The 57212-nt window shown below is 67.7% G+C and carries 48 protein-coding genes (1 of these 48 running past the window's edge); 27 read left to right on the top strand and 21 right to left on the bottom strand.

Features of this window, described 5'->3' with window-relative positions; translation table 11 throughout:
• Together IB269_RS24030 and IB269_RS24025 are read right to left on the bottom strand one after the other, a co-directional pair.
• Window positions 1-127 carry the 5' end (the start) of an NAD(P)H-dependent oxidoreductase gene (locus IB269_RS24030; protein WP_192368510.1) on the bottom strand. Its footprint begins 524 nt before the window's first position, so the window shows 127 of its 651 coding nt (coding positions 1-127); its start codon is at window positions 125-127; the stop codon falls past the left edge of the window.
• A 52-nt stretch (window positions 128-179) separates the two neighbouring features.
• Window positions 180-677 carry a MerR family transcriptional regulator gene (locus IB269_RS24025; protein WP_235264161.1) on the bottom strand — a complete coding sequence of 166 codons (498 nt, stop codon included), beginning with the start codon at window positions 675-677 and terminating at the stop codon, window positions 180-182.
• 11 nt (window positions 678-688) lie between these two features.
• On the opposite strand from IB269_RS24025, the gene IB269_RS24020 reads away from it, so the two are divergent.
• Entirely contained in the window at window positions 689-2197 is a 1509-nt protein-coding gene (locus IB269_RS24020; protein WP_013804799.1) for a M20 family metallopeptidase, read from the top strand.
• Window positions 2197-3081, top strand: a complete 885-nt coding sequence (locus IB269_RS24015) for an alpha/beta hydrolase (protein ID WP_192368509.1) — start codon at window positions 2197-2199, stop codon at window positions 3079-3081. The genes IB269_RS24020 and IB269_RS24015 overlap by 1 nt, the downstream gene beginning before the upstream one ends.
• Here IB269_RS24015 and IB269_RS24010 read toward each other — a convergent pair.
• Together IB269_RS24010 and IB269_RS24005 are read right to left on the bottom strand one after the other, a co-directional pair.
• Window positions 3068-3820, bottom strand: coding sequence for a 16S rRNA (uracil(1498)-N(3))-methyltransferase (locus tag IB269_RS24010; protein ID WP_043820677.1), 753 nt, complete (start codon window positions 3818-3820; stop codon window positions 3068-3070). The genes IB269_RS24015 and IB269_RS24010 overlap by 14 nt on opposite strands.
• A gap of 13 nt (window positions 3821-3833) precedes the next feature.
• The gene (locus IB269_RS24005) at window positions 3834-4931 is read right to left on the bottom strand and encodes an aminoglycoside phosphotransferase family protein (protein WP_013804796.1); all 1098 of its coding nucleotides are present in this window, start codon (window positions 4929-4931) and stop codon (window positions 3834-3836) included.
• 92 nt (window positions 4932-5023) lie between these two features.
• Between IB269_RS24005 and IB269_RS24000 the strand changes: the two genes are divergently transcribed.
• The 3 genes from IB269_RS24000 to rsmA all read left to right on the top strand — a co-directional run bounded on the left by IB269_RS24000 (window position 5024) and on the right by rsmA (window position 9772).
• Window positions 5024-7459: an LPS-assembly protein LptD gene (locus IB269_RS24000; protein WP_192368508.1), complete on the top strand. Its 2436-nt coding sequence runs from the start codon at window positions 5024-5026 to the stop codon at window positions 7457-7459.
• Window positions 7460-7500: 41 nt separating this feature from the next.
• Window positions 7501-8928 carry a peptidylprolyl isomerase gene (locus IB269_RS23995; protein WP_013804794.1) on the top strand — a complete coding sequence of 476 codons (1428 nt, stop codon included), beginning with the start codon at window positions 7501-7503 and terminating at the stop codon, window positions 8926-8928.
• Window positions 8929-9004: 76 nt separating this feature from the next.
• Complete coding sequence (gene rsmA / locus IB269_RS23990; protein ID WP_043783066.1) at window positions 9005-9772, top strand: 16S rRNA (adenine(1518)-N(6)/adenine(1519)-N(6))-dimethyltransferase RsmA; 768 nt, start codon at window positions 9005-9007, stop codon at window positions 9770-9772.
• An 89-nt stretch (window positions 9773-9861) separates the two neighbouring features.
• On the opposite strand, the gene IB269_RS23985 is transcribed toward rsmA, so the two are convergent.
• The 10 genes from IB269_RS23985 to IB269_RS23940 all read right to left on the bottom strand — a co-directional run bounded on the left by IB269_RS23985 (window position 9862) and on the right by IB269_RS23940 (window position 21217).
• Entirely contained in the window at window positions 9862-10287 is a 426-nt protein-coding gene (locus IB269_RS23985; RefSeq protein WP_013804792.1) for a barstar family protein, read from the bottom strand.
• A gap of 149 nt (window positions 10288-10436) precedes the next feature.
• Window positions 10437-10856, bottom strand: coding sequence for a ribonuclease domain-containing protein (locus IB269_RS23980; protein WP_192368507.1), 420 nt, complete (start codon window positions 10854-10856; stop codon window positions 10437-10439).
• Window positions 10857-11166: 310 nt separating this feature from the next.
• Window positions 11167-13476 carry an NADP-dependent malic enzyme gene (locus IB269_RS23975; protein ID WP_012207827.1) on the bottom strand — a complete coding sequence of 770 codons (2310 nt, stop codon included), beginning with the start codon at window positions 13474-13476 and terminating at the stop codon, window positions 11167-11169.
• Between the two features lie 208 nt (window positions 13477-13684).
• Window positions 13685-15151 (bottom strand): M81 family metallopeptidase, encoded by a 1467-nt coding sequence (locus IB269_RS23970; RefSeq protein ID WP_192368506.1) that lies wholly within the window; start codon window positions 15149-15151, stop codon window positions 13685-13687.
• Window positions 15148-16443, bottom strand: a complete 1296-nt coding sequence (locus IB269_RS23965; protein ID WP_192368505.1) for a Zn-dependent hydrolase — start codon at window positions 16441-16443, stop codon at window positions 15148-15150. Before IB269_RS23965 ends, IB269_RS23970 begins: the two co-directional genes overlap by 4 nt.
• Before the next feature lie 32 nt (window positions 16444-16475).
• A complete protein-coding gene (locus IB269_RS23960) occupies window positions 16476-17186 on the bottom strand; it encodes an ABC transporter ATP-binding protein (protein ID WP_013804788.1) in 711 nt (236 codons plus the stop codon).
• Window positions 17183-17962 carry an ABC transporter ATP-binding protein gene (locus IB269_RS23955; protein WP_012207823.1) on the bottom strand — a complete coding sequence of 260 codons (780 nt, stop codon included), beginning with the start codon at window positions 17960-17962 and terminating at the stop codon, window positions 17183-17185. The genes IB269_RS23960 and IB269_RS23955 overlap by 4 nt, the downstream gene beginning before the upstream one ends.
• Window positions 17959-18951, bottom strand: coding sequence for a branched-chain amino acid ABC transporter permease (locus IB269_RS23950; RefSeq protein ID WP_192368504.1), 993 nt, complete (start codon window positions 18949-18951; stop codon window positions 17959-17961). Before IB269_RS23950 ends, IB269_RS23955 begins: the two co-directional genes overlap by 4 nt.
• A 5-nt stretch (window positions 18952-18956) precedes the next feature.
• Window positions 18957-19817, bottom strand: coding sequence for a branched-chain amino acid ABC transporter permease (locus IB269_RS23945; protein ID WP_012207821.1), 861 nt, complete (start codon window positions 19815-19817; stop codon window positions 18957-18959).
• 194 nt (window positions 19818-20011) lie between these two features.
• Window positions 20012-21217, bottom strand: coding sequence for an ABC transporter substrate-binding protein (locus tag IB269_RS23940; RefSeq protein WP_096914536.1), 1206 nt, complete (start codon window positions 21215-21217; stop codon window positions 20012-20014).
• Between the two features lie 244 nt (window positions 21218-21461).
• On the opposite strand from IB269_RS23940, the gene IB269_RS23935 reads away from it, so the two are divergent.
• Window positions 21462-22478 carry a FadR/GntR family transcriptional regulator gene (locus IB269_RS23935; protein ID WP_192368503.1) on the top strand — a complete coding sequence of 339 codons (1017 nt, stop codon included), beginning with the start codon at window positions 21462-21464 and terminating at the stop codon, window positions 22476-22478.
• A 113-nt stretch (window positions 22479-22591) separates the two neighbouring features.
• Window positions 22592-23608 (top strand): Bug family tripartite tricarboxylate transporter substrate binding protein, encoded by a 1017-nt coding sequence (locus IB269_RS23930; RefSeq protein ID WP_013804784.1) that lies wholly within the window; start codon window positions 22592-22594, stop codon window positions 23606-23608.
• Between the two features lie 79 nt (window positions 23609-23687).
• On the opposite strand, the gene IB269_RS23925 is transcribed toward IB269_RS23930, so the two are convergent.
• The gene (locus tag IB269_RS23925; RefSeq protein ID WP_013804783.1) at window positions 23688-25046 is read right to left on the bottom strand and encodes an aspartate aminotransferase family protein; all 1359 of its coding nucleotides are present in this window, start codon (window positions 25044-25046) and stop codon (window positions 23688-23690) included.
• 245 nt (window positions 25047-25291) lie between these two features.
• Between IB269_RS23925 and IB269_RS23920 the strand changes: the two genes are divergently transcribed.
• Complete coding sequence (locus IB269_RS23920) at window positions 25292-26260, top strand: LysR family transcriptional regulator (RefSeq protein WP_063328572.1); 969 nt, start codon at window positions 25292-25294, stop codon at window positions 26258-26260.
• A 427-nt stretch (window positions 26261-26687) separates the two neighbouring features.
• On the opposite strand, the gene IB269_RS23915 is transcribed toward IB269_RS23920, so the two are convergent.
• Window positions 26688-26948: a DUF2061 domain-containing protein gene (locus IB269_RS23915; protein ID WP_013804781.1), complete on the bottom strand. Its 261-nt coding sequence runs from the start codon at window positions 26946-26948 to the stop codon at window positions 26688-26690.
• A 150-nt stretch (window positions 26949-27098) separates the two neighbouring features.
• On the opposite strand from IB269_RS23915, the gene IB269_RS23910 reads away from it, so the two are divergent.
• From IB269_RS23910 to sigJ, 5 genes are all read left to right on the top strand, one after another.
• The gene (locus tag IB269_RS23910; RefSeq protein WP_192368502.1) at window positions 27099-30869 is read left to right on the top strand and encodes a PAS domain S-box protein; all 3771 of its coding nucleotides are present in this window, start codon (window positions 27099-27101) and stop codon (window positions 30867-30869) included.
• On the top strand, window positions 30866-31867 hold the full coding sequence (locus IB269_RS23905) for an HD-GYP domain-containing protein (RefSeq protein ID WP_012207812.1): 1002 nt from the start codon (window positions 30866-30868) through the stop codon (window positions 31865-31867). Before IB269_RS23910 ends, IB269_RS23905 begins: the two co-directional genes overlap by 4 nt.
• Window positions 31868-31961: 94 nt before the next feature.
• The gene (locus IB269_RS23900; RefSeq protein ID WP_099732635.1) at window positions 31962-32486 is read left to right on the top strand and encodes a GNAT family N-acetyltransferase; all 525 of its coding nucleotides are present in this window, start codon (window positions 31962-31964) and stop codon (window positions 32484-32486) included.
• 90 nt (window positions 32487-32576) lie between these two features.
• Window positions 32577-33077: an NUDIX hydrolase gene (locus tag IB269_RS23895; protein ID WP_012207810.1), complete on the top strand. Its 501-nt coding sequence runs from the start codon at window positions 32577-32579 to the stop codon at window positions 33075-33077.
• A gap of 70 nt (window positions 33078-33147) precedes the next feature.
• Window positions 33148-34089 (top strand): RNA polymerase sigma factor SigJ, encoded by a 942-nt coding sequence (sigJ, locus tag IB269_RS23890; RefSeq protein WP_192368501.1) that lies wholly within the window; start codon window positions 33148-33150, stop codon window positions 34087-34089.
• A gap of 8 nt (window positions 34090-34097) precedes the next feature.
• Here the strand turns inward: sigJ and IB269_RS23885 are convergent, their stop codons facing one another.
• The 3 genes from IB269_RS23885 to fur form a co-directional block, all read right to left on the bottom strand.
• Complete coding sequence (locus tag IB269_RS23885) at window positions 34098-35312, bottom strand: DUF1501 domain-containing protein (protein ID WP_180318412.1); 1215 nt, start codon at window positions 35310-35312, stop codon at window positions 34098-34100.
• 18 nt (window positions 35313-35330) lie between these two features.
• A complete protein-coding gene (locus IB269_RS23880; protein ID WP_192368500.1) occupies window positions 35331-36908 on the bottom strand; it encodes a DUF1800 domain-containing protein in 1578 nt (525 codons plus the stop codon).
• Window positions 36909-37051: 143 nt separating this feature from the next.
• Window positions 37052-37477, bottom strand: coding sequence for a ferric iron uptake transcriptional regulator (fur, locus tag IB269_RS23875; protein WP_013804774.1), 426 nt, complete (start codon window positions 37475-37477; stop codon window positions 37052-37054).
• Between the two features lie 156 nt (window positions 37478-37633).
• On the opposite strand from fur, the gene IB269_RS23870 reads away from it, so the two are divergent.
• The 4 genes from IB269_RS23870 (at window position 37634) to IB269_RS23855 (ending at window position 40446) form a co-directional block, all read left to right on the top strand.
• A complete protein-coding gene (locus tag IB269_RS23870) occupies window positions 37634-38182 on the top strand; it encodes an outer membrane protein assembly factor BamE (protein ID WP_065345015.1) in 549 nt (182 codons plus the stop codon).
• 124 nt (window positions 38183-38306) lie between these two features.
• A complete protein-coding gene (gene dapB, locus IB269_RS23865; RefSeq protein ID WP_099735026.1) occupies window positions 38307-39143 on the top strand; it encodes a 4-hydroxy-tetrahydrodipicolinate reductase in 837 nt (278 codons plus the stop codon).
• A 64-nt stretch (window positions 39144-39207) separates the two neighbouring features.
• Window positions 39208-39942: a MotA/TolQ/ExbB proton channel family protein gene (locus tag IB269_RS23860; RefSeq protein ID WP_192368499.1), complete on the top strand. Its 735-nt coding sequence runs from the start codon at window positions 39208-39210 to the stop codon at window positions 39940-39942.
• Between the two features lie 24 nt (window positions 39943-39966).
• On the top strand, window positions 39967-40446 hold the full coding sequence (locus IB269_RS23855; protein ID WP_012207802.1) for an ExbD/TolR family protein: 480 nt from the start codon (window positions 39967-39969) through the stop codon (window positions 40444-40446).
• Between the two features lie 27 nt (window positions 40447-40473).
• On the opposite strand, the gene IB269_RS23850 is transcribed toward IB269_RS23855, so the two are convergent.
• Window positions 40474-41688 carry a mechanosensitive ion channel family protein gene (locus tag IB269_RS23850; RefSeq protein WP_063328630.1) on the bottom strand — a complete coding sequence of 405 codons (1215 nt, stop codon included), beginning with the start codon at window positions 41686-41688 and terminating at the stop codon, window positions 40474-40476.
• A 362-nt stretch (window positions 41689-42050) separates the two neighbouring features.
• Here IB269_RS23850 and leuS point away from each other — a divergent pair, with 362 nt between their 5' ends.
• The 3 genes from leuS to holA are packed head-to-tail and all read left to right on the top strand — an operon-like array spanning window position 42051 to window position 46396.
• On the top strand, window positions 42051-44786 hold the full coding sequence (gene leuS, locus IB269_RS23845) for a leucine--tRNA ligase (protein ID WP_192368498.1): 2736 nt from the start codon (window positions 42051-42053) through the stop codon (window positions 44784-44786).
• A 45-nt stretch (window positions 44787-44831) separates the two neighbouring features.
• On the top strand, window positions 44832-45338 hold the full coding sequence (gene lptE / locus IB269_RS23840) for an LPS assembly lipoprotein LptE (RefSeq protein WP_012207799.1): 507 nt from the start codon (window positions 44832-44834) through the stop codon (window positions 45336-45338).
• Between the two features lie 5 nt (window positions 45339-45343).
• A complete protein-coding gene (gene holA, locus IB269_RS23835) occupies window positions 45344-46396 on the top strand; it encodes a DNA polymerase III subunit delta (protein ID WP_012207798.1) in 1053 nt (350 codons plus the stop codon).
• Window positions 46397-46405: 9 nt separating this feature from the next.
• Here holA and IB269_RS23830 read toward each other — a convergent pair whose 3' ends face one another.
• Window positions 46406-46708 (bottom strand): hypothetical protein, encoded by a 303-nt coding sequence (locus IB269_RS23830; protein WP_192368497.1) that lies wholly within the window; start codon window positions 46706-46708, stop codon window positions 46406-46408.
• Between the two features lie 189 nt (window positions 46709-46897).
• Here IB269_RS23830 and IB269_RS23825 point away from each other — a divergent pair, with 189 nt between their 5' ends.
• The 7 genes from IB269_RS23825 to gshB all read left to right on the top strand — a co-directional run bounded on the left by IB269_RS23825 (window position 46898) and on the right by gshB (window position 56808).
• Window positions 46898-48178: a glutamate-5-semialdehyde dehydrogenase gene (locus IB269_RS23825; protein ID WP_012207797.1), complete on the top strand. Its 1281-nt coding sequence runs from the start codon at window positions 46898-46900 to the stop codon at window positions 48176-48178.
• Window positions 48179-48267: 89 nt separating this feature from the next.
• Complete coding sequence (gene trkA / locus IB269_RS23820; protein WP_012207796.1) at window positions 48268-49725, top strand: Trk system potassium transporter TrkA; 1458 nt, start codon at window positions 48268-48270, stop codon at window positions 49723-49725.
• A 10-nt stretch (window positions 49726-49735) separates the two neighbouring features.
• The gene (locus tag IB269_RS23815) at window positions 49736-51202 is read left to right on the top strand and encodes a TrkH family potassium uptake protein (protein ID WP_013804766.1); all 1467 of its coding nucleotides are present in this window, start codon (window positions 49736-49738) and stop codon (window positions 51200-51202) included.
• An 81-nt stretch (window positions 51203-51283) separates the two neighbouring features.
• On the top strand, window positions 51284-52579 hold the full coding sequence (gshA, locus tag IB269_RS23810; RefSeq protein WP_012207794.1) for a glutamate--cysteine ligase: 1296 nt from the start codon (window positions 51284-51286) through the stop codon (window positions 52577-52579).
• A 97-nt stretch (window positions 52580-52676) separates the two neighbouring features.
• The gene (locus IB269_RS23805; RefSeq protein WP_034397428.1) at window positions 52677-54545 is read left to right on the top strand and encodes a potassium transporter Kup; all 1869 of its coding nucleotides are present in this window, start codon (window positions 52677-52679) and stop codon (window positions 54543-54545) included.
• A gap of 50 nt (window positions 54546-54595) precedes the next feature.
• Window positions 54596-55777 (top strand): benzoate/H(+) symporter BenE family transporter, encoded by a 1182-nt coding sequence (locus IB269_RS23800; RefSeq protein WP_192368496.1) that lies wholly within the window; start codon window positions 54596-54598, stop codon window positions 55775-55777.
• Between the two features lie 80 nt (window positions 55778-55857).
• Window positions 55858-56808 (top strand): glutathione synthase, encoded by a 951-nt coding sequence (gshB, locus tag IB269_RS23795; RefSeq protein ID WP_192368495.1) that lies wholly within the window; start codon window positions 55858-55860, stop codon window positions 56806-56808.
• Window positions 56809-57212: the final 404 nt, after the last annotated feature.

The following is a 57212-nucleotide window of genomic DNA, read 5'->3' as shown; positions in this document are numbered from 1 at the left end:
CCTGTGCGTAGGCGTCGGCCAGGCCTGCGCACAGGCTGCTGGCCGACGGGTGGCCGAGGATGATCAGGATGCGCTGGGGATGCGTATCGGCAGGAGGGCGGGAGGTGCTTGGAGACATGGCGCCCATGTTCGCCTTGCCCCTTGGGGCAGGGTCAAGCACCCGGGCTCAGGCCGCGTGCTCAGGCCAATGCGGGTTCGCAGGCGCCCTGGGTACCTGCCGTCTCCAGGCTGCATTCGAGCAGTTCGCGCTCCAGCGCCGCCAACTGGGACTGCTGTGCCTGAAGGCGCCGGATTTCTGCCTGAACCTGGGTGCTGCGCTCGCGCAGCAGCCGGGCCAGGGCTTCCCAGCTTGTGGCCTCATGGATGCGGTGCAGGCCGTGCAGCTCGTCCAGCCGAAAGCCCAGCCCAAGCGCCTGGCGGATGCGCTGCACAAGCACCAGGTCCTGCTCGCCATAGACGCGGTAGCTGCCTGCCCGTGCCACGGCGCCGAGCAGGCCCCGTGATTCATACAGCCGGACGGCCTTGGGCGAGCAGCCGGCGCGTCGGGCGAGTTCTCCGATATACATGGCGCGATCGTAGTCGTTGGCGGCGGGGTGTCCGGGGTCCGTGCCGCCTTGGCGCACAATGACCGGATCGCGGCGCTGGCTTCGCTCGAACGGTGCGCCGACCCATGACACGAGGACCCGCCATGAACGCACGCACCCCTTCGCAACTGCTGCAGCCCGCAGCCGCGCTTGACCAGATCAGCCGCTCCTGGGACGAGCGCATCGTCCCGGCGCTGACCGAGTACATCGCCATTCCCGCCAAATCGCCCATGTTCGCGCCCGACTGGGAGCAGCAGGGCCACCTGGAGACCGTGCTGCGCAATGCGGCCGACTGGGTGCTGGCGCAGAAGGTGGCCGGCCTGACGCTGGAGATCGTGCGCCAGCCCGGCCGCACGCCGGTGCTGTTCTTCGAGGTGGAGGGCACGCAGGACAAGGCGGCCTCCAGCCCCACGGTGCTGATGTACGGCCACCTGGACAAGCAGCCAGAGTTCGATGGCTGGCGCAGCGACCTGGGCCCGTGGACGCCCAAGTACGAGAACGGCAAGCTCTATGGCCGTGGCGGCGCCGATGACGGCTATGCGGTCTACGCCAGCATCGCGGCCGTGCAGGAGCTCAAGCGCCAGGGCGTGCCGCACCCGCGCATCCTGGGCCTGATCGAGACCTGCGAGGAAAGCGGCTCGCGCGACCTGCTGCCCTATGTCGATGCCCTGCGCCCGCGCCTGGGCGATGTGGGCCTGGTGATCTGCCTGGACAGCGGCGCCGGCAACTACGACCAGCTGTGGCTGACCACCAGCCTGCGCGGCATGGCCAGCGGCACGCTGAAGGTGGAAATCCTCACCGAGGGCGTGCATTCGGGCGATGCCTCGGGCGTCGTGCCGTCGTCCTTCCGTATCCTGCGCCAGGTGCTGGACCGGCTGGAGGACAGCAAGACCGGGCGCCTGCTGCCCGCCAGTTTCCACTGCGAGGTGCCGGCCGAGCGCATGGCGCAGATGCGCGACACGGCGGCCATCCTGGGCGAGGAAACCTATGCCCGCTTCCCCTGGGCGCACTACGACTGCGGCGGCTCCACGCTGTTCGCCCTGCCCACCACCACCGACCCGGTCCAGGCCCTGGTCAAGCGCACCTGGGAGCCCACGTTGAGCGTGACCGGCGCCGAGGGCCTGCCCGCGCTGCAGGACGCCGGCAACGTGCTGCGCCCCTATACCGCCTTCAAGCTCAGCCTGCGCCTGCCGCCCCTGGTCGATGCCGCTGCCTGCGTGCAGGAAATGAAGGCGCTGCTGGAGGACAACGCGCCCTACCAGGCCCGTGTGACCTGGCAGGGCCTGTCGGGCGCCAGCGGCTGGAATGCGCCAGCCATGGACGGCTGGTTCGAGGACGCGCTCAACGCGGCAAGCCAGGCGCATTTCGGCGCCTCCTGCGGCTACATCGGCCAGGGCGGCACGATTCCGCTGATGAACATGCTCAGCCAGGGCTTTCCCAAGGCCCAGATGATGGTCTGCGGCGTGCTCGGTCCCAAGAGCAATGCCCACGGTCCCAATGAATTCCTGCACGTACCCTATGCCAAGAAGCTCACGGCCGCCGTGGCCCAGGTGATCGCCGCCATGGCCGGGGCGCAGGCAGCCGCCGAGGCGGGCGCTGCTGGCGTGGCGTGATGGCAGCGCCGGCCCCCGCACCCGTTCCTGCACCTGCCTCGCAAGGCCAGGTCACGCGCCTTGCGTCCAGCGATGGCGCCGAGCTGTCACTGCGCGACTGGCCCGTGGACGGGGGTCAGGCGCGCGCCACCGTGCTGCTGGTGCACGGCCTGGGCGAGCACATCGGCCGCTATGAGGCGCTGGCCCGGCGCCTCAATGCCTGGGGCTATGCGGTGCGCGGCTACGACCAATACGGCCATGGGCGCTCGGCAGGGCCGCGCGGCGGCTTGACGTCCGATGGCCGGCTGCTGGATGACCTTGCGGCCGTGGTCGATGCCACGCGTGCCCAGCAGCCCGCTGGCCAGCCGCTGGTGCTGCTGGGCCACAGCCTGGGCGGCCTGGTGGCTGCGCTGTTCGTGGCGCGTGCCATCCGGCCTGTCGATGCGCTGGTGCTGTCTTCGCCGGCCCTCGACGTGGGCCTGTCGCCCATCCAGAAGCTGCTCGTGGGCACGCTGCCGCGCCTGGTGCCCGACCTGCGCGTGTCCAACGGCCTGCAGATTCCCTATCTCTCGCATGACGCGGCGGTCTGCGATGCCTACCGTGCCGATCCGCTGTGCCATGACCGCATCTGCGCGCGGCTGGCGCGGTTTCTGGCGCAGGGCGGCCCGCAGGTGCTGGCCCGCGCGGGGCAGTGGAGCGTGCCCAGCCTGCTGATGTGGGCGGGGGACGACAGGCTGGTGGCACCGGCCGGCAGCCAGGCCTTTGCCGACCGCGCGCCGCCAGCCGTGGTACAGGCGCAGTGCTTTGACGGCGCCTACCACGAGCTGTTCAACGAGCGCGATGACTTCGCCGCGCCCGTGTTCGCGCGGCTGCGCGACTGGCTGGGCCGCTTCAGGCCAGCGTGAGCGCCGCCAGCGCAGCCAGGGGCGCGGTTTCCGCGCGCAGCACGCGTGGCCCCAGAGTGACGGGGACAAAGCCCTGGGCGCGGGCCAGGGCCTCCTCGGAAGGCGACAGGCCGCCCTCGGGGCCGGAGAGAAAGACCACGGGTGCATCCTCGGCCGTGGCATCCAGGATCTCACCCAGCGGCCGCGTGCCCTCGCCCAGCGACAGCAGCAGGCGCAGCGTGCCGGGCGGCAGCTGTTTCGCACCGCCCTCCAGCCAGTCCTCCAGGTCTGCAGGGGTGTGCAGCGGAGGAACGCGGTTGCGCGTGCACTGCTCGCAGGCCGATACGGCCACGGCCTGCCAGTGGGCGAGTTTTTTCTCGGCGCGCTCGCCCTTGAGCTTGAGCACGCTGCGCTCGGCCACCAGCGGGGTGATGCTGGCGGCGCCCAGCTCGGCCGCCTTCTCCACCAGCCAGTCCATGCGTTCGTTGGCCGTGATGCCGGCCAGCAGGTGAACGGGGCGCAGGGGCTCTCGTTCCACGGCGTGGTGCGCGCCTATGCGCACGGCCACGTCGCTGCGGCCCATGCGCAGCACGGTGGCCTCGAACTCGCCGCCGCTGAAGCCTTCGCCGGCGCGGCCTTCGAAGAGGGTGATGCCGTCGCCGGGCTGCAGGCGCAGCACCTGCACATGGCGTGCCGCGCCGGGCGGCAGGTCGATGTCGGCGCCGCTGCGCAGCGCAATGGGGCAGTGAAAGCGTGGCATGGCGTATCCGTTCTCAGACGCGCCCGTAGGCCCAGCCGACCTGGGGCTGGATGTTTTCGATCTGGTCCACCAGGCGCAGCAGCGGCGTCAGCTCGCGGTAGCGGCTGCAGGTGGAGCGGATGTAGTGGATGAAGCGCGGCGCGTCGGCCAGGTAGCGGGGCTTGCCGTCGCGCAGCGTCAGCCGCGCGAAGATGCCGGCCACCTTGAGGTGGCGCTGCAGGCCCATCCACTCCACGCCCCGGTAGAACTCGCCGAAATCGTCGCCCCAGCCGCTTTGGCTGCGCGCGCCGACCAATCCCGACTTGCGCGCCTTCTCCCAGTAACGCACGGTAATGTCGATGACAAAGTCCTCTTCCCAGCTGATGAAGGCATCGCGCAGCAGGCTGGCGATGTCATAGGTCACCGGGCCATAGACCGCATCCTGGAAGTCCAGCACGCCCAGCGGGCCGCTGGCGGTCACGGGCTGCATGAGATTGCGCGTCATGAAGTCGCGGTGCACGAAGACGCTGGGTGCCGCCAGGTTGTGGGCCACGATCTGGTCGAAGGCCTTGGCCAGCGTGGCCTGCTGCCTGTCGTCGAGCACGGTCTCGCGGTGGCGCGCGATGTACCAGTCGGGGAACAGCTGCAGCTCGCGGCGCAGCAGCGCGTCGTCATAGGCGGGCAGCACGTCGGGGCGCGAGGCGGTCTGCCAGGCCAGCAGCACCTCCAGCGCCGAGCGGTACCAGGCTTCCGCGTCCTGGGGCTTTTCCGGGTCCAGCGCCTCGATGACGGTGTGGCCGCCCAGGTCGGAAAGCAGCATGAAGCCGTGCGCCGCATCCCAGTCCAGGATCTGCGGCACGGCCAGCCCGGCCGAGGCCATCAGCGCCTGCACCTTGGCGAAGGGCGCGCAATCTTCCTTGTCCGGCGGGGCATCCATGACGATGAGGCTGGCGCCCGCGCTGGTGTCCAGGCGCAGATAGCGGCGAAAGCTGGCATCGGCCGAGGCAGGGCGCAGGGTTTCGGGGCGCAGCGCGTGGCGGGCGGACAGCGGGGCCAGCCAGGCGTCGAAGGCGGCGTGGCGGGCGGGGTCGGCCCAGACAACGCCGGCCGTGGGGGTGTTTGGATGGCTCATGGATAATCGCGATTCTACAAACCGCCACCCCGGCGAATGCCCGGCGGTGATGCTAGGCTTGCGCCTTTGTCCACCCGCCGCTGTTGACCACCGTGTACCTCCGACCGCCGCTCCCCGATCCGCTGGCTGCCCGCGCGCCCGCGCGCCCCGCTGTACGCCCGCTGGCCTGGCTTGTGGCTCTCGCATGGGCCGGTGGCTCCACCATGGCCCAGGCCCAGCCCGCTGCAGCCGACGAAGGCCGGCTGCAGCAAGTCCGCCCGCTGCGCCCCAGCACGCTGATGCAGGAAACCTATCCCGAGGCGGTGCGCTCCCAGCAGCCCGTCTATGTGCGCGGTGACGCGCTCAGCGGCCAGCCGGACATCAACTCGGTGGTCGAGGGCAATGCCGAACTGCGCCGTGGCGACACGATGATCCGCGCCGACCGGCTCGAGTACCAAGTGCCCGACGACCGCGTCAATGCCTCGGGCGCAGTGCACATCAACCAGGCCGGCAATGTCTACGAGGGCTCGCAGCTGGACCTGGAGGTCGATGCCTTCAAGGGCTTTTTCGACAACGCCGGATATCGCTTCCTGGCCAATGGCGCCTACGGCAAATCCTCGCGCGTGGACTTCATCGACCGCGACCATGCCGTGGTCCACGATGCCACCTACACCACCTGCCAGCGCGACGACGAGGCCAGCTGGGAGCCGGCCTGGATGCTGCGCGCCCGGACCCTGCACATCGATATGGCCGAGGAAGTGGGCGTGGCCGAGGGCGCGGCCCTGCAGTTCAAGGGCGTGACCGTGCTGCCCGTGCCGCGCATGAGCTTTCCGCTGTCGGACAAGCGCAAGTCGGGCCTGCTGCCTCCCACCATGGGCCTGGACAAGCTCAGCGGCATCGAATACACGCAGCCCTACTACTGGAACCTTGCGCCCAACCGCGACATGACCCTGTATCCCTCGGTCATGAGCAAGCGCGGCGTCAACCTGGGCGCCCAGTTCCGCTACCTGGAGCCGACCTATTCGGGCGAGGCCTATGCGGCCTACATGCCCGGCGACCGCCAGCGTGACCGGGACCGCTGGGCCTACTCGCTGCAGCACCGGGGCGTCATCGACTCGCCCATTGGTGGCCTGGGGTTGAACATGAACCTCAACCGCGTCAGCGACGACAACTACTGGCGCGACTTCCCGCTGGCCGCCAAAACGCTGCGCGAGCGCCTGCTGCCCAACGATGTGAACCTGTCCTGGGCGCGTGGCGACAATGTGCTGACCCTGCGCACCCTGTACTGGCAGACCATGCAGGATGCATCGGCGCCCATTGCCCCGCCCTACGGCATGAAGCCGCAGCTGCAATGGCGCTACACGCCGCTGGACCTGCCGCACGGCCTGGACTTCAGCTTTGTGGCCGACACCACGCGCTTCGAGATCGACAAGCCCCTGGCCGGCATGACCTACAACAACGGCCAGCGCAGCTACATGCTGGCCCAGGTGAGCCGCCCCTTCCTGTCGCCGGGCGCCTTCATCACGCCCAGGATCCAGTTGCACACCAGCAACTACCAGGTGGACAGCCTGATGAGCAACGGCAGCCGCAATGCCTCGCGCACGCTGCCCACGGTCAGCGTGGACAGCGGCCTGGTGTTCGAGCGCGACACCACGCTGTTCGGCCGCCAGCTGCTGCAGACCTTCGAGCCGCGCGCCTTCTACACCTACACGCCCTACCGCGACCAGAGCTTTCTGCCGCTGTATGACACGGCGCGCAACGACTTCAACTTCGCGAGCATCTACTCCGAGAACGACTACAACGGCCAGGACCGCATTGCCGACAACCACCTGCTGACCCTGGGTGCGACCACGCGCCTGATCGACGGGACCACGGGTGCGGAAAAGGCGCGCTTCGGCATTGCGCAGCGCGTGCGTTTCTCCGACCAGAAGGTCATCCTGCCCGGCGAGGTGCCGGCCACCAGCCGCCTGTCCGACGTGCTGCTGGGCGCGGCCATCAACTGGACCGATGCCTGGTCCACCGAAGGCACGACCCAGTACAACCGCGACCTCAACCGCTCGGTGCGTACCACCTTTGGTGCGCGCTACAGCCCCAGCTCCTACCGCACGGTGAACGTGGCCTACCGTACCCAGTACGACACAGTGGCGCGTACCGACGCCAGCAAGCTGGTCGATGTGGGCTGGCAATGGCCCATCAACGACCTGTGGGGCGACAAGGGGCGCGACCTGGGCGCTGGACGTGGCCAGGGCGGCGGGCGCTGGTACACGGTGGGCCGGTTGAACTACAGCCTGAAGGACCGCAAGCTCGTCGATACCGTGGTCGGGCTGGAGTACGACGGCTGCTGCTGGATTGGCCGCGTGGTGCTGGAGCGCCTGCAAAGCTCCATCACCCAGTCCAACACCCGGCTGCTGTTCCAGATCGAGTTCGTCGGCTTCTCGCGGCTGAGCCTGGGTGCAGACCCGCAGCGCAGCCTCAAGCAGAATGTGCCGCGCTACCAGTACCTGCGCGAGTCCGTGACGCCTCCCAGCCGCTTCACCAACTACGATTAGAGCCAACGCTCCAAACACGCTTTTTGCAAGGCATCTCTCCCATGCGTTTTCTTTCCCAGACCCATTGCTGCGCAGCTGCCGCTGTGGCGCTGGCCTTGCTGGCCACCACAGCCCAGGCGCAAGGCCTGCGTGTTCCGGGCCAGTCCAGGGCGCCCCAGGCCGGCGATGCCTCCGTCTCGCGTGCGCTGGACGCCACCAACCTGCCCTCGTCGCGCGATCGCGGCGCCAAGGCTGGCGTGCGCTCGGCCGATTACATCGTCGCCGTGGTCAACTCCGAACCGGTGACCAACAATGAAGTGCGTGCCCGCATGGCGCGCGTGGCGCAGAACATCGCCGAGCAGGGCGGCCAGATGCCGCCCGAGGCGCTGCTGGCCCGCGAGGTGCTGGAGCGCCTGATCGTCGAAAAGGCCCAGCTGCAGGAAGCCAAGGACACGGGCCTGCGCGTGGATGACTACGCCGTGGACCAGGCGCTGACCAATGTGGCGCGGCAAAACGGCCTGGACAAGGCGGGCCTGCAGTCCCGCCTGCGGGCCGAAGGCGTGAACGAAAAGCAGTTCCGCGAAGAGCTGCGCCGCCAGATCACGCTGCAACGTCTGCGCGAGCGCGATGTGGACGGCCGCGTGCGCGTCACCGATGCCGACATCGATCGCTACCTGGCTGAGCAGCGCAGCGGCGGTGCCGACAAGGCACCGGCCGCCGTGAACCTGGGCCACATCCTGATTTCCGTGCCCGAGAACGCCAGCCCCGCCGAAGTGGCCGAGCGCGAGGCCCGCGCCAAGCAGGCCGCCGAGGCCGCCCGCACGCAAGGCGACTTCCTGGCCGTGGTCAAGGAGTTCTCCGATGTGCCCGACGGCCAGGGCGGCGGCGCCATGGGCATGCGCCCGCTGGACCGCTATCCCGAGCTGTTCACCAAGGCCGTGGGCCAGACGGCGCAGGGCGGCATCGTCGGCCCCTTCCGTTCGGGCGCGGGCTTTCACGTGCTCAAGGTGCTGGAGAAGTCGCAGGCCGGCATGCCGTCCGTGGTCACGCAAAACCATGCGCGCCACATCCTGCTGCGCATTGGCGACCAGATGACCGAGGCCGATGCCGCCAAGCGCCTGGCCGACTACAAGCGCCGCGTGGACAGCGGCCAGGCCAGCTTCGAATCGCTGGCCCGCGAGTTCTCGCAGGACGGCAGCGCGCGCAACGGCGGCGACCTGGGCTGGGCCTCGCCCGGCCAGTTCGTGCCCGAGTTCGAGCAGGTGCTCAATGCGCTGCAGCCCGGCCAGGTCAGCGACCCGCTGGTCTCGCGCTTCGGTGTGCACCTGATCCAGCTCATCGAGCGCCGCCAGGCTGCGCTGACGCCGCGCGAGCAGCGCGACATGGTGCGCAACGTGGTGCGCGAGCGCAAGCTCGAAACCGACTACCAGACCTGGCTCCAGGAGCTGCGTGGCCGCGCCTACGTCGAGTACCGCGAGCCTCCGCAATAAGACACCCCCCGAGCAGCTGCGGCTGCGGCAGTCCACAATGGAAGGCGGTGCCATGGCGCACCGCCTTGCTTTTTCTATGAAACACATTCCTCGCAAACGCTTCGGCCAGAACTTCCTGACCGATGACGGCATCATCGACGGCATCGTGAGCGCCATCGACCCCCGGCCGGGCCAGTCCATGGTCGAGATCGGGCCGGGCCTGATGGCCCTGACCCAGCCCCTGGTCGAACGCCTGGGCCGGCTCACCGTGATCGAGCTGGACCGCGACCTGGCCGTGCGCCTGCGCCTGCACGAGCAGCTCGACGTGGTCGAGTCCGACGTGCTCAAGGTGGACTTCCGTGCCATTGCCGCGCGCCTGGGCGTGCCCAAGCTGCGCATTGCGGGCAACCTGCCCTACAACATCTCCAGCCCCATCCTCTTTCACCTGCTCGAGCAGGTGGACGTGGTCGAGGACCAGCATTTCATGCTGCAAAAAGAGGTCATCGACCGCATGGTGGCGTCGCCCTCCACGGCCGCCTATGGGCGGCTGACGGTCATGCTGCAGTGGCGCTATGCGATGGAGAGCGTGCTGTACGTGCCGCCCGAGAGCTTCAATCCGCCGCCCAAGGTGGACAGCGCCGTCGTGCGCATGGTCCCGCGCGAGTCGCCGGCGGCCCTGGACGCGAAGCTGCTGGAGGAGATGGTGCAGGTGGCCTTCAGCCAGCGGCGCAAGATCCTGCGCAATACGCTGGGGCGCTGGCTGGAAGCCAAGGGCTTTGACGGGGAATTCGACCTGCAGCGCCGCGCCGAGGAAGTGCCGGTGTCCGAATACGAGGCACTCGCCGCCCGGTTCACGCGCGCCTAGCCACAGGCGGCACCCAGCGACTGCAGCGCCGACAGAGCCCACAGCGCCCGATTGGGCGCTGTGGGCTCTGGGCAATCAATGTCCTGCGCTTACAGGAACGAGTAGAAGCAGCGGAACGGAATCTTGCGCTCGGCCCAGTACTCGGCCGCGTCGCGGAAGCTGTCCAGCAGCTGCTCGCGCACTTCCTTGTCGAACTTGGGCGTGGTCGGGATCTGGTCGAGCACGAGCACAAAGCCCGGCTGCGGGCCGGCCTTGTGGATGGGGTCGGTCAGGCAGTCGTAGAGCGCGTCGAAGTTCTTGCCGAAATGCGCAGGGAAGAAGAACTGCGTGGCCAGCAGTTCCAGGATATCGGCCTTGGTCTGCGCATGGGCCAGGTTGGCATACAGAAAATGGCACCCCAGCGTCTCGGCCGCCTGTTGCAGATCCTCCACCCTGTAGGCGCGGATGGACTGCACGATGTTGGCGCGCACGTTCCGCAAAGGGGTGTCGGGGATCTTACGAAGTGGTGCATCCATCTCCGTGGCTCTTTCTCTAACGTGGATGTGGCCTGCGGGGACGGGCTCATGGCCTTCGGCATCCCTGGGCTGTGGATGAAATGCAGACCCCTGCCAGCGCACTGCGTCGGACACGGAGGGTCGAACTGGCTGTAGAGACTGGGTCGAGGTCATTCGATGATCTTGCGAAAGCTGCTGTAGTGGTCGCTGGTGTAGTAGCAGGCATCGGGCTGCTGGGGCTCTCCGCCGCAGACGATGCGGCGGGCCCCACGGTCACGCGAACCGGGCGTGCGCACCGTGTACTCACGGTAATAGCCACGCGACTGGCGCGGCAGGATGCGCTCGCGGTTGCCGAACACCGTGCCGTCCTTGTCGTGGGCAAAAGGCCCGCCGCGCAGGATCAGCGTATACGTGGAACGGCCTTCGCGCGGCAACTCGGACAGGGGGACGGTGGCCACGGCCGCCGTCGTCTCCACGCTCTCGGGCGCCGAGCGGCGCGCATCAGCGAGCGAGGGCGACAGCACAAAGGCGGCCCCGACGATGAGCGCTAGACCGGACTGGTACGCCTTGGCGGCGGCTGCCTTCAGCATCAACTACACCTTTCAGAAATCCAGGGAAGCCCTGAAATCTCGACCCGCTAGTGTGACGGAACACCCCTCAAAATGCAAGTTCTGCCCAAAAAACAGGCAGCTTGACCAAGGAAATGTCTGGGGATTGAACAGTGAGAAGGCAACTCTGCGCCTGAGTTGCCTGCTATTCAATGCAAATGCCGCCCGTTGTCAAAAAAAGCGCGCGCGGCCAAAACGAGGGACACCGAGCAAGGGCCGCCCCGCAGCGAGGGTGTCGTCCCCCTCCCGCGAAGCGAGAGAGGGGGAAGCGGCGAAGCCGCTCAGGGGGTGCTTACCGGTTAGCGTTAGCGTCCGCCACCGTCAGCGCCGTCATGTTGACGATGCGGCGCACCGTCGTGCTCGGCGTGAGGATGTGCACGGGACGGGCGGCGCCCAGCAGCACGGGGCCAATGGCAATGCCGCCGCCAGCGGCCTGCTTGAGCAGGTTGTAGCTGATGTTGGCCGCGTCGATGTTGGGCATGACCAGCAGGTTGGCGTTGCCCAGCAGCGTGCTGTTGGGCATGAGCTGGGCGCGGGCCTTGCCGTCCAGGGCCACGTCGCCGTGCATCTCGCCGTCCACTTCCAGCCACGGGGCCTGCTCGCGCAGCAGCTCCAGGGTCTGGCGCATCTTGACGGCGCTGGGCTGGTTGCTGGAGCCGTAGTTGGAGTGCGACAGCAGGGCGGCCTTGGGCTTGACGCCGAAACGCATCATTTCCTCGGCGGCCATGATGGTGATCTCGGCCAGCTGCTCGGCCGTGGGGTCGTAGTTGACGTGGGTGTCCACCAGGAAGACCTGGCGGTCGGGCAGCAGCAGGCCGTTCATGCAGGCATAGGTCTGCACGCCGGCGCGGCGGCCGATCACCTGGTCCACATACTGCAGGTGGTGCGATGTCTGGCCCCAGGTGCCGGTGATCAGGCCATCGACTTCGCCCTTGTGCAGCAGCATGGAGCCGATCAGGGTCAGGCGGCGGCGCATCTCGATCCGGGCGATGGGCACGGTGATGCCCTTGCGCTCGGTCATGCGGTGGTAGGTCTGCCAGAAGTCGCGGTAGCGCTCGTCGTGCTCGACGTTGACCACGTCGTAGTCCGTGCCTTCCTTCAGGCGCAGGCCGAATTTCTCGATGCGCTGGGCAATGATGGCCGGGCGGCCGATCAGCGTGGGGCGCGCAATGCGCTCGTCCACCACGATCTGCGTGGCGCGCAGGATGCGCTCTTCCTCGCCCTCGGCGTAGGCCACGCGCTTCTTGGCGGCCTTCTTGGCCGCGGCGAACAGCGGCTTCATCATGGTGCCCGAGGCGTAGACGAAGGTCTGCAGGTGGGCGCGGTAGGCATCCATGTCCTGGATCGGGCGCTGGGCCACGCCGCACTCGGCGGCGGCCTGTGCCACGGCCGATGCGATCTTCATCATCAGGCGCGGATCGAAGGGCTTGGGGATCAGGTACTCAGGGCCGAAAGTCAGTTGCTCGCCCACGTAGGCGGCCGCCACTTCCTCGCTTTGCTCGGCCTGGGCCAGCTCGGCGATGGCGTGGACGGTGGCGATTTCCATCTCGGTGGTGATGGTGGTCGCGCCGCAGTCCAGGGCACCCCGGAAGATGTACGGGAAGCACAGGACGTTGTTGACCTGGTTGGGGTAGTCCGAGCGGCCCGTGGCGATGATGGCGTCGCTGCGCACGGCCTTCACGTCTTCGGGAATGATCTCGGGGTTGGGGTTGGCCAGCGCGAAGATCACCGGACGCGCGGCCATCTTGACCACCATGTCCTGCTTGAGCACGCCGCCAGCGGACAGGCCCAGGAAGACGTCGGCGCCTTCGATGACCTGGCCCAGCGTGCGCAGCTCGGTGGCGCGCGCGAACTGGGCCTTGTCCTCGTCCATCAGCTCGGTGCGGCCCTCGTAGACCACGCCGGCCAGGTCGGTGACGAACACGTTCTCGCGGCGCAGGCCGACCTTGAGCAGCAGGTTCAGGCAGGCCAGGGCAGCGGCGCCCGCGCCCGAGGCCACGAGACGGACCTCCTCGATCTTCTTGCCGGCCACCTTGAGCGCGTTGACCATGGCCGCTGCCACGGTGATGGCCGTGCCGTGCTGGTCATCGTGGAAGACGGGGATCTTCAGGCGGCGGCGCAGCTCGCGCTCCACGAAGAAGCACTCGGGTGCCTTGATGTCTTCCAGGTTGATGGCGCCGAAGGTGGGCTCCAGCGCGGCGATCACATCGACCAGCTTTTGCGGGTCCTTCTCGTTGATCTCGATGTCGAAGACGTCCACGCCCGCGAACTTCTTGAACAGGACGGCCTTGCCTTCCATCACCGGCTTGGAGGCCAGGGCGCCGATGTCGCCCAGGCCCAGCACGGCGGTGCCGTTGGAGATCACGGCCACCAGGTTGCCGCGCGCCGTGTACTTGAAGGCGGCGGCCGGGTCCTTGACGATCTCTTCGCAGGGCGCTGCCACGCCGGGCGAGTAGGCCAGGGCCAGGTCATGCTGGTTGGCCATGGGCTTGGTCGGCACGATGGTCAGCTTGCCGGGCTTGGGAAACTCGTGGTATTCGAGTGCGGCACGGCGCAGCTGGGCACGTTTATCGGAAGGGGTCGGGGCCGTGTTGTCGGACATCAAGCGTCTCCAGCGAAGGCATGGCCAACGCACGCGCGGATCAGCCCGCGTGCCGTCGGCCGAGGTAGGGGGGAACCGATTGTAGGCCGACAGGCAATAGCCGGGCCCTGCTGTGAAACTGTTGTGATGCCTGGTTGCCCAATGCCCCGCGGCGGCGGCGGTCTTTGCTTGCGCGCCGCCGCAAAGCCGGGCAATCACATGGCGTCCATCAGATGGCGTCCAGCGGAAACACCGGGCGGCTGACCCGGGCGAACGGAAAGCGCGAATAGTCCGAGGTGGTCACGCCGGGGCTGTCGCACTCGACCAGGCCGGCCGACAGCGGCACGAAGACGGGTCGGCAGTACATGCGCGACTTGAGCAGCACGAAGCGAAAGCGCGTCGGGTCCATGCCCACGCAGTGGAACACGCCCAGGTCCCAGGGCTCATGCGTCTGCTCGGTGATCACGATCTGCGCTGCGCCCGTGTCCAGGCAGACCGTGCGGCCCATGTGGCAGCGCTGGCCCGTGTAGATGGGGCCGCTGACCGTGTAGGCGCCGTCGCTGACGGCACGCACCGTGCCGCGCAGCCGCAGCGGCTGCTTGTGCAGGCCTATGCCTTCGAGCGACACCTTGTTGCCCAGCGCGATCTCCACCTCGGCGCCTTCGCCCGCCGCCGTGAGCGAGGCAACCGCTTCGGGGTCGCACAGCGGGCCCACGGCAATGCCTGACAGGCCCAGCTCCAGCGCGGTCTGCAGCACGTCCATGGTGTCGCAGGTGCCGCCGGACATGCAGTTGTCGCCATGGTCGAGCAGCAGCACGGGGCGGTCGGCGCCTTCGGCCAGGGCCTGGGCGCGGCGCAGCGAATCGGCCAGCGGCTCGCTGCGGTAGATGAAGTCGGCCCGGCGCTGCCAGATCCGGGCGGCCAGCGCGTCCACGCTCGCCTGGGTGGCCGCGCGCTCGTCGGTCCTGCAGGTGGCGACCACGCTCACGCAGGGCGCGGCGATGTCGGCCAGCGAGAAGCCGCCGAACACCGAGACCGCCGGCAGGCCCTCCGTTTCCAGGGCGCGCGCTGCGTTCACGGCGTCCAGCATGGGGCCGTCCAGCGTGGTGCTGCGCAGCGTGTGGCTCATCAGGGGCAGGCGGTGCCAGCACACGGCGTAGCGCGCGCGGCCGGCCAGCATGTCAAGCAGCAGCCGGCCCGCGTGCTCGCCGGTCTCGTACATGTCGATGTGCGGATAGGTCTTGAAGCCGACCATCACGTCGGCATTGCCCACCATTTTTTCGGTGATGTTGCCGTGCAGGTCCAGCGCCACGCCAACGGGCACGCCGGGCGCGGCGGCGCGCACGCGTTCGAGCAGGTCGCCTTCGCCGTCGGCGCTGTTCTCGGCCACCATGGCGCCGTGCAGGTCCAGCAAGATGGCATCGCAGCCCGGCGCGGCCGCCACGATGCGGCGCGTGAGTTCGTCGTAGGCGGCCGCATGCACGGGGCCGCTGGGATTGGAGGTGGCCGACACGGGCGTGACCAGGGTGGCGCCCGCCGCCTCGGCCAGGTCGATGAAGGCGGCCATGGCCGTGCGCATGCCCTTGTTGGCCGAATAGGCCGCCTCGCCATAGGTGGGCGCAAACGCCTCGATGGGCGTGGGCACGGGCGAGAAGGTATTGGTCTCGTGGTTGAGCCGGGCGATCAGGATCTTCATGCCGGCACCCCGCCGTCCGCTGCCTGCACCACGCCCGCGGCCGCCAGCATGGCGCGCAGCAGCACGTTGCAGCCGGCCTCCAGGTGGGCGGGCTCGGCATCCTCGATCTCGTTGTGGCTGATGCCGTCGGCGCAGGGCACGAAGATCATGGCGGCAGGCGCCACGCGGGCCAGGTAGACGGCATCGTGGCCCGCGCCGCTGACCACGTCCATGGCGCTGTAGCCCAGGTCGGCGGCATTGGTGCGCACGGCCTCCACCAGGTGCGGCGTGAAGGGCTGGGGCGGGAAGTAGACGACCTGCTCCACGCCAATGGTCACGCCACGCGCGGTGGCAATGCGCTCGCAGGCCGCGCGCAGTGCGGCGTCCATGTCCAGCAACTGGCCGTCGTCCGGCGCGCGCAGGTCCACGCTGAGCTTGACGCCGCCCGGGATCACGTTGCGCGAGTTGGGAAACACCTCCAGCGATCCCACGGTGCCGCGCGCATGCGGCAGGCGGTCCAGGGCGATGCGGTTGACCTCGGCCACGATGCAGCTGGCGGCCAGCAGGGCGTCGTGGCGCAGCTCCATGGGCGTGGGGCCGGCATGGGCCTCCATGCCCTGCACGCTGACGTCGTACCAGCGCTGGCCCAGCGCGGCGCTGACCACGCCGATCACGCGTTCATGGTTTTCCAGCACCGGGCCCTGCTCGATATGGGCTTCGAAATACGCGCCCACCGCAGGCGCCGGGCCGGCCGGCCCGGCATAGCCGATGGCGCGCAGCGCCTCGTCCACGCTCACGCCCTGGGCATCGCGCTGGGCCAGCGCATGCTCCAGCGTGAAGGCATTGACGAACACGCCCGAGCCCATCATCACGGGCACGAAGCGCGAGCCTTCCTCGTTGGTCCACACGGCCACCTCCACCGGGGCGCGCGTGCGCACGCCGCCATCGTTGAGCGTGCGCAGCACCTCCAGCCCGGCCAGCACGCCGTAGTTGCCGTCGAACTTGCCGCCCGTGGGCTGGGTGTCGATGTGGCTGCCCGTCATCACGGGCGGCAGCGAATCGTCCAGGCCCGCGCGCCGCGCGAAGATGTTGCCGATGGCATCGACGCGGATGCTGCAGCCGGCCTCGCGCGCCCACTGCACGAAGAGATCGCGCCCCTGGCGGTCCAGGTCCGTCAGCGCCAGGCGGCACACGCCGCCCTTGGGTGTGGCGCCTATGCGCGCCAGGTCCATCAGCGATTGCCACAGGCGGGCGCCGTCGGTGCGCAGCCCGGCCGCAACGGCGGTGGCTGCAAGAGGGGTACTGAGATCCATGAATGACTCCTGGGAATGCGAAAAGCGGTGGATCAGGCGATCCCTACACCGAGATACCGGTCCTTGATGGCGTCATCGGCCAGGAAAGCGGCATTGCCTGCCTCGTGCGCAATCGCACCCTGTTCGATGATGTAGTGGCGGTCGGCCAGCTGGGTGCAGACCTCCAGGTTCTGCTCCACCAGCAAGATCGCCACGCCAGCGGCCTTGATGGTCTTGAGCTGGGCCACGATCTCCTCCACGATCACGGGCGCCAGGCCCTCGACGGGCTCGTCCAGCATGAGCAGGCGCGGCGCGTTCATCAGGGCGCGGCCTATGGCCAGCATCTGCTGCTCGCCGCCCGACAGCTGGCCGCCGCCGTTGCCGCGCCGCTCCTTGAGGCGCGGGAAGATGCGGTAGATGTCGGCCAGTTGCCAGGGCGAGCGTTTGCGCTGGCCCAGCAGCAGGTTCTCCTCCACCGTGAGCAGTTTGAAGATGCCGCGGTGCTCTGGCACCAGGCAGATGCCGCGCTGGGCCACCTGGTGCGTGGCCAGCCGGTGCACGGGTTCGCCGCCGAAGCGGATCTGCCCCTGCGAGGGCTGCATCACCCCCGCGATGGACTTGAGCGTGGTGGTCTTGCCCGCGCCGTTGCGGCCCAGCAGCGTGACCAGCTCGCCGTCCTGCACCTGCAGCGACACGCCCTGCAGCACATGGCTCTTGCCGTAGTGGGCGTGTATGCCCTCGACCGAAAGCAGGGGACCGCTCATGCCTTTCCTCCCGTGATCATGTTGCCCAGATAGGCGCTGCGCACGCGCTCGTCGGCGCGGATCTCGTGGGGCAGTCCTTCGGCCAGCACGCGGCCTTGCTGCATGACGGTGATGGTGTCGGAGATGTCCATGACGATGTTCATGTTGTGCTCGATGAGGACCACGGTGTGCTCGTCCCTGAGGCCCTGGATCAGGCGCTTCATCTCGTCCAGGTCGTCGATGCCCATGCCCGAGGTCGGCTCGTCCAGGAAGATGGCCTTGGGCCGTGCGGCCAGGGCCATGCCCACCTCCAGCCGCCGCTGCTGGCCGTGCGAGAGGTTGCCGGCCGGCGTGTCCGCATGGCGCTCCAGGCCCAGGCGCGACAGCACGCTGGCCACGGTATCGGCCAGGGCGCGAGCACCCACGGGCGCGTTCCAGCAGTCCAACGCCCTGGCGGGGGCCACGCCCTGTGCGGCCAGGCGCAGGTTCTCGCGCACGGGCAGGGTCAGGAACAGGCTGGTGACCTGAAAGGACCGTGCCATGCCACGGCGCACGCGTCGGTGGTCGGGCTCGCGCGTCACGTCGTGGCCGTCGAAGACGATGCGCCCGCCGCTCACGCTCTTGGTGCCCGTGAGCATGTGGAACAGGGTGGTCTTGCCCGCGCCGTTGGGGCCGATCACCGAATGAACGGTATGGGCGCGCACCTTGAGGTCCACGCCGCCCAGGGCGACGAACTTGTCATAGCGTTTCTCGACGCCCACGGCTTCGAGCAGGATGGGAGATGCTGCGGCGCTCATGCCTGGCCTCCTTTGGTTTGTGCAGCGGCCGCCTCGGCATCTGCCGGCCCTTTGCGGCGCACCAGGGCCCACAGGCTCTCGCCCAGGCCCCACAGGCCGCGCTGCAGGCCCAGGCTCACGATCATCAGCACGACGCCCAGCAGCAGCAGCCAGCGCGGCCACAGGGTGGACAGCCAGTCGCCCAGCAGCACATAGAAGGCCGCGCCCAGCACCGAGGCCAGCAGGTTGCCCGTGCCGCCGATCACGGTCATCACCAGGATCATTTCGCTGGTGTGGTACTCGGCGTTGGACAGCGGGGCGATGCCCGTCATCATGGCGTGCAGCGCGCCGGCCAGGCCCGTCACGGCGCCCGAGATCACGAAGGCCTGCAGCTTCAGCAGCCTCAGGTCGTAGCCCACGGCGGCGGCGCGTTCCTCGTTGTCACGCACGGCCAGCAGGGTGCGGCCGAACATGGAGTCGCAGACGCGGCGCAGCAGCCAGAACACCACCAGAAAGAGCACGGCCACAAAGCCGTAGTACTGCCAGGGCGTGGCCAGCGGCCACAGCGTCTGGCCGGCCACCGCGAGGGCGGGGCGGGGCACATCGAGCAGGCCGTTGTCGCCGCCGGTGATGTCCGTGGCCGAGTAGGCCAGAAAATAGAACATCTGCGCAAACGCCAGGGTGAGCATCACGAAGTAGGTGCCGCGCTGGCGTATGGCCACCCAGCCGACGATGGCCGCGCCCACGGCCCCCATGGCCGTGGCGGCCAGCAGGGCCAGCGGCATGGGCAGGGGCCAGCGCGTCAGCAGCAGGGCGATGGTGTAGCTGCCCAGGCCGAAGAAGATGCCCTGCCCGAAGGACAGCAGCCCCGTGTAGCCCAGCAGCAGATTGCAGCCCATGGCCGCAAGGCCGAAGATCAGCACCTCGCTGGCCAGCGAGCCCGACTGCATGCACAGCGGCATGGCCACCACGATGGCCAGCGCGAGAAGGAGATGGGAATGCCTGGTCATGGTCTTCATCCTTTGCGGCCCAGAAGGCCATGGGGTCGCAGCAGCAGCACGGCGGCCATGGCCACGTAGATCATCAGGCGCGCGCCCTCGGGCCACAGCGTGCTCATCACGCTTTGCACGATGCCGATCAGCAGGCCGCCGACCAGGGCGCCGCCGAAGCTGCCCAGCCCGCCCACGACCACGATCACGAAGGCCACGCCCAGCGCCTCCACGCCCATGAAGGGCTCGGCGCCGCGTATGGGTGCGGCCAGCACGCCGGCCAGCGCCGCCGTGGCCGCGCCCAGCGCGAACACCAGGCTGAAGATGCGCAGCACGTTCACGCCCAGCAGGGACACCATCTCGGTCGATTCGCTGCCCGCGCGCACCGCACTGCCCAGCCGCGTGCCCTCCAGCAGCCACCACAGCAGCACGGCCAGCACGGCGGTGAAGCCGATCACGAACAGCCGGTACTTGGGATAGACGAAGCTGCCCCACATCACCACGCCCTGCAGCAGATCGGGCACGGCCACACTGTCGCCCAGCGGGCCCCATTGCACGATCACCAGCTCCTGCACCACCAGGGCCAAGCCCACGGTGACGATGATGTGGAACTCATGCGCCTTGGCATACACATGGCGCAGCATGAGTTTTTCCACCAGCCAGCCCAGCGCGCCCACGGCCAGCGGCACCACGACCAGGGACAGCCAGAAACTCATGCCCCAGCGCGTCATCTGGTAGCAGAAATAGGCGCCCAGCAGGTAGAAGGCACCGTGCGCGAAATTCACGAAACGCAGCAGGCCGAAAACGATGGACAGGCCCACGGCCAACAGGAAATACAGCATGCCTATGCCGATCCCGTTGATGGTCTGAAGCAGATAGATGCTCATACAGGGTCCGAAACGATGGACGAAGGAGGCGAAGTGCCCGGTGGCTCTGAAGCACGCCGGTCATGGTGCTGTGCCTATGAAACTGGCGCGACCTAAGTGAGGGACACCGAGGAAGGGCCGCCCCGCACCGAGGGTGTCGTCCCCCTCCCGCGAAGCGAGAGAGGGGGAAGGCGCGCAGCGCCTCAGGGGGAGCCCTAAACCAGCTTGCAGCCGGTCTGGTCTACGGGCAGGAAGGACTTGCCTGAGCTGACCACATCCACGTAGTCGTCCTTGTTCTTCATCTTGGACTTGGCCTTGCCCTTGAGCAGGTAGTAGCTCTTGAGCACCTGGTGGTCGGCCTTGCGCACCTCTTCCTCGCCCGTCAGGCCCTGGTACTTCATGCCTTCCAGCGCGGCGACCACGGCCTTGGGGTCGGCCGTGCCGGCCTTGATGATGGCGTCGATCATCAGCTTGGTGCAGATGTAGTGGCCGGCCAGGCTGTAGTTGGGATTGGCCTTGAACTTGTCGTTGCAGCGCTGCACCAGATCGCGGTTGAGCGGCGTGTCCACCGTGTGCCAGTACTGGGCGCCGAAGTACACGCCGTCACACAGGTCGGCGCCCAGCGATTCGAACTGCTCCAGCCCCGAGGCCCAGGCGATCAGGATGGTCATGTTCTTGTTCATGCCGAAGCTGATGGCCTGGCGCAGCGTGTCCGAGGACTGGGCGCCGAAGTTCAGCAGCAGCAGCACGTCGGGCTTGGCGGCCACGGCATTGGTCAGGTAGCCGCTGAACTCCTTTTCGGTCAGCGAGTGGTAGCTGTTGCCCACATGCTCGATGCCCTTTTCCTTGAAGATGTTCTTGGCCGCCGTCAGCAGGCCGTCGCCGAACACGTACTGCGGCGTGATGGTGTACCAGCGCTTGGCCTTGGGCAGGGATTCGACCAGCGGGCGCACGGTCTGCTCGATGGCGCCGAAGGTGGGTGCCGACCAGCGGAAGGTGGCGCTGTTGCAGTCCTTGCCCGTGATCTCGTCGGCGCCTGCGGTGGTGATGAAGATGCCGCCGGCCTTCTCGGCCTCCTTGCCCATGGCCAGCGCCTCCGACGACAGGATGCCGCCTGCGAAGAAGCGCGTGCCCTGCTGCTGCGAAGACTCCTGCAGCTTGCGCACGGCCGTGGCGGGCTTGCCCTCGGTGTCCAGCACGGTGTAGGCCAGCGGGCGGCCCAGCGCCTTGCCGTATTGCTCTATGGCCAGCTTCATGCCCAGATCCGCGTACTTGCCGTTGGCCGCGAAGGCGCCCGACATGGGCACGGGGCAGGCGAACTGGATGCTGTCCTTGGACTGCGCCCAGACGCTGCGGCCCAGGCCCAGCGATGCGGGCAATGCGCCCAGTGCCGAGAGTTGCAGGAGGTGACGACGTTGCATGGGATCTCCGTGATGGGAACTGAAGGCGCGGCGGCCCGGGTACTCTTTTCAGAGCAAGTTGCATGCCAGTCGAAATGGGTGCGTGCAGGCTCCTTGATTCATATTTATAGTGATAAATAGAAGAAATAGGGCGCGTGCTAACCCTAGGCGGGCACGGCCACGCGCCATGGCGGTGCATACTGCACCAAACCCGCATTCAGACTGGGCGCGGACACGATCCGGTGCCCTTCCGGAGAACACAACAATGGATACACCCAAGTCGCCCTCCCTGGCAATCCGGCAGCTCAAGCGCCCGGATCTCGTGGCCCAGGAAATCAAGCGCCTGATCACCGAAAAGAACCTCAGCCCCGGCGACCGCCTGCCGCGTGAAAGCGAGCTGCAGGCACAGTTCCAGGTCAGCAAGGGCACGATCCGTGAGGCCCTCAAATCGCTGGAAGTGCAGGGGCTGATCACCATCTCCACCGGCCCTTCGGGCGGTGGCACGGTCGTCGAGGTGCCGCTGGACCGCACGCTGCAGTTCATGCAGAACTACCTGTTCTTCCAGGAGGTGACCATCGACGACATCTACACGGTGCGCCAGATGCTGGAGCCCGAGCTGGCGGCAGGCGCCGTGCCCCATCTGACCGAGGCGGATTTCGACGCGCTGGAGCACAGCATCGCCTGCTGCGACCCCACGCAAAGCAGCGAGGACCTGGTCAGCCAGCGGCGCGAGGACGTGAACTTCCACGACATCCTTGCAGCAGCCAATCCCAACCCCTTCCTGCGCTTCACCTGCGAGCTCATCAACGAGATGATTCGCCAGCTCATCGTCTTCGCCAACCGCACGCCCCAGTCCGAGCACCGGCGCTTTGGCGAGGCCAATGCCCGGATCCACCGCGACATCGTGCAGGCCGCACGCGAACGCGATGCCGTGAAGGTGCATGCGCTGATGCAGCAGCACATGCGGGACGCGGCCAGCAGCGTCAAACGCATGAAGGGCCGCATCCAGGGGCGGCTCATCCTGGATGCCGACAGCCTGCGCAGCCCGCGTCCGCAACGTGCCGTGCAGCCGGTGGAAAAGCCTGCGATGGCAGTGCCAAGGACTGCACCAAAAAAGGCACCGAAACCGGCAGCAAAAGCAGCGCCAACAACAACGGCAAGGCCGGCCGCAAAGACCGCCGCAAAAGCCGTCGCGAAGACCACCGCAAAGGCGGCTCCGAAGGCGCCCGCCAAGCCACTGCCGGCGCGTCCCGCCGCCGCACGCAAGCGCGCGGCCTCCTGAACTGTCCCGCGCCGGTCATTGCTGGCCCAGGCCAGGCGTTTCGCGCCGCCCGCTGCTGGTATGCTGCCGCGCGCTCGGCCTTCACGCATTCCACCCCCTCACGAGACAACAGCATGAGACAAACCCCTTTCGCATCTTCCCGTACCCCTGCCCTGTGGCGCGCCCTGGCCGGCGGCCTGGCGCTGGCGGCCACGCTGGCGGCGCCCCTCGCCCATGCCCAGGGCGCAGGCAGCTATCCGTCCAAGACCATTCGCCTGGTCGTGCCCTTTGCGCCTGGCGGCTCCACCGACATCCTGGGCCGCCTGCTGGCGCAAAAGATGGGCGAGAGCATGCACACCACGGTGGTGGTGGACAACAAGCCCGGCGCCAACGGCACCATCGGTTGCGACCTGGTGGCCAAGGCGCCGGCCGACGGCTACACCGTGGTGCTGGGCGATGTGGGCTGCATGGCCATGGCCAAGGGCCTGTACACCAAGCTGCCCTATGACCCGCTGCGCGACTTCGCGCCCATCAGCCTGGTGGCACGCAGCCCGCTGGTGCTCACCGTGGGCGCGCAAAGCCCGTTCCACTCGCTCAAGGAGCTGACGGCGGCGGCCCAGGCCCAGCCCGGCAAGCTCAACTACCCCTCGTCGGGCACGGGCGGCCCCAACCATCTGGGCGCCGAGCTGTATGCCATGCAGGCCAAGGTCAAGATCGGCCACGTGCCCTACAAGGGCAGTGCGCCTTCCGTGGTGTCGCTGGCCGCCGGCGAGACCGACTTCGGCTTTCTCACGGCCGTGACGATTGCCGCGCAGCTCAAGGCCGGCAAGGTGCGTGCCCTGGCCGTGGCCCACAACGAGCGCCTGCAGTCCATGCCCGACGTGCCCACCATGTCCGAGGCCGGCCTCAAGGACTTCACGGCCGATGCCTGGTTCCTCGCGGCCGTGCCCGCAGGCACGCCCAAGCCCATCGTGGACCGGCTCTACGCCGAGATCGCCAAGGCCCTGCCCGCGCCCGAGGTCAAGGAAAAGCTGGACGCCATGGGCGTGCTGCCCTCGGGCCTCAAGCCCGATGCCTCGGCCCAGTTTCTGCGCGTGGAAGTGGACAAGTGGCGCGATGTGATCAAGAACGCGGGCATCACGCTGGACTGACTTCGCAGCCTTGCCGTTGCCATGTAAAAAGCCCCTGCGGCCTCACGGCCCAGGGGCTTTTCTCATGTGCCGGAGATGCTCAGTTCGTTTCCGTCAGGGCATCGCCCAGGGCGCTGACCAGCCGCTCGATCTCGGCCTTCTCGCTGATGAAGGGCGGCGCGATCTGGATGGTGTCGCCGCCGTAGCGCACGTAAAAGCCCTTGTCCCAGCACTTCATGGCGATCTCGTAGGGCCGGCGGGCCGGCTCGCCGGGCAGCGACTCGATGGTGAAGCCCGCCGCCAGGCCGAAGTTGCGGATGTCGGCCACATGCTTTGCTCCCTTGAGGCTGTGCACGGCCTGCTCGAAGAACGGGGCCAGCGCGCGCACGCGGCCCGGGCCGTCCTCGCGCTGCAGCAGGTCCAGCGCGGCCACGCCTGCTGCGCAGGCAATGGGGTGGGCCGAGTAGGTGTAGCCGTGCGGGAACTCCAGCATGTACTCGGGGCCGCCGGCCGCCATGAAGGTGTCGTAGATCTCCTTGCTGGCCACCACGGCGCCCAGGGGCTGGGCGCCATTGGTCACCTGCTTGGCGATGTTCATGATGTCGGGCGTGACGCCGAAGGCCTCCGCCCCCGTCATGGCGCCGCAGCGGCCAAAGCCCGTGATGACCTCGTCGAAGATCAGCAGGATGTTGTTCTGCGTGCAGATCTCGCGCAGGCGCTGCAGATAGCCGGCCGGCGGAATCACCACGCCGGCCGAGCCCGAGAAGGGCTCGACGATGACGGCCGCGATGTTGCTGGCGTCATGCAGGGCGATCAGGTCCAGCAGCCGGTCGGCCAGCGCGCGGCCATCGGTGGTGGGCATGCCTTTGTGGAAGGACCCCAGCGCTGGCTGCGTGTGCGGCAGGTGGTCGGCCTCCACGCCCTGGCCGAAGGTCTTGCGGTTGCCCACCATGCCGCCGACGGAGATGCCGCCGAAGTTCACGCCGTGGTAGCCCTTCTCGCGCCCGATCAGCCGGGTCTTGCCGCCCTGGCCCTTGGCACGCCAGTAGGCGCGCGCCATCTTCAGCGCCGTGTCGGCCGCCTCCGAGCCCGAGCCCGTGAAGAACACATGGTCCAGGCCTGCAGGCGTCAGCTCCTTGATCTTGTTGGCCAGCGCGAACGAGGCCGGGTGGCCGAACTGGAAGGCCGGCGCATAGTCCAGCTGCTGGGCCGCGCGGCCGATGGCTTCGGCGATCTCGCGGCGGCCATGGCCCAGGCCCGAGCACCACAGGCCCGACAGGCCGTCGAAGATCTTGCGGCCGTCGGCATCGGTGTAGTAGGCGCCCTGGGCGCTGGTGATCATGCGCGGGCGCGCCTTGAACTCGCGGTTGCCGGTGAAGGGCATCCAGTGGGCGTCAAGCCAGGCGGCATCGGTGCGCGTGGCGGCTGCAGCGCCTTGTTCGGTGGGAACCAGGGTCATGGTGATCTCCTCGGGCCGGGAAAGAAATAAAGGAACCGGCCCATTGTGATCGTGCCTTTTGATTTCTCGAAGTGCGTGATATCGAGGTTCACTTGCGGATTCCTGCAAGTGAGCAGGGGTTTGCCGGTCCGGGCCCGGAGAGCGCGCATTGTGGGAATCCATGGCCGTCTCCGCCCTGGTGCTCGCCTATAGTGGCTCCCCTGTAGTGGTGGCCGGTTCAGGCGGGCACCGGGAGGCGAAGGGCGATGGCGGATTTTTCGATGGACAGCACCCCAGGCCGCCCGGCGCGGGACGGGCGCGCGCGCGCCGCGCTGGGCCAGCTGGGCGACATGGACCTGCGCCTGCTGCGCGTGTTCAAGGCCGTGGTCGAGTGCGGCGGCATGTCGGCTGCCGAGCTGGAGCTGAACATCGGCAGCTCCACGCTGAGCCGCCATATGAAGGACCTGGAGGAGCGCCTGGGCCTGACGCTGTGCCGGCGCGGGCGCGCGGGCTTCGCGCTCACGCCCGAAGGCCACCGCATCTATGAGGCCACTTTGCAACTGCTCGGTGGCGTGGAAGGCTTCCTGGGCCAGGTGGACGACATCCATGGCCGGCTGGCCGGCACGCTGGACGTGGCGCTGTTCGACAAGACCGTGGGCAATCCGCAGTCGCGCATTCCCGAGGCGATCGGCGTTCTGCACGACCAGGCGCCGCAGCTGCATCTGCGCCTGCATGTGGCCTCCATCCAGGCCATCGAGCGGGGGCTGATGGAGGGGCGCTGGCAGGTGGGCGTGCTGCCATCGGCACCCAGTTCGGGCGCGCTGGACAGCGCCCGGCTGTTTGGCGAGCGCATGCAGCTGTATTGCGCTCCCGGCCATCCGCTGCATGGCGCCGACCATGGCGGGCTGGACTGGGACAGCCTGGGCGCTCATGCCTTCGCAGGCCTGGGCTACCAGTCACCCAACATGGCGCTCAGCCACCAGGCCGGCCTGCAGCGCCAGGCCACGGGTTTTGACCAGGAGGCCATTGCCATGCTGGTGCGATCGGGCCGCTACCTGGGCTTTCTGCCCGATCACTATGCACAGGCCATGCAGGACCAGGGCCTGCTGCAGGCCGTGGCACCGCACCGCTTTTTCTATCTGTGCGATTTCTTCGCGGTCTGGCGCAATGCCGTGGCCCCTGGGCGTGCGGCCCGGGTGTTCATTGACGCCCTGCTGTCCGTGCACCATGGATGAACGGGTTCATCACAGCCTTGGAAAGAGGAAAATCACAGATTTGATATCAGGATGTGCACAGGTTTTTGCACAGCTTGTGCTCAGGTTTTTGCAGCGTATGCGCTTGACAATGTTTGGCATTGTGGCCGGGGCCAGGGCTTCAGTCCGCCCCGATTGCGCCGACATGCATGCATGGATTCCGTGTCGGCCCTGGGCCGTACGAGCAGCGCCTTGATACCAACGATTTCGCATTTCCCGGGTTCTTGCCACCATGCGCCGCCATGTCCACCTCTCTTGCCGCCACGGCAGGGCCGGGTTTCAGCCCGTGCCGCCATCGACCATCCTGGCCAGGGTCTCGGCCAGCCATTTCCCGAATGAGTCTGCGCCAAGGGGCTGCATGGGTGTCGGCATGGGCATGGGCATGTTCATCTCCGCGCTCCCGGCAGGCTCAGGCTGCGGCCGTGGGCGGCGCCATCGCGGCGGCGGCATCGGCACGGCGGCGCAGGCCCCGTTCCCAGAGCTTTTCATGAAAGAAGAAGGCCACGGCCTGGACGGTGGGCTCCAGCAGGCTGAGCGTCAGCGCGGCCCAGAGGTTGCGGGTCACGGCATAGGCCACGGCCGCCGCCACCGTGACGTGGATGACGTAGTAGCTGGCGGTTTTCATCAGCGTGTGGCGGTGGTGGTGCAAGGTCTGGCGGATGCGGGTCATGGTGCTTTCCTCGGGGCTTTTCTCGTGATGAGACTCCATGCTAGGTGTGATCAATAGCTGCGGCCAATCGAAAATGATTATCAAAGACATGAAGACTATCGATGGCGGGCAGGCAGGTGCCGTGGCCTTGTGCCATTCAGGGGGGGCGCCATGAATTGGGACGAGATCTTCGTGCTCGGATGGGCACCCCATCCGCAGTGGTTCCAGTGGCTGCATCCGGGCCTGGTGGCGCTGTCGGTGGGGGTGGCCGTGGCCACGTCGATGATGGCCATGCAGATCGCGGGGCTGGCGCGCAATGCCGCCTCGCCCCGGATACGCCGCACCGGCGTGCTGACCGGTGCCTTCTGCCTGGGCGCCGGCATCTGGGCCATGCACTTCATCGGCATGCTCGCCTTCGTGCCCTGCACCTTCGGCGACTACGACCCCTGGATCACCGCGCTGTCCATGCTGCCCAGCATGCTGGCGTCCTGGCTGGCGCTGACGCTGATGGTGCGGCCCCGGCTGTCCGCCCAGGCGCTGGTCGGCGGCGGCGTGCTCATGGGGCTGGGCATTGGCTCCATGCACTACATCGGCATGGCGGCGGCCCAGACCTGGAGCCTGATGCTCTACGACCCCTGGGGCGTGCTGCTGTCGGTGATCGTGGCCGCCACCATGGCCATGCTGTCGCTGTGGGTGCGCTTTCGGCTGGGCAACACGGGCCGCCTGTGGCCCACGCTGGTGGCCGGCATAGTCATGGGCCTGGCCATTTCCTGCATGCACTATGCGGGCCTGTACGCACTGCGCCTCAAGCCCGGTATCGATGCACTGGCGCAGCAGGAGGCGCCCACGCATGCGCTGCTGGTGTTCTCCATCGTGGGCGTGGTGGTGCTGATCTTCGGCCTGGTGCTCGCGGTCAACATGACGCTGCGCTACCGCCAGATCTACCGGCAGGTCCAGCGCAGCGAGTCGCGCCTGCGCGCCGTGGTGGATACGGCGGTGGACGGCATCGTGATGATCGACGGGCGCGGCAGCATCGTCTCGTTCAACGGCGCGGCCGAGCGGCTGCTGGGCTGGACGGCGCAGGAGGTGCTGGGCCGCAGCGCCAGCCTGCTCATGCCTGCGTCGGGCTGCGATGGTGAGGGCGGCTCGCTGGAAAAGCAGCTGGCCGCGGGCTTTGCAGGCCTGCTCGGCTCCAGCCGCGATGTCCATGCCCTGCACAAGGACGGCACGCAGATCGCCGTGCGCCTGGCCGTGGGCCGGGTGGCGATTGCGGGCGATCCGCTGTTCGTGGGCTTTGTGACCGACATCCGCGAGCGCCGCCAGATGCTGCAGTCGCTGCGCCGCAGCGAGGAGCAGTACCGCACCCTGATCAACAACGTGCCGGGCACCACCTTCCGCTGCCTGTATGACGGCAAGTGGACGCCGCTGCTGCTCAGCCGCTCCATCAAGGAGCTGACCGGCTGGACGGAGCAGGACTTCACGGACGGACTCACGGGCTGGGACCGGCTCATCCATGCCGAGGACCGCGACCGGCTGGAGGCTGCGGTCTCGCATTCGCTGTCACGGCGCCAGACCTACAACGCCGACTACCGCCTGCTGCACCGCGACGGCAGCACCCGCTGGGTGTCCGAGACCGGGCGCGGCGTCTTCAACGAGCACGACGAGCTGACCTGGATCGACGGCGTGATCATGGACCAGACGGCGGCGCGCGCGCGCAATGCCGAGTTCGAGGGCACGGTGCGCGCCATCGACCTGTCGCTGGCCACCATCGAGTACGACCTGCTGGGCCAAGTGCTGCGCGCCAACCGCAATTTCCTGGACCTGTTCGGCTACCGGCTCGACGAGGTCGTGGGCCGCCACCACGGCATGTTCTGCGAGCCCGGCTATGCCCACACGCCCGAGCATGTGCAGTTCTGGCGCCGGCTGGCCGAGGGCGAGTTCCAGGCTGGCGAATTCCTGCGCTGCGGGCGCGAGGGGCGGCGCATCTGGGTGCAGGCCACCTACAACCCCATACGCGACGCCGATGGCCGGCCCTACAAGATCGTCAAGCTGCTCACCGACATCAGTGCCCAGCGCAAGCTGGCCCAGGAGCTGGTGCTGGCCAAGGAGCATGCCGAGGCGGCCGCCGCCGCGCGCAGCACCTTCCTGGCCAACATGAGCCACGAAATCCGCACGCCCATGAACGCCATCATCGGCTTCACCGAGGCGCTGCGCGAAACCGCCCTGCAGCCAACGCAGGCGCGCTACCTGGACACGGTGCACTACGCGGCGCGCTCCATGCTGCGCCTGCTCAATGACATCCTGGACACGGCCAAGCTCGACAAGGGCGCGGTGGAGCTGGAGATCGAGGATTTCTCGGTGCGCGAGCTGTGCCAGCAGATTCTGGCGTCGCTGCGCATCACGGCCGACCGCAAGGGCCTGGACCTGCGCCTGGACTACGACCCGCACACACCGGCCGCGCTGCGTGGCGACGGCATGCGCGTGCAGCAGATCCTGGTGAATCTGCTGGGCAATGCCGTGAAGTTCACCGAGCGTGGCCATGTGCTGCTGCGCGTGCGCTACGAGCAGGGCGTGCTGCAGCTCGATGTGCATGACACGGGCATCGGCATCGCGCCCGAGAAGATCCACCGCATCTTCGACCCCTTCGCCCAGGCCGACGCCTCGACCACGCGGCGCTTTGGCGGCACGGGCCTGGGCACGACCATCTCGCGCCAGCTGGCCGAGCTCATGGGCGGCAGCATCCAGCTGCACAGCACGGTGGGCGTGGGCACGGTGTTCGAGGTGCGCCTGCCCCTGCCGGTCGGCGAGAGCCCGCTGTCCGAGCGCGGCGCGGCCAGCCGCGGCCTGCCGCCGCTGCACATCCTGGCCGTGGACGATGTGCCCGAGAACCTGGAGTTGCTGCAGATCAACTTCTCCAGCCAGAACCACCAGATGGCGCTGGCGCATGACGGCGCCGAGGCGCTGCGCTGCGTGCAGGCGCAGGAGCCGCCCTTCGACGTGGTGCTGATGGACCTGCAGATGCCGGGCATGGACGGCCTGGCGGCGGCGCGCGCCATCCGCGTCTGGGAGCGGCAACTGCAGCGCCGGCCCGTGCCCATCGTCGCGCTGTCGGCCAGCGTGCTGGAGAAGGACCGCAGCGACGCCAGCGCCGCCGGCATGGACGGCTTTGCCTCCAAGCCGCTGGACATGGCACGGCTGCAGGCCGAGATCGCGCGGCTGCTGTCGCTGCAGGTGGCGCTCAAGGAGGCCAGGCCGCCCGCGCCCGCCAGCGCCCAGGCGGGGCTGCCCGATGTCACGGTGGACTGGGCCTCGGGCATTGCGCTGTGGGGCCGGGTCGATCCGCTGGTGGCCGCCATTCGGCGCTTTCTGAACGAGCAGCTCGACCTGGCCGATCGCCTGCGCCGCGCCCTGCAGCGCCCGGGGGCCGAAGCCCTGGTGGGCCTGGCGCACCGCGTGCGCGGCGCGGCAGGCAACCTGGGGCTGCAGGCCGTATATCGCCTGGCATCGCGCCTGGAAGGCCATGCGCAGGATGGCGCCCCGCAGCCCCAGCTGCTTGCCCTCATCGACCAGTTGCAGCAGGCGCTGGATGCGGTGACGCAGGAGCTGCGCCAGCGCCATCCGGCCGCCATGCCGGTGGCCGAGGTCGCGGGCCAGGCGCTGCCCGGCGGCACGGCACCGGCGCCGCCCGTGGCCGATGCCGGGCCGCAGGGCGGCGCGTCCTGCCTGCCGGCCGATGCACGGCCCTGGCTGGAGCGCATCGTTGCCGCATTGCAAAGCGGGGAGCTGGACGGGCAGGCCATGCAGGCCCTGGTGCGCATGCTGACGGCCGAACAGCTGCAACCACTGCAGCAGGCACTGGATAATTTCGACTTCGAGCGTGCGCAGGAATGCGCCCAGCAGCTGCAGCAGCAACTGCCCTCGATCGATGGAGACAGAGCATGAATGCGCCCAATCTACTGGCAACGGACAAGCGCCCGCGCCTGCTGCTGGTCGATGACGACCCGACCAACCTGCATGTGCTGCGCCAGATCCTGGGCGAGGACTACCGGCTCTCGTTCGCCACGGACGGGCGCAAGGCACTGCAGCTGGCACAGCACCAGCCGGACCTGATCCTGCTGGACATCATGATGCCCGAGCTCGATGGCTACGCCGTGTGCCGCCAGCTCAAGGCACAGGCCGACACCGCCCGCATCCCGGTGATCTTCATCACGGCCCTGTCGGACGGGCAGGACGAGGCGCTGGGCTTTGCCTCCGGCGCGGTGGACTACATCGTCAAGCCTGTGCGTGCGCCCGTGGTGCGCGCGCGGGTGCGCAACCACCTGTCGCTGGTCAAGCTCGACGAGTTGCGCAGCACGCGGCTGCAGATCGTGCAGCGCCTGGGCCGCGCGGCCGAGTACCGCGACAACGAAACCGGCATGCACGTGATCCGCATGAGCCACTACGCAAAGACGTTGGCGCTGGCGGCCGGCTGCACCGACGAGTGGGCCGACGACCTGCTCAACGCCGCGCCCATGCACGACGTGGGCAAGATCGGCATCCCCGACGCCATCCTGCTCAAGAACGGCCCGCTGACGGCCGAGGAATGGACCGTCATGCGCCGCCATCCGCAGATCGGAGCCGAGATCATCGGCGAGCACGATTCCCAGGTGCTGCAGATGGCCTACAGCATTGCGCTGACCCATCACGAGAAATGGGACGGCACGGGCTACCCGCAGGGCCTGGCGGGCGAGGACATTCCGCTGGCCTCGCGCATCGTGGCCGTGGCCGACGTGTTCGACGCGCTCACCACGGAGCGCCCCTACAAGCACGCCTGGACCGTGGACGACGCCATGGAGCACATAGAGCAGCAGGCCGGCGCCCATTTCGACCCGCGCCTGGTGCCGCTGTTCATCGGCCTGCGCCCGCAGCTGGAAGACATACGCGAGCGCTGGAAGGATTGACCGCACCGGCAGCACCGATTCCGGCAGGGCATGCTGGGGCATGGGCCATCGCTTACCCTGGCGGGCCTGCCATCGCCGCTCAAATGACCTGTCCATGTCTTCTCCCCCGTCCCTCGCTGGCCGCTTCCATGTCCGCGCACTGACCGCTGCCGACCTGTCCGATCTGCTGCACATCCAGCTGGCCTGCTATGGCGCGGACTATGCCGAGAGCGGCGAGGTCTTTGCGCGGCGCCTGGCCAGCGCGGCGAACTGCTCGCTGGCGCTGGAGCAGGGCGGCCGGGTGCGCGCCTACCTCGCGGCCTACCGCAGCCTCATGGCCAAGATCACGCCGCTGCACGGTGACTTCGAAGCCGTGGAACAGGCCGACACCCTCTACCTGCACGACATGGCCGTGCACCCCGACGCTGCAGGCCAGGGCCTGGCGCGCGCGCTGCTGGCGCCGCTGTGGGACAGGGCGCGTGCCGAGGGCCTGCGCCATACGGCCCTGGTGTCGGTGCAGGGCTCACGCGGCTACTGGGAGCGCCATGGCTATGCCGTGCAGGCACTGGCGAACCCGCTGCAGCAGCAGCGCCTGGACAGCTATGGCGACGGTGCGCTGTACATGGTCCGGCCGCTGTAGGGCGCGGTGTCGCGTGGGTGGCCGGCAGGGCGTGTTGAGGGCGTGTTGATGGGGTTTTGGCCGGGGACGTGCTGGCCGCCTCTGGTCATAATGCGCGCCATGCCCGATCGCTGGAAACCCAATGTCACTGTGGCGGCCATCATTGAGCGCGATGGCCGTTTTCTGCTGGTGGAAGAAGACACGGCCGATGGCGTGCGCTACAACACGCCCGCAGGCCATCTCGACCCGGCCGAGTCGCCCATCGCCGCCTGCGTGCGCGAGGTCGATGAGGAAACCGCGCACGACTTCGTGCCCACGGCCCTGGTCGGCATTTACCTGAACCGCTTCGTGCGCACGCGCACGGGTTCGGACATCACCTATCTGCGCTTTGCGTTCACGGGCGAGCTGGGCGACTTCCGGCCCGGCCAGCCGCTGGACGACGGCATTCTGCGCACGGTCTGGATGACGCTGGACGAACTCAAGGCCTGCGCAGCCCAGCACCGCAGCCCGCTGGTGATGCAAAGCATCGAGGACTACCTGGCCGGCCGCCGCTATCCGCTGGAGCTGATCCATACCGATCCCAGCGTGATGCAGGCTCCGCAGCCCCACTGAGTCACCAAGGCACCGAGCACCATGCCGGCCCTGTCTGTCACAAAACGCCACGCTCCCGCGTCTTGATGGCATGCAGACCTCCTCCGCCCCTGACGATCCCCTGGCGCTGTTTGAGCGCCACCGCCCGCGCCTGTTCGGCCTGGCCTACCGCATGCTGGGCCAGCGCGCCGATGCCGAAGACCTGGTCCAGGAAGCCTGGCTGCGCTGGCATGGCGCCGAGCGCGCCGGCATAGAGCAGCCCGAGGCCTGGCTGGTCTCCGTGACCACGCGCCTGGCCATAGACCGGCTGCGCCGCCTGCGCGCCGAGCGCGAGCACTACCAGGGCTTCTGGCTGCCCGAGCCCCTGGTCCAGCCCTGGGCCGAGGAGGCCGCGCCCTCGGCCGAAGACCTGCTGGAGCGGGCCTACGACGTGTCCACGGCCCTGATGTTCGTGCTGGAGCAGCTCACCCCCGACGAACGTGCGGCCTTCCTGCTGCGCGAGATCTTCGATGCCGACTATGCCGAGGTGGCCCAGGCCCTGGGCCGCAGCGAGGCCGCCTGCCGCCAGCTCGTGCACCGCGCCCGCAGCCATGTGCAGGCCGGCCGCCCGCGCTTTGCGGCGCCGCCCGAGGCCCATGCCGCGCTGCTGCAGCGCTTTGCGCAGGCCGTGCAGGGTGGAAACTTCGCGCAGATCCAGGCGCTGTTCGCGCCCGATGCCGAGCTCATCAGCGACGGCGGCGGCAAGGTGCCCTCGTTCGGCCGCGTGCTGGAGACGGGCCGGCGCCTGGCCCTGCTGTACTTCGCCACCACGCGCCGCATGCGGCGCAACGGCCAGCAACAGAGCCTGCATCTGGCGCGCGTCAACGGCCTGCCGGGCCTGCTGCGCTGCATCGACGGCGAACTGGAGTCCGTGCAGACGCTGCTGGTCGAGGACGGCCTGATCCGCTGCATCTACACGCTGCGCAACCCCGACAAGCTGGCCGGCGTGGCCGTGCCGGCGCCACTGCCGTTCCCTGCAGGCCCTGCAGCGTAGCCAGATGGTCAGATGAACTGAAGATCGCGGGGCGTGACGCCCTCGAACACGCGCTGCAGCTGGGCCGGGCTCAATCCATACATGCGCTGGAACAGGCCGCCCAGCACGGCGCGGTACTCGTTGAGCACGGGATGGTCGCGGTTCTGGAACAGGTTTTTCTGGTTGACCTCGACCTGCTCGCCCACGATGCGACCGCCCGCGCGCGAGGACAGCCCGCCGCCCAGCAGCCAGTAGGTCGTGCCGTGGCCGTGGTCCGTGCCCTTGTTGCCGTTCTCGCGGAAGGTGCGGCCGAACTCGCTGATCACCACCACCACCGTATGCCGCCAGGCCTCGGGGCCGATCTCCTGGGCAAAGCCGGCCAGGCCCCGGCCCAGCTCGTCCAGCCGCCCGGCCAGCGCGCCCGTGGCGCCGCCCTGGGCCACGTGCGTGTCCCAGCCGCCCACATCGACAAAGCCCAGGTCGAAGCGATCGCGCATCAGGGCCGCCATGCGCTGCGCCACCAGGGCAAAGCCGCGTGCGCTGATGGCATTGCGCCCGGCCTGGTCCATTTCCTCCTGCACGCTGCGCTGCACGGCATCACGCACCGCAAAGCCCTCCTGCACGGCCGGGCCCAGGGCAGTGCCCGCATACATGGCGGCAATGGCCTGGCTGCGTCTATCGTCCAGGCCGCCCTTGCCCACGGATGCCAGCGCCATGTTGGCGGCCGGCAGGCTGCCGCGCAGCAGCAGCGGAAGCTGGGGCGTGAAGGCCATGGGCGATACCGCCGTGCGGCCATCCTGTCCCAGCACCTGGGCCAGCCGGTTCAGAAAGCCCGACTGGTAGCTGCGGCGCCCGTCCAGGCCCTGGCCCAGCTCGATGGAGTCCTGCGTCTCGAAATGGCTGCGCGACAGGTCGTGCGTGCCCGCAAAGGGCACAAAGCAGGCCTGGCCTGCCTGGAACAGCGGGTGGATGCTGTCCTGCAGCACCGGGTGCAGGCCCCAGCGGTCGTCCAGCGCCAGGGCGCCCCGGGCCTCGCCGGGCCGGGCAATGGCGATGCTGGGGCGGGCCTCGTAGTAGAAGTCGCTGTGCGTGGGCACGAGCAGATTGCTGCTGTCATAGGCGCCGCGCAGGAACACCAGCAGCAGGCGCGGCGTGGCTGGCCGGGGCGTGGCGGCCTGCAGCCGGCCCAGGTGGGCGGCAAAGGGCAGGGTGGAGGCCAGGGACAGAAAGTGGCGTCGCTGCATGGACAGTCTCCCCGGGGGTCACCGGAACATCATTTCGGGTGCGGACAGGAAGTAGGTATTCCAGTCCGCCGGATTGCGGGCCTGGGCCAGTGCCGCCTGCGTGGCCTGGCTCCACTGCGGCAGGCGCTGGCGCACGCTGGCCAATTCCGACAGCGTGGGGTAGGGCGGCTTCTCCAGCGCGTCTGCGGGGTCGGCGCGGAACAGCACGGCGCTGCGCGTGGCGATCTGGCGCGCCACCTCGAAGCGCGCCGCCATCTGGCCCGAGCTGGCCCAGTCGGACTGCATCTGCGGATAGCCGTCCGGCGTCTCGTGCGCATAGAGGTTCTGCCCCAGCCGGTTGACCCAGCCCAGCACCGGCGCCACGTCGGCCGCCACGCGCTGGTCCACCGACAGCCGCGTGGCGGCCAGCACGTAGTGCAGCGGATCGCGGAACTTGCGGCCGAAGCGGGCGGCCTCGGGATCGGCCAGCAGCGTGGCCACGGTGGCCGCGATATCGCCCCGGCTGCGCGTGAAGGCCTGGGCCGTGCGCTGCACCAGGGCGGGCGGCGGATCGTCGGCAATGAAGAACACCGCCAGCTTGCGCGCGATGAACTGCGCCGTGGCCGGCGAGGCGACGATGCGGTCCAGCGCCTCCTGGACCTCGGCCATGCCGCGTGCGTGCAGGGGCTGGCCCAGGAAGGTCTTGGGGCCGTAGTCGTGCCGGTTGGGGTTGAACTCGAAAAAGCCCGAGCGCAGGTAGTCGCCCTGGCGCTCGGGGCGCATGCGCGGCGGTGGCGTGCCGGCCGGCTGCAGGCTGATGCCCACGCCGGTCAGGATGCGCGCCATCTCCTGCACATCGGCCTGGGTGTAGCCGCTGCCCACGCCCATGGTGTGCAGCTCCAGCAGTTCGCGCGCGTAGTTCTCGTTGATGCGGCCTGCCGCATTGCTGGCGTTGTCCAGGTAGCGCAGCATGGCCGGGTGGCGCAGCGAGGCCTCCAGCAGGCTGCGAAAGCTGCCCAGCGCATGCGGGCGTATGGCCTGCTCCTCGTAGTCGCCCACCCAGGCGCGGATATCGGCCTTGCGCAGGCTGACGCTGAAATGGTTCATCCAGAACCAGGTCATCTGCTCCTGCAGCTGTGCCGGCGAGTACAGCGCGCGGATCACGAAGCGCTTCTGGGCATCGTTGCCCAACTGGTTCAGCGTGCGCTGGTAGGTCTGCTGCAGCGTGGCCTTTTCATCGGCCGATGCCGCCTCCTGCACGGCCTTGCGCTGGGTCTCCAGTTCCAGCAAGACCTCGTTCATGGGGCGCTGGCTGATGGCCAGCTGGTCAATCCGCTGCTGTGCCTGCGGCGGCAGCGGCCGGGGGCCGGGCTGCAACTGCCGGGTCAGCCAGGCCTTGAGGCCCAGGCGCTGCAGCTGTGCATCCTCGCTGTCGGTGGCGCCCCAGGTCACGCGGTCCAGCCATTGCTGGCGCTGCGCGGCGGTGAGGGGCGCATCGGGCAGGGCATGGAGTGCAGGCGTTGCGGAGGAGGGCGGCGCCTGCAGGGGCGCGCAGCCCGTGGCCAGGGTGATGGCGCAGAACGTGAGAGCGATGGCGAACGGCGATGTGCGGCGCATGGTGTCTCGGTGGGTAGGGGGCATCCATTGGATGCCAGCATCCTCCGCCCATGTGCTTCGCCCTGTAAAGCGCCGGTAGCAAAAAGTAAAAGGCAAAAAAAAGCGGAGTGCTTCACACTCCGCTTTTTCTGAGGGATCCGGCCTTATTTGCTGGGCCGGCTCGCGCATTCCGCGCACTGTCCGTACAGGGCCATCGAATGGTCCTGGATCACCCAGCCCTTGGCCTTGGCGATCAGGTTCTGGCGCTTTTCGATATCGGGATCGTAGAACTCCTCGACCTTGCCGCAGCTGGTGCACACGAAGTGGTCGTGGTGCTGGCCTTCATTGAGTTCGTAGACGGCCTTGCCGCTCTCGAAATTGCTGCGGATGAGGATGCCGGCCTGCTCGAACTGCGTGAGCACGCGGTAGACCGTGGCCAGGCCGATGTCCGAGCGTTCGTCCAGCAGCACGCGGAACACGTCTTCGGCCGTCATGTGGCGTTGCGCACCCGTCTGGAAGATCTCCAGGATCTTCAGTCGGGGAAGCGTGGCCTTCAGGCCGGTACTCTTGAGTTCGTCGATGTTCTTCATGTCTGGGTCTTTGGCAGAGACTGCCCGCTGGACTGCCACCATGGCAGGCGCGGGGCGGCGAACAAAATGGCCCTGGTGCCAGGGGCGTCGCATGATCGCAAGCCCTAGGGACCAGCCGCTACAATGATCCACGATCATATCCCTATGCTGATACCAATGCATGTTCAAGCCCGTTGCCGCACGAGTGCGGCCCTGATGCTGTCGATCGGGGTGGCGCTGGCAGGCTGCAGCAGCCTCGATGGCGCCGCGCACCGAGTCGCCAATGTCGTCACTCCCTACAAGGTCGAGGTCGTCCAAGGCAACTTCGTCTCCCGTGAACAGGTCGAGGCCCTGCAGCCCGGCATGAGCCGCCAGCAGGTGCGCGACATTCTCGGCACGCCGCTGGTCACCAGCGTATTCCACGCCGACCGCTGGGAATATGTGTTCACCATCAAGCGCCCCGGCGTCGATTCGCAGGTGCGCAAGCTGACCGTCTTCTTCAACGGCGACCTGTTTGCCCGCTCCGAAGGCGACGAGATGCCCACCGAGGCCGAATTCGTCGCCAGCCTGGGCTCCAAGAAGAAGCTGGGCAAGATTCCTCAACTGGAAGCCAGCGAGGAGCAGCTGTCCAAGTTCCCGGCCGCCAAGCCTGTGGAAGAGCCCGTGGCCGCCGAGCCGCCGCCCGCAGCGGCCAGCTACCCGCCACTGGAATCCGGCGCCCGTTGATATCGCCGCCCGCGCGCCGCAAGGCATGCGGGCGTTTTTCCGTGGATGAAGGCCGCCGGGGCGCCTGTCTGGCGCCCCTGTTGCCTGCTGTCCATGCATTGAGCTTGTGCATCCCTTTCCCGACATGAACGCCACGACTGCCACTTCCTCCAGCAACAACCAGCGCCTGCGTGTGGCCGTGGCCGGCGCCTCCGGCCGCATGGGCCGCATGCTGATCGAGGCTATCGCGCAAAGCGATGACCTTGCGCTGGCCGCCGCGCTGGACCGCGCCGACAGCCCTTCGCTGGGCACCGACCCCTCGGCCTTCCTGGGCCAGCCCAGCGGCATCGCCATCGAAAGCGATGTGCGCGCCGCGCTGTCCAAGGCCGACTGCCTGATCGACTTCACGCGCCCCGAAGGCACGATGGACCACCTGGCCATCTGCGCCGAGCTGGGCGTCAAGCTGGTCATCGGCACCACGGGCTTCAGCGACGAGCAAAAGGCCCGCATCGCCGAGTACGCCCAGCGCACGGCCGTGGTGCTGTCGCCCAACATGAGCGTGGGCGTGAACGTCACCTTCAAGCTGCTGGAGATGGCGGCCAAGGCGCTGTCCAGCGGCTATGACATCGAAGTCGTCGAGGCCCACCACCGCCACAAGGTCGATGCCCCCTCGGGCACGGCCCTCAAGATGGGCGAGGTCATCGCCGAAGCTCAGGGCACGAAGCTGGCCGACCGCGCCGTCTACGAGCGCTTCGGCCACACCGGCGCGCGCGAGGACAACACCATCGGCTTTGCCACCGTGCGCGGCGGCGACATCATCGGCGACCACACGGTGCTGTTCGCGGGCACGGGCGAGCGCATCGAGATCTCGCACAAGTCCAGCAGCCGTGCCGGCTATGCGCAGGGCAGCCTGCGGGCGGCACGCTTCCTGGCAGGCAAGGCAACGGGCCAGTACGACATGAACGATGTCTTGGGTCTGTGATGGCACAGACCCTGGGCCGTAGCGCCGCGTACCTCTCTTTGGCCATACGGGCGAGATAAAGACCATGACCGGCCCACTCTGGCTCTGGTGGCAGCAAGGCGACGCCGTGGCGCGCGGCACGGCGCTGCTGCTGCTGGCGCTGTCGGTGGCCAGCTGGGTGGTCATTGTCTGGAAGATCTGGTTCATGGCCGCCAGCCGCCGCCGAGTTCCACAGGCCATTGCGGCCTTCTGGAGTGCGCCGGACCTGGCCACGGGCCAGGCCCGCATGGCCGAGGGCGATCGCCAGCAACTGGTGGCGCCCATGGCCGGGGCCGTGTCCCAGGCCCTCGCGCCCACGGGCAGCAGCGGCATGGCGCTCTCGGGGCGCGCAGCGCGCTCCGTGCGCCTCACGCGCGGCCTGCGCCAGGCGCTGCAGTCGGCCAGCCACCAGCTTCAATGGGGCCAGACCCTGCTGGCCACCGTGGGCGCCACGGCGCCCTTCGTCGGCCTGCTGGGCACCGTCTGGGGCATTCACCACGCGCTGGCCACGCTGGCCGGCAGCGGACAGATCGGCATCGAGCAACTGGCCGGCCCTGTGGGCGAGGCCTTGGTGATGACGGCAGCCGGCCTGGCCGTGGCCCTGCCGGCCGTGCTGGCCTATAACCTGCTGGGCCGCGCCGCCGCCCAGATGGAAGCCCTGCTCGAAGGCTTTGCCCATGACCTGCAGGCCATGTTCGGCCTGGAGCAGCCCGGGCAGGCGCAGCCGGATGACGGCATGCCCGTCGCCGGCCTGCCGGCCGGCCCCATGGAAGCGCCCTGACCGGGCGGCCAGGCAGGAGCGCACATGGCCTTCGGACGACTGAGCGGCAAGGAGAGCGCCCCCCAGCCCATGCACGCCATCAATGTCACCCCGCTGGTGGACGTGATGCTGGTGCTGGTGGTCATCTTCATTCTTGCGGCACCCATGCTGGCTGCCTCCCTGCGCGTGCAATTGCCCCAGGCCCAGGGCACCCAGCCCATGGCGGCAGCGGGCGAGGACGATGCGCTGCTGCTGGAGGTCGATGCGCAGGGCGCGCTCTGGGTGCAGGGCCAGCCCACCACGCCCGAGGCACTGCGCGAGCGTCTGGCCCGGCTTGGCGCCCGCAATCCCCAGGCCGAGCTGCAATTGCGTGCCGACCAGGCCGTGCCCTATGGCCGCGTGGCCGAGCTCATGGGCTGGGCCCACGCGGCGGGCCTGACGCGCATGGGCTTCGTGGCAGAGCCTGCGCGAAGCCAGGAGGGCCGGTCCGCCGCCGTCCTGGGCCCTTCCGGCGCCGGGCGCTGAAGCGCCGCCGGGCCTGCGTCCGCGAACCTATTGCTGTCCTTCGGGCCAGCGCTCGCTGCCCGCCAGCCGCAGATGCTGGCCATGGTCCGAGGAACGCTGGTACAGGCTGAGCCCGAACAGCGGCAGCATGCCGATCAGGTGGTCGAAGATCGCGCCCTGTATGGCCTCGTACTCCACCCAGACCGTGGTGCTGGTGTAGCAAAACAGCTCCAGCGGCACGCCCATGGGCGAAGGCTCCATGGTGCGCACCAGCAAAAACATGTTCGGCGTCTTGTGGATGTGCGGATGGCGCAGCAGGTAGGCGTATGCATAGGCCTTGAAAACGGCCAGATTGCTGAGTTGCTGCGCGGCCATCTCGCTGCCTGCAGGCGCGTCGGCCATGCGCAGGTCGCCGCTGCGGGTCCAATGGTCCTTCAGGGGCTCCAGCAGCGCCAGTTTCTGCCGCTGCTCGGGCGTCAGCAGGCGGATGGTGTGGGCGTCTATGTGCAGCGAGCGGCGGATGCGGCGCCCGCCCGACTCGAACATGCCGCGCCAGTTCTTGTAGCTGTCGCTCATCAGCCGCCAGGTGGGAATGGTGGTGATGGTCTTGTCCCAGTTCTGCACCTTCACCGTGTGCAGCGCGATGTCGATCACGAAGCCATCGGCGCCGACCTGGGGCATCTCTATCCAGTCGCCCACGCGCAGCATGTCGTTGGAGCCCAGCTGCACGCCGGCCACGAAGGACATGATGGTGTCCTTGAAGATCAGCATCAGCACGGCCGAGGCCGCGCCCAGGCCCGACAGCAGCAACAGCGGCGAGCGGTCCACCAGGGTGGCGACGATGAGCACGATGGCGATCAGGAACACCAGCAGCTTGCCCAACTGCACATAGCTCTTGATCGAGTGGGCCTGCGTGGCCTTGCGCTCTTCCTTGAGCTCGTGCGCCTCGTTCATGGCGTTGAGCAGGGCGCTGATCACGCGGGCCACGTGGTAGATGGTGCAGGCGATGGCCAGGTTCAGGATCAGCGTGGCCCACTGCGGCTGCAGCTGCGGTATGGCCTGCACGCCCGACTGCATGACCAGCGAAGGCACGGCCTTGGCCAGCCGCTGCAGCACGCTGTCGTGCAGCAGCACCTGCGCCCATTCCATCTCCACCAGCGTGCTGCGCATGCGCGGCAGCACGCGCAGCAGCAGCCATTGCACGACAAACCCCGCCGAGCGGGCCAGCAGCACCAGCGCGCACAGCGCGGCCAGGGCCTGCATGACGGGATCCCAGCCGGAAATCAAAGACCAGTTCAGCAAGAAAAACTCCAGGGCGTTGCAGTGCCGGCCTGCCTGCGGCCGGCACCATGAGGCCGCGCGCAGTGGCGGCATGCCCGGGAGATGCGCATCGGTTCCTGCGCAAGCCCGGGCTGGCGATGGAGGAACGCCTGCGGCATGGCGCCGCAGAGTTGGCAAGCATACGCAGTGCGGCTTTTCCCCGTGCCATAGGCGGGCAAGCGGCCGCCGATGACGCAGTACCGCCTGCGGGCTTGTGGGCGGCTTCGGGCACGGCCGGGCCGGGGGCCTAAAATCGCCGGTTGATTCCGGCAATCCACCTTGTCAGGCCCCTGGGCCGCAGCACCATGCAAGAGAAATACAACCACATCGACGTTGAGCGCGCAGCGCAAGACCACTGGTCCGCCCGCGACGCTTACCGCGTGACCGAAGACCAGGCCAAGCCCAAGTTCTACGCCTGCTCCATGCTGCCCTACCCCAGCGGCAAGCTGCACATGGGCCATGTGCGCAACTACACCATCAACGACATGCTGACGCGCCAGCTGCGCATGAAGGGCTACAACGTCCTCATGCCCATGGGCTGGGACGCCTTCGGCCTGCCGGCCGAGAACGCTGCGCTCAAGAACAAGGTGCCGCCTGCGCAGTGGACCTACGACAACATCGCCTACATGAAAAAGCAGATGCAGGCGATGGGGCTGGCAATCGACTGGAGCCGCGAGATCGCCACCTGCGACCCCGACTACTACAAGTGGAACCAGTGGCTGTTCCTGAAGATGCTGGAAAAGGGCATTGCCTACCGCAAGACCCAGGTCGTGAACTGGGACCCGGTGGACCAGACCGTGCTGGCCAACGAGCAGGTCATCGACGGCCGCGGCTGGCGCACGGGCGCGCCGGTCGAAAAGCGCGAAATCCCCGGCTACTACCTGAAGATCACCGACTACGCCCAGGAGCTGCTGGACCATGTCCAGGTGGGCGGCGACAAGGCCACGCTGACCGGCTGGCCTGAAAAAGTCCGCCTGATGCAGGAAAACTGGATCGGCAAGAGCTCCGGCGTGCGCTTTGCGTTCACCCACGACATCCGTGGCGCCGACGGCCAGCCCATCCAGGACGGCCGCCTGTACGTGTTCACCACGCGTGCCGACACCATCATGGGCGTGACGTTCTGCGCAGTGGCGCCCGAGCATCCGCTGGCCCTGCACGCCGCCGCCACGAGCCCCAAGCTGGCCGCCTTCATCGAAGAGTGCAAGAAGGGCGGCACCACCGAGGCCGAACTCGCGGTCAAGGAAAAGGAAGGCCTGCCCACGGGCCTGTTCGTCACGCATCCGCTGACGGGCGCCCAGGTCGAGGTCTGGGTCGGCAACTACGTGCTCATGAGCTACGGCGACGGCGCCGTCATGGGCGTGCCCGCGCATGACGAGCGTGACTTCGCCTTCGCGAAGAAGTACGGCATCGCCATCCGCCAGGTCATCGCGGTCGAAGGCGAGACCTTCAGCACCGAGGCATGGGCCGACTCGTACGGCGACAAGCAGCGCGCTGTCTGCATCGATTCCGGCGAACTCGACGGCCTGCCCCATGTGGCGGCCGTGGACAAGGTGGCCGAACTGCTGGCCGCCAAGGGCCTTGGCGAGAAGAAAACCACCTGGCGCCTGCGCGACTGGGGCGTGAGCCGCCAGCGCTACTGGGGCACGCCGATTCCCATCATCCACTGCGAGGACTGCGGCGCCCAGCCCGTGCCCGCCAAGGACCTGCCCGTGGTCCTGCCCCAGGACCTGGTGCCCGATGGCTCGGGCAACCCCCTGATCAAGAGCGAAGCCTTCCACTCCGGCGTGGTCTGCCCCTGCTGCGGCAAGAGCGCGCGCCGCGAGACCGACACCATGGACACCTTCGTGGACTCGTCCTGGTACTTCATGCGCTATTGCGACGCCAGGAACAGCGAGCAGATGGTGGCGGAAGGTGCCGAGTACTGGATGCGGGACCAGAATGCCGCCACCGGCGGCAGCGGCATGGACCAGTACATCGGCGGCATCGAGCACGCCATCCTGCACCTGCTGTACGCGCGCTTCTGGACCAAGGTCATGCGTGACCTGGGCCTGGTCAAGGTCGATGAGCCCTTCACCAAGCTGCTGACCCAGGGCATGGTGCTCAACCACATCTACAGCCGCCGCACGGCCAAGGGTGCCAAGGAGTACTTCTGGCCCAAGGATGTCGAGCATGTGTTCGACGAGACCGGCAAGATCGTGGGCGCCAAGCTCAAGGCCGAGGTGGACAGCGCCGATGGCCTGCTGCCCGTGGGCACGGACATCGACTACGAGGGCGTGGGCACCATGTCCAAGTCCAAGAACAACGGCATCGATCCGCAGGAGCTGATCGAGAAGTACGGCGCCGACACCGCGCGCCTGTACACCATGTTCACCGCGCCGCCCGAGCTGACGCTGGAGTGGAACGATGCCGCCGTCGAAGGCAGCTACCGCTTCCTGCGCCGCGTCTACAACTTCGGCGCCAAGCTGTCGCAGATGGACATGGCCGGTGCCGTGCAAAGCGTGGCCGGCGCCAAGTCGCTGGACGACGTGGAGTTCGGCAAGGCCGCCAAGTCCCTGCGCCTGGAGATCCATACCGTGCTCAAGCAGGTGGAATACGACTACCAGCGCATGCAGTACAACACCGTGGTCTCGGGCGCCATGAAGATGATCAACGCGCTGGAGGACTTCAAGTCCTTCGACGACGCGGGCGCCCAGGTGGCGCTGATCGAAGGCTTCGGCATCCTGCTGCGCGTGCTCTACCCGGCCACGCCCCACCTGGCCCATGCGCTGTGGAGCGAGCTGGGCTATGCCGCCCACCTGGGCGACGTGCTGGATGCGCCCTGGCCCCAGGTCGATCCCCAGGCTCTGGTGCAGGACGAGATCTCTCTGGTGCTGCAGGTCAACGGCAAGCTGCGCGGGGCCATCCTGGTGTCCTCGACGGCCGACAAGGCCGAGATCGAGCGCATTGCCCTGGCCAACGAGGAATGCCAGAAGTTCACCAACGGTGCCGTGCCCAAGAAGGTGATCGTGGTGCCTGGCCGCCTGGTCAACGTCGTGGTCTGACCCCCCTGGGCGCCGGGCTTGCCCGGCGCCCACAAGGAACCAAGCATGCAAAAACGTACCCTGCTCACCGCCCTGGCCCTGGCTCCGCTGCTGGGGGCCTGCGGCTTTCGCCTGCGGGGGGTGCCGACCTTCGTGTTCCGCTCGCTGTACATCCAGGCGGGCCGGGGCTCTCCGGTAGCGCGGGAGCTGTCGCGCAATCTGGCCAGTGCCAGCGACAAGCTGACCGTGCTGCGCGATCCGGCATCGCCCGACGATGCCGAAGCGATCTTCCAGATCGTCAGCGAGCGGCAGGAGCGGGTCATCGTCGGCATGAACGCGCTGGGCCAGGTGCGCGAGTTGCAGCTGCGCCTGCGCGTGCGCTTCAAGCTGCGCACGCCCAATGGCGACGAGCCGATTCCCGAGACCGAAATCCTGCAGCAGCGCGATGTGACGTACAACGAAACCAACGCGCTGTCCAAGGAAGCCGAGGAGGCCATGCTCTACAAGGACATGCGCACCGACATCGTGCAGCAGTTGCTGCGCCGTCTGGCCGCCGTCAAGAGCCTGACCTGAGCCCCATGCAGCTTGCCCTGAACCAGCTCGGCGGCCATCTGGCCAAGGGCCTGCGCCCGCTCTATGTGCTGCACGGCGACGAGCCGCTGCAGCAGCAGGAGGCGGCCGATGCCATCCGTGCCGCCGCGCGCGCCGCGGGCTACACCGAGCGCAGCAGCTATACCGTGGCCGGCGCGCATTTCGACTGGAGCGCCGTGCTGGCGGCCGGTGGCTCGCTGTCGCTGTTTGCCGACCGGCAGATCGTCGAGATCCGCATTCCCTCGGGCAAGCCCGGCAAGGACGGCGGCGCCGCGCTGCAGCAGATCGCCGAGTCCGCGCGGGGCAACGACAGCACGCTCACCCTGGTCCTGCTGCCGCGCCTGGACAAGGCCACCAAGACGGGGGCCTGGTTCAGCGCGCTGGAGGCCCAGGGCATGACGCTGCAGATCGATCCCATTGAGCGCGCCCAGTTGCCGGCCTGGATTGCCCAGCGGCTGGCGGCCCAGGGCCAGCGCGTGGCACCCGGCGAGGAAGGGCAGCGCACGCTGCAGTTCTTTGCCGACCGTGTCGAAGGCAACCTGCTGGCCGCGCACCAGGAAATCCAGAAGCTGGCGCTGTTGCATCCCGAGGGTGAACTGAGCCAGGCCCAGGTCGAGCAGGCCGTGCTCAATGTGGCGCGCTACGACGTTTTCAAGCTGTCGGAGGCCGTGCTGGGCGGGCAGCTGGCGCGCGTCTCGCGCATGCTCGATGGCCTGCAGGCCGAAGGCACGGCCGAGGTGCTGGTGCACTGGACCCTGGCCGAGGACATCCGCGCCATCTGCCGCGTGAGGGACGCCATGGCCGCAGGCCAGCCCCTGCCGATGGCGCTGCGCGCCCAGCGCATCTGGGGCGTCAAGGAACGCTTGTTCGAGCGCCTGCTGCCGCGCATCACCGACGCCCAGGCCGCGCGCCTGCTGCAATCGGCCCACGCGGTGGACGGCATCGTCAAGGGCCTGGCCTTCGAAGGCTGGCCGCGCGACGGCTGGCAGGCCCTGCGCCGCCTGGCCGTGGACCTGGCACAGGCCGGTGCCAAGGGCTGACGTACCGTTCTAGCGCGTCTTTTCCAGCTGCGCCTGGGCCTTGGTGGCCCAGGTCTCAAGGTTGTCCAGCAGGTCCTTCTGGCTGAAGGAGCAGCTTTCCTCGCTGAACAGCGCGCTGGACTCCAGTCGGTCCAGCAGATTGAGCAGCACTTCGCCGTAGCGCGGCGGCAGGGCCTGCAGCAACTCCGACGAGGCCCTGGCCTGCTGTCCGAGCACGGCGGCCGACAGCTGCTGCTGTGCCAGTTGGGCGAAGCCGGTGTGCAGCTGGGCGAGCTGCTGGGCGGCGAGAAGAGTGTCGTGGCTGGTGGACATGGCGGGAAAACCTCTGCGTACTGGGCAGCAGTGTAGGGTGGCCGCGACATCCTGCCGGCCGCCGCGACGCGGGGTTTGCCCTCTGGCGGCCGTGCGCAGACGCTTCCTGGCCGCGTCGCAGCCGCATGTCGGCGCGGGGCATGCCCGGTCCCGGTGCGCAAATGGGCGCAACTCGGCGAGAATCTCGGAATGAACGCGCTCAATATCGTCGAATACACCCACAACCTGGGCGTTCAGGCCAAAGTGGCCTCCGCCCAGATGGCCCGAGCCTCGGCTGCCGTCAAAAGCCGCGCCCTGCTGGCGCTGGCGCGCCTGTTGCGGGAGAACGTGGAGCCGTTGCAGACCGACAACGCCCGTGACCTCGACCGCGCCGTGGCCAACGGCCTGTCCGCACCCATGGTGGACCGCCTGCGCCTGACGCCCAAGGTGCTTGAAACCTGTGCCCAGGGCTGCGAACAGCTGGCATCCATGGCCGACGTGATCGGCGAGATCATCGGCATGAAGCAAATGCCCAGCGGCATCCGCGTGGGCCAGATGCGCGTGCCGATCGGCGTGTTCGGCATGATCTACGAGAGCCGCCCCAACGTGACCATCGAGGCGGCCAGCCTCAGCATCAAGAGCGGCAACGCCTGCATCCTGCGCGGCGGTTCGGAAGCCATCGACTCCAACAAGGCACTGGCCGCCCTCGTGGCCAGGGCGCTGGCCGAGGCCGGCCTGCCCGAGCACGGCGTGCAGCTGGTGCAGACCACGGACCGCGAGGCCGTGGGCCAGCTCATCGCCATGCCCGACTACGTGGACGTCATCATCCCGCGCGGCGGCAAGGGCCTGATCGAGCGCATCAGCCGCGAAGCCAAGGTGCCCGTCATCAAGCACCTGGACGGCAATTGCCATACCTATGTCGATGATCCCTGCGACATCGCCATGGCCGTCAAGGTGGCCGACAACGCCAAGACCAACAAGTACAGCCCCTGCAACGCCAGCGAGAGCCTGCTGGTGGCGCGCGGCGTGGCCGCCGAGTTCCTGCCGCAGATCGGCGCCATCTACGCCGCCAAGGGGGTCGAGATGCGCGGTTGCCCCGAATCGCTGGCCATCCTGAAGTCCGTGGCCGGTGCCCAGCTGGCCGAGGCCACCGAGCAGGACTGGAGCGAGGAATACCTGGCGCCCATCATCAGCGTCAAGATCGTCGCGGGTGTGGACGAAGCCATCGCCCACATCAACCGCTACTCCAGCCACCACACGGATGCCATCCTCACGCGCGACCACATGCATGCCCAGCGCTTTCTGCGCGAGGTGGACTCGGCCAGCGTCATGGTCAATGCCAGCACGCGCTTTGCCGATGGCTTCGAGTACGGCCTGGGCGCGGAAATCGGCATCAGCACCGACAAGTTCCATGCGCGCGGTCCTGTGGGCATCGAAGGCCTCACCTCGCTCAAATACGTGGTGCTGGGTGAAGGCGAAGTCCGCACCTGACCGGACCGTGCTGCGCGCCGGCAGGCACCCGGCCGGGACGCCCCGCGCCGGGATGCCCCGCGCCGGCACCGCAGCACCGTAATGAACCCATGAAAATCATCATTCTTGGCGCCGGCCGTGTGGGCTACAGCGTGGCCGAAAGCCTGGTGTCCGAACGCAACGACATCACGGTGATCGACACCGATGCGCGTCGCCTGCGCGAGCTGGAGTCGCGCTTCGACCTGCGCGGCGTCGTGGGCAACGGTATCGATCCCCAGGTGCTGGCCGAGGCCGGAGCCAAGGACACGGACCTGCTGATCGCCTGCGCCGCGCTCGACGAAACCAACCTGGTGTGCTGCAAGCTGGCCCAGGTGCTGTTCGAGATTCCCACCCGCATCGCGCGCGTGCGCTCCTCGGGCTTTGGCGATGACGAGACGCTGCTGGGCAAGGAAGGCTTCGGCGTGGACCGCATCATCTGCCCCGAGGAATCGCTGACCAACTACATCAGCAAGCTCATCGAGTTCCCCGAAGCCATGCAGGTGCGCGCCTTCGCGGGCGGACGCGCCGCGCTGGCCTCGGTGCGTGCGCGCGACGGCGCCCCCGCCGTCGGCAAGCACATCGGCGAGCTGCGCGACTGCATGCCCGAGCTGGCCATGCGCATCGTGGCCATCTACCGGCGTTTCCTGGAGGAGCCCGACCGCTTCGTGCGCTGCGACGGCAACACCCGCATCGAGCCCGGCGACGAGGTCTTCATCCTGGCCGCGCGCGAGCATGTGGCCGAGGTGCTGCGCGCCATCCACCAGCCCGCGGGCCGGCCTTCGCGCCCCGTCTACCGCATCATGATCGCCGGTGGCGACCAGGTCAGCCTGCGCCTGGCGCTGCAGCTGTCGCGCGTGCCGGGCCGCTTTCACATCAAGATCATCGAGCCCGACGAGCAGCGCTGCCAGGACCTGGCCTCGCTGCTGCCGGCCGAGGTGCTGGTGCTGCACGGCGATGCCACCGACGAGGACCTGCTGGCCGATGAAAGCGTGGAGGACGTGGACCTGTTCCTGGCCCTCACCGACGACGACGAGAACAACATCATGGCCAGCCTGCTGGGCAAGCGCATGGGCGCGCGGCGCGTGCTCTCGCTGATCACGCGGCGCGCCTATGCCGACCTGATGCACGGCACGCAGATCGACATTGCGCTGTCGCCGGCCCAGGCCATGCTCGGCGAGCTGCTGGCCTATGTGCGCCGCGGCGACGTGCAGGCCGTGCACAGCCTGCGCCGGGGCGTGGCCGAGGCGCTGGAGATCGTGGCGCGCGGCGACCGCAAGAGCTCGCGCGTGGTCGGCCGCAAGGTCGAGGACCTGCGCGTGCCCGAGGATGCGCACATCGGCCTCATCGTGCGCGGCATTCCCGAAGGCGTGCCGGCCGACGAGATCGCGGCCGGTGCCGAGCCCGAGGTCATCATCCCGCGCGGCAACACCGTGATCGAGAGCGGCGACCACGTGGTCTTCTTCCTGCCCCACAAGCGGCTGGTGCGGGACGTGGAAAACCTGTTCCGCGTCAGCGCCACCTTCTTCTGAGCCCACACCCATGCGCGACCTGTTCCCCGTCCTGCGCGTGCTTGGCATGCTCATGGTCATGTTCGCGCTGTCCATGCTGCTGCCCTTTGCCGTGTCCTGGTTTGCCGACGACGGCATCTGGCGCATCTACCCCTGGGCCATCGGCATCACGGCGGCGGCGGGGCTGTCGCTGTGGGTAGGCCTGGACCATTTCCGGCGCGAGCTGCAGCCGCGCCACGGCGTCATCCTCGTCACCCTGGTCTGGGTGGTGCTGCCGCTGTGCGCCATGCTGCCCCTGGTGCTGGGCCTGGGCCATGTGGGCCTGAGCATCAGCTTCACCCATGCCTATTTCGAGGCCGTCTCGGGCCTGACGACGACGGGCGCCACCGTGCTCACGGGGCTGGATGCATTGCCTGTGTCCATCAACGTCTGGCGCACCTTCCTGCAATGGCTGGGCGGCATGGGCATCCTGATCCTGGCCGTGGCCATCCTGCCGCTGCTGGGCGTGGGCGGTGCCCAGCTGTTCCGCGCCGAGGCCGCCGGCCCCATCAAGGACACCAAGCTGACGCCGCGCATGACCGAGACCGCCAAGGGCCTGTGGGGCGTCTACGGTGTGTTCTCGCTGGCCTGTGCACTGGCCTTCTGGGCCGCGGGCATGGAGCCGCTGGATGCGCTGATGCACATGTTCGCCACGGTGAGCCTGGGCGGCCTGTCCTCGCATGACGCCAGCTTCGCCTACTTCGACTCGCCGCTGATCGAGCTGATCGCCCTGGTCTTCATGCTGCTGGCCAGCTGCAACTTCGCGCTGTACTTCGTGGCCATGCGCAAGGGCCGCTGGGACGGCTTCTGGCGCGACCCCGAAATGCGCGCCACGCTGGCCGTGCTGCTGGGCGGCGGGCTCATCGTCGCGCTGCTGCTGTGGGCCAAGGGCGTGTACGGGCCTGTCGAGGCGCTGCGCTATGGCATCTTCCACGTGGTCTCGGTGGCCACGACCACGGGCTTCACCACTGTCGACTACCTGAGCTGGCCCGTCTTCGCGCCCGTGCTCATGCTGCTGCTGTCGGGCGTGGCCACCAGCGCGGGCTCCACGGGTGGCGGCATCAAGATGGTGCGCATGCTCATCCTGCTCAAGCAGGCGCGGCGCGAGCTCACGCGACTCGTGCACCCGCGCGCCATGCAGCCCGTGCGGCTGGGCAACGGCGTGGTGGACGACCGCATGATCTTCTCGGTGCTGGCCTTCATGCTGGTCTATGGCGCCACCGTGATCACGCTCAGCATGGTGCTGCTGCTCACCGACCTGGACCCGGTGACCGCCTTTTCCGCCGTGCTGGCCAGCGTGCACTGCATGGGGCCGGGCCTGGGCGCGCTGGGGCCGAGCTCCAACTATGCTGTGCTCACCGACTTCCAGACCTGGATCTGCACCCTGGCCATGCTGCTGGGGCGCCTGGAAATTCTCAGTTTCATGGCGCTGCTTTCCCCGGCTTTCTGGCGCCGATGATGCCGAAGAGACTAGGGAAAACACTTAGACCATGGTCCAATCTCTACAATTGCCCCCCACCGCCGTACCCAGAGGGTCTTTATGGTTCCACATCTCATCACGGCCCTGACAGGCCCGATCAACGAGCTTGAGCAGCGCATCCTCGACTCCATGCCGGCGATCGAGCGCTGGTTCCGGCTCGAATGGATGGAACACACGCCGCCTTTCTATTGCTCGGTGGACATCCGCAACGCCGGCTTCAAGCTCGCGCCCGTGGATACCAACCTGTTTCCTGGCGGCTGGAACAACCTGACCGACGAAATGCTGCCGCTGGCCGTGCAGGCGGCCATGGCGGCGATCGAGAAGATCTGCCCCGAAGCGCGCAACCTGCTCATCATTCCCGAGAACCACACGCGCAACACCCATTACCTGGCCAACGTGGTGCAGCTCAAGCGCATCTTCAACATGGCCGGTCTGAATGTGCGCATCGGCTCCATCAGCCCCGATGTCAAGAAGACCACCACCGTCACCCTGCCGCATGGCGACACGGTGACGCTGGAGCCGGTGATCCGCAGCAAGCGCCGCATCGGCCTCAAGGATTTCGATCCCTGCACCATCTTGCTCAACAACGACCTGTCCTCCGGCGTGCCGGGCATCGTCGAGGAGCTGTACGAGCAATACCTGCTGCCGCCCCTGCATGCAGGCTGGAGCGTGCGCCGCAAGAGCCGCCATTTCCAGAGCTACGAGGAAGTGGCCAAGCGCTTCGGCAAGCTGCTGGGCATCGATCCCTGGCTGATCAACCCGCTGTTCGGGCGCAGCGAAGGCATCGACTTCGCCAATGGCGTGGGCATGGAAGGCCTGGCCGAGCAGGTCGATGTGCTGCTGGCCAAGGTGCGCCGCAAGTACAAGGAATACGGCATCAAGGAAAAGCCGTTTGCCATCGTCAAGGCCGACAACGGCACCTATGGCATGGGCGTGATGACCGTGCGCGACGCCAAGGAACTGGCCGAGCTGCCGCGCAAGAGCCGCAACAAGATGGGCATGATCAAGGACGGCCAGACCGTGCACGACGTGATCATCCAGGAAGGCGTGCTCACCCAGGAGCGCATGAACAACGCCGTGGCCGAGCCCGTGGTCTACATGATGGACCGCTATGTGGTCGGCGGCTTCTACCGCATGCATCCCGAGCGCGATGTGGACGAAAACCTCAACGCGCCCGGTGCCGGCTTCGTGCCGCTGGCCTTCCAGCACAGCACCCAGCTGCCCCAGATCGGCGCCCGCCCGGGTGCCAGCATGCCCAATCGCTTCTACATGTACGGCGTGGTGGCCCGGGTCGCCATGCTGGCGGCCAGCTATGAGCTGGAGGCGACCAACCCCAACGCGGAAATCTACGACTGATCGGGGTGCTGTCCGATGCGCTCGTCATCAGGACAGCGGACAATGCCGGCATTTCAATTGACTGAAGCCATCTCCCCACGGGATGGCGCATAGACCTGTGCAGAAAACCAAATCTTCGTTGGCCGCGCTCACCCTGGGCGCCATCGGCGTGGTCTATGGCGATATCGGCACCAGCGTGCTGTATTCGGTCAAGGAGGTGTTCGGCTCCGGCCATGTGCCGTTCACCCAGGAGAACATCTACGGCGTCCTGTCGCTGCTGTTCTGGACGCTGACGGTCATCGTCTCGCTCAAATACGTGGTCCTGGTGCTGCGCGCCGACAACAACGGCGAAGGCGGCCTGGTCGCCATGCTGGCCCTGGCCTCGCAGACCGTCAAGGACAAGCCGCGCCTGCGCAGCGTGCTGCTGCTCATCGGCATCTTCGGCACCTCGCTGTTCTATGGCGACGGCGTGATCACGCCGGCCATTTCCGTGCTTTCGGCCGTCGAGGGCCTGGAGGTGGTCTCCCCGCACTTCACCAAGGCGGTGATCCCGCTGACCCTGGTCATCCTGTTCCTGCTGTTCTGGTTCCAGAAGCACGGCACGGCAGGGATAGGGCGCTTTTTCGGCCCCATCACCCTGGTCTGGTTCGCCACCATCGCCGCCCTGGGCATACACCAGATCGCCGGCCATCCGGAAATCCTGGCGGCCATCAGCCCGCACTTCGCGGTGCGCTTCATCTGGGACAACCCCGGCACCAGCTTCATCATCCTGGGCGCCGTCGTGCTGTGCGTGACCGGGGCGGAGGCGCTCTACGCCGACCTGGGCCACTTCGGCAAGAAGCCCATTCGCCTGGCCTGGTTCTCCGTGGCCATGCCTGCCCTCACGCTCAATTACTTCGGCCAGGGTGCGCTGCTGCTGGCCAACCCGGCCGCCGTGAAGAATCCCTTCTACATGATGGCCCCGGCCTGGGCCCTGCTGCCCCTGGTGCTGATGGCCACCATGGCCACGGTCATCGCTTCGCAGGCCCTGATCACGGGCGCCTTCAGCGTCACGCGCCAGGTCATACAGCTGGGCTATCTGCCGCGCCTGGAAGTGCGCCACACCAGCGTGCGCGAGGCCGGCCAGATCTACATGCCCCTGGTCAACTGGAGCCTGTTCGTGGCCATCGCGCTGGCCGTGGTGCTGTTCCGCTCCAGCGGCAACCTGGCGGCCGCCTACGGCATTGCGGTGACGCTGGACATGCTGATCACCACCACGCTGACCTTCTTCGTGATCCGCTACCGCTGGAACTACCCGCTGGCCCTGTGCATTGCCGCCACCGGCTTCTTCTTCCTGGTGGACCTGGCCTTCTTCTCGTCCAACCTGCTCAAGCTGTTCGATGGCGGCTGGTTCCCGCTGCTGATCGGCGGCACGGTGTTCTCGCTGATGATGACCTGGCGCAAGGGCCGCGAGCTGCTGCACCAAAAGCTGCAGGCCGATGCCATCGACCTCAAGAGCTTCCTCGAATCGGTCTGGCGCCATCCCCCGGCGCGGGTGCCGGGCACGGCCGTCTTCCTGTCCGGCGAGCCTGGCACCGTGCCCAACGCCCTGCTGCACAACCTCAAGCACAACAAGGTGCTGCACAGCCAGAACATCTTCGTTACGGTGCGCAACCACGAAATTCCCTGGGTGGGCCTGGACAAGCGTACCGAGATCGAGGCCCTGGGCAGCGACTGCTGGCAGGTCATCATCAACTACGGCTTCAAGAACGAACCCGACGTGCCGGCGGCGCTGTCTCTGCTGCGCCCCCGGGGCTGCCAGCTCGACGCCATGGAGACCAGCTACTTCCTGTCGCGCGATGTCATCATCCCGCGCATCAGCCACCGCATGGCGCCCTGGCGCGAAAAGCTGTTCGCCCAGATGCACCGCAACGCCAGCCGTGTCTCCGACTTCCTGCACCTGCCCAGCAACTCCGTGGTGGAGCTGGGCTCCAAGATCGAGCTGTAGGCGTCGCCCGCGCATCGCACGATCCGCGACTGTGGTGACAGAATCGCGCGATGCGCTTTCTCCGTGACTTGAGTCCCTCCGCCTTTGCGGCCGGCTTCGTGGCCGTGCTCGTGGGCTTCACCAGCTCGGTGGCCCTGGTCTTCCAGGCCGCCCAGGCCTTCCATGCCACACCCGAGCAGATCACCTCCTGGGTCTGGGCGCTGGGGCTGGGCATGGGCCTGTGCTCCCTGCTGCCCTCGCTGATACTGCGCATGCCCGTCATGGTCGCCTGGTCCACGCCAGGCGCTGCCGTGCTGGCCACGGCGGGGCTTGCCGGAGGCTTTTCCATGGGCGAGGCCGTCGGCGCCTTCATCATCAGCGCGGGGCTGATCATCCTGGTGGGTGTCACAGGCTGGTTCGAGCGCGTCATGAATCGCATCCCCATGGAAATCGCTGCCGCCCTCCTGGCGGGCGTACTGGCCAACTTCGGCATGCAGGCCTTTGCCGCCGCCAGGCACGCGCTGCCCCTGGTGCTGGTCATGCTGCTGACCTATCTGCTGTCGCGCCGCTTGGCACCGCGCTATGCGGTCATCGCCACGCTGGCGGTCTCCATCGCCTGGGTGGCGCTCACCGACCAGATGCAATGGTCTGCCGTGCATGCAGGCCTTGCCTGGCCGGTCTTCACCATGCCCGAGTTCTCCGTGCCCGCCCTGGTGAGCCTGGCCTTGCCCCTGTTCGTCGTCACCATGGCCTCGCAGAACCTGCCCGGCGTGGCCGTCATCCGCGCCACGGGCTACAACCTGCCCATCTCCCGCATCATCAGCATGACCGGCATCGCCACCCTGGTGCTGGCCCCCTTTGGCGGATATGCGCTCAACCTCAGCGCCATCACCGCCGCCATCTGCATGGGACCGGAGGCCCATGAGGACAAATCACGCCGCTATACGGCGGCGGCCGTCTGCGGCCTCTTCTATATAGTCATCGGCATCTTCGGCGCCGTGGTCACAGGGCTGCTCACCGCCTTCCCCAGGGAACTGGTGGTCTGCATTGCGGGACTGGCCCTGCTGGGTTCCATCGGCAGCGGCCTGGCCACGGCCCTGCAGGGAGAGGAGCACCGGGAGGCGGCGCTGATCACCTTCCTGGTCACGCTCAGCGGCGTGGTGATAGCCGGAGTCGGCTCGGCGTTTTGGGGCGTGGTCGCAGGCAGCCTGGCGCTATTTGTGCAACATTACCGACGTGCACGGGCCAGCTGACATGCGGCCCAGGTCCGGGCACCCCCTTTTGCTTCCTATATATAGGCGAGGCACGGGCCGCCGCCTTCCGCACACAAGCCATGCAAATCCTCTTCGTTGCCGATCCGCTCGAATCGTTCCAGACCTACAAGGACACCACCTTCGCCATGATGAGGGAGGCACAGCGGCGCGGCCACTCCATCGTGGCCTGTGAACCCAGGCAGCTTTCCTGGCAGCGTGGAGGCAAGGTCGTCGCTGATGTGCGGCACATCCAGCTCACGGGGGATGCGCAGCAGTGGTTCGAGACAACCCAGGAGGGGCTGGCTGAACTGGCAGGCTTTGACGCCATCCTCATGCGCAAGGACCCGCCGTTCGATTCCGAATACTTCTATTCCACGCACCTGCTCGAACAGGCCGAGCGTGAAGGCGCCAAGGTCTTCAACAAGCCCAGGGCGCTGCGGGACCATCCGGAAAAGCTGGCCATCCTCGAATTCCCGCAATTCATCGGCCCCACCCTGGTCACCCGCAGTGCACAGGACATCCGTGCCTTCCATGAAGAGCACCAGGACATCATCCTCAAGCCGCTGGACGGCATGGGCGGCATGGGCATCTTCCGGGTCGGCGCCGATGGCCGCAACCTGGGCAGCATCATCGAAACCCTGAACCAGGGCGGTGCCAGCAGCGTCATGGTGCAGAAGTTCCTGCCTGAGATCACCCAGGGCGACAAGCGTGTGCTCGTCATCGGAGGCAAGCCGGTCCCCTACTGCCTGGCACGCATTCCCCAGGGCAACGAAGTGCGTGGCAACCTGGCAGCGGGCGGCAAGGGCGTGGCCCAGCCACTGAGCGAGCACGACAAGGCCATGGCCGAAGAGATCGGTCCCATCCTCATGGAGCGTGGACTGCTGCTGGCAGGCGTCGATGTCATCGGGCAATGCATCACCGAGATCAATGTGACCAGCCCCACCTGCTTCCAGGAGATCTACGACCAGACCGGCTGTGACGTGGCCAGCCTCTTCGTCGATGCCCTGGAACAGGCTCTGGCGACGGCCTGAAAAAATCCTGGCGGATGACGCCAGTCATCCGCCAGGATTGGTGCTAGAATTGCGCCCCTGCACTCGATGACATGCAAATGTCTGAAAAGTGAAGCTTCCAGGGTTTTGCAAGAACGTCAAAAACGTGCTACAATGCAAGGCTCTGCTGAAGAGAAGCGATGCAGATCGCTGGTGTTGAAAAGATCGAAGAAATTTGATTGCAACGACGCTAAAAACTGTGCTAGAATTCAAGGCTCCGCTGATCGCAGCGAGTCGGAAGTAAAGAAGAAATTCTCTACTTCGATCCTTAAAAATATACAGCCGATAAGCGTGGGCGTTTGAGGCGAACAGCCAAGTTCTTTGGAACTCGGCTCTTTGAAGCCAAAAACGCTCATGAGAATAGAAGTGAAGTTCACTTCAATTCC

Origin of the sequence: Delftia sp. DLF01, from assembly GCF_014852125.1 — a bacterium.
Lineage (GTDB): Bacteria > Pseudomonadota > Gammaproteobacteria > Burkholderiales > Burkholderiaceae_C > Comamonas > Comamonas acidovorans.
Note: the sequence above shows the minus strand (reverse complement) of the source record. Positions and strands in the feature narration are given on the sequence as shown.

Excerpts from the sequence above, each read along its gene's own strand:
- IB269_RS24020 (WP_013804799.1), top strand. The coding sequence starts at position 689 with ATGAACGCACGCACCCCTTCGCAACTGCTGCAGCCCGCAGCCGCGCTT.
- IB269_RS24015 (WP_192368509.1), top strand. The coding sequence starts at position 2,197 with ATGGCAGCGCCGGCCCCCGCACCCGTTCCTGCACCTGCCTCGCAAGGC.
- IB269_RS24010 (WP_043820677.1), bottom strand. The coding sequence starts at position 3,820 with ATGCCACGCTTTCACTGCCCCATTGCGCTGCGCAGCGGCGCCGACATC.
- IB269_RS24005 (WP_013804796.1), bottom strand. The coding sequence starts at position 4,931 with ATGAGCCATCCAAACACCCCCACGGCCGGCGTTGTCTGGGCCGACCCC.
- IB269_RS23995 (WP_013804794.1), top strand. The coding sequence starts at position 7,501 with ATGCGTTTTCTTTCCCAGACCCATTGCTGCGCAGCTGCCGCTGTGGCG.
- rsmA (WP_043783066.1), top strand. The coding sequence starts at position 9,005 with ATGAAACACATTCCTCGCAAACGCTTCGGCCAGAACTTCCTGACCGAT.
- IB269_RS23985 (WP_013804792.1), bottom strand. The coding sequence starts at position 10,287 with ATGGATGCACCACTTCGTAAGATCCCCGACACCCCTTTGCGGAACGTG.
- IB269_RS23980 (WP_192368507.1), bottom strand. The coding sequence starts at position 10,856 with ATGCTGAAGGCAGCCGCCGCCAAGGCGTACCAGTCCGGTCTAGCGCTC.
- IB269_RS23975 (WP_012207827.1), bottom strand. The coding sequence starts at position 13,476 with ATGTCCGACAACACGGCCCCGACCCCTTCCGATAAACGTGCCCAGCTG.
- IB269_RS23970 (WP_192368506.1), bottom strand. The coding sequence starts at position 15,151 with ATGAAGATCCTGATCGCCCGGCTCAACCACGAGACCAATACCTTCTCG.
- IB269_RS23965 (WP_192368505.1), bottom strand. The coding sequence starts at position 16,443 with ATGGATCTCAGTACCCCTCTTGCAGCCACCGCCGTTGCGGCCGGGCTG.
- IB269_RS23960 (WP_013804788.1), bottom strand. The coding sequence starts at position 17,186 with ATGAGCGGTCCCCTGCTTTCGGTCGAGGGCATACACGCCCACTACGGC.
- IB269_RS23955 (WP_012207823.1), bottom strand. The coding sequence starts at position 17,962 with ATGAGCGCCGCAGCATCTCCCATCCTGCTCGAAGCCGTGGGCGTCGAG.
- IB269_RS23950 (WP_192368504.1), bottom strand. The coding sequence starts at position 18,951 with ATGACCAGGCATTCCCATCTCCTTCTCGCGCTGGCCATCGTGGTGGCC.
- IB269_RS23945 (WP_012207821.1), bottom strand. The coding sequence starts at position 19,817 with ATGAGCATCTATCTGCTTCAGACCATCAACGGGATCGGCATAGGCATG.
- IB269_RS23940 (WP_096914536.1), bottom strand. The coding sequence starts at position 21,217 with ATGCAACGTCGTCACCTCCTGCAACTCTCGGCACTGGGCGCATTGCCC.
- IB269_RS23935 (WP_192368503.1), top strand. The coding sequence starts at position 21,462 with ATGGATACACCCAAGTCGCCCTCCCTGGCAATCCGGCAGCTCAAGCGC.
- IB269_RS23930 (WP_013804784.1), top strand. The coding sequence starts at position 22,592 with ATGAGACAAACCCCTTTCGCATCTTCCCGTACCCCTGCCCTGTGGCGC.
- IB269_RS23925 (WP_013804783.1), bottom strand. The coding sequence starts at position 25,046 with ATGACCCTGGTTCCCACCGAACAAGGCGCTGCAGCCGCCACGCGCACC.
- IB269_RS23920 (WP_063328572.1), top strand. The coding sequence starts at position 25,292 with ATGGCGGATTTTTCGATGGACAGCACCCCAGGCCGCCCGGCGCGGGAC.
- IB269_RS23915 (WP_013804781.1), bottom strand. The coding sequence starts at position 26,948 with ATGACCCGCATCCGCCAGACCTTGCACCACCACCGCCACACGCTGATG.
- IB269_RS23910 (WP_192368502.1), top strand. The coding sequence starts at position 27,099 with ATGAATTGGGACGAGATCTTCGTGCTCGGATGGGCACCCCATCCGCAG.
- IB269_RS23905 (WP_012207812.1), top strand. The coding sequence starts at position 30,866 with ATGAATGCGCCCAATCTACTGGCAACGGACAAGCGCCCGCGCCTGCTG.
- IB269_RS23900 (WP_099732635.1), top strand. The coding sequence starts at position 31,962 with ATGTCTTCTCCCCCGTCCCTCGCTGGCCGCTTCCATGTCCGCGCACTG.
- IB269_RS23895 (WP_012207810.1), top strand. The coding sequence starts at position 32,577 with ATGCGCGCCATGCCCGATCGCTGGAAACCCAATGTCACTGTGGCGGCC.
- sigJ (WP_192368501.1), top strand. The coding sequence starts at position 33,148 with ATGCAGACCTCCTCCGCCCCTGACGATCCCCTGGCGCTGTTTGAGCGC.
- IB269_RS23885 (WP_180318412.1), bottom strand. The coding sequence starts at position 35,312 with ATGCAGCGACGCCACTTTCTGTCCCTGGCCTCCACCCTGCCCTTTGCC.
- IB269_RS23880 (WP_192368500.1), bottom strand. The coding sequence starts at position 36,908 with ATGCGCCGCACATCGCCGTTCGCCATCGCTCTCACGTTCTGCGCCATC.
- fur (WP_013804774.1), bottom strand. The coding sequence starts at position 37,477 with ATGAAGAACATCGACGAACTCAAGAGTACCGGCCTGAAGGCCACGCTT.
- IB269_RS23870 (WP_065345015.1), top strand. The coding sequence starts at position 37,634 with ATGCATGTTCAAGCCCGTTGCCGCACGAGTGCGGCCCTGATGCTGTCG.
- dapB (WP_099735026.1), top strand. The coding sequence starts at position 38,307 with ATGAACGCCACGACTGCCACTTCCTCCAGCAACAACCAGCGCCTGCGT.
- IB269_RS23860 (WP_192368499.1), top strand. The coding sequence starts at position 39,208 with ATGACCGGCCCACTCTGGCTCTGGTGGCAGCAAGGCGACGCCGTGGCG.
- IB269_RS23855 (WP_012207802.1), top strand. The coding sequence starts at position 39,967 with ATGGCCTTCGGACGACTGAGCGGCAAGGAGAGCGCCCCCCAGCCCATG.
- IB269_RS23850 (WP_063328630.1), bottom strand. The coding sequence starts at position 41,688 with ATGCAGGCCCTGGCCGCGCTGTGCGCGCTGGTGCTGCTGGCCCGCTCG.
- leuS (WP_192368498.1), top strand. The coding sequence starts at position 42,051 with ATGCAAGAGAAATACAACCACATCGACGTTGAGCGCGCAGCGCAAGAC.
- lptE (WP_012207799.1), top strand. The coding sequence starts at position 44,832 with ATGCAAAAACGTACCCTGCTCACCGCCCTGGCCCTGGCTCCGCTGCTG.
- holA (WP_012207798.1), top strand. The coding sequence starts at position 45,344 with ATGCAGCTTGCCCTGAACCAGCTCGGCGGCCATCTGGCCAAGGGCCTG.
- IB269_RS23830 (WP_192368497.1), bottom strand. The coding sequence starts at position 46,708 with ATGTCCACCAGCCACGACACTCTTCTCGCCGCCCAGCAGCTCGCCCAG.
- IB269_RS23825 (WP_012207797.1), top strand. The coding sequence starts at position 46,898 with ATGAACGCGCTCAATATCGTCGAATACACCCACAACCTGGGCGTTCAG.
- trkA (WP_012207796.1), top strand. The coding sequence starts at position 48,268 with ATGAAAATCATCATTCTTGGCGCCGGCCGTGTGGGCTACAGCGTGGCC.
- IB269_RS23815 (WP_013804766.1), top strand. The coding sequence starts at position 49,736 with ATGCGCGACCTGTTCCCCGTCCTGCGCGTGCTTGGCATGCTCATGGTC.
- gshA (WP_012207794.1), top strand. The coding sequence starts at position 51,284 with ATGGTTCCACATCTCATCACGGCCCTGACAGGCCCGATCAACGAGCTT.
- IB269_RS23800 (WP_192368496.1), top strand. The coding sequence starts at position 54,596 with ATGCGCTTTCTCCGTGACTTGAGTCCCTCCGCCTTTGCGGCCGGCTTC.
- gshB (WP_192368495.1), top strand. The coding sequence starts at position 55,858 with ATGCAAATCCTCTTCGTTGCCGATCCGCTCGAATCGTTCCAGACCTAC.